This is a genomic window from Brachybacterium sp. Marseille-Q7125 (assembly GCF_023062615.1).
Classification (GTDB): Bacteria; Actinomycetota; Actinomycetes; order Actinomycetales; family Dermabacteraceae; genus Brachybacterium.
This window is the reverse complement of sequence record NZ_JALLAL010000012.1, coordinates 1-57671: the sequence shown is the minus strand read 5'-3', so window position 1 is coordinate 57671 and position 57671 is coordinate 1. Positions and strand designations below refer to the sequence as shown.

The following is a 57671-nucleotide window of genomic DNA, read 5'->3' as shown; positions in this document are numbered from 1 at the left end:
GCTCGGCTCCACCTGCGGTCGCCCGATCCCTTCGATCCGCGAGCCGCAGCTCGTGGTCACCGAGGCGTCCCCCTGCACCCAGCCGTCGAAGAACGCAGAATTCTCCACGTCGGCGACACATAGGCCTGTGGGCAGCCGCAGATACCGCAGGTAGCGGCCGAACGTGGCACTGGTCCCGCCGGTCCCGGCGCCCACCACCACCCAGCGCGGCACCGGATGCGGCTCGAGGGCCAGTTGCGCGAGGGCGCTGACGGCGATCGAGTTGTTGCCCCGCCAGTCGGTGGCGCGCTCGGCGTAGGTGAACTGGTCCACGAACAGGCCGCCGCATTCATCGGCCAGGCGCTGCGCCTCGCGACCCAGTCCTGCTGCGCCGTCCACCTGGTGGCAGGTCCCGCCCGCCGCTTCGATGAGCGCGATCTTGCGGGCACTCGTGCCGTGCGGCACCACGGCCACGAAGGGGATATCGAGCTGGCGTGCCACATGCGCTTCGCTGACAGCCGTGGAGCCGCTGGAGGCCTCGATCACGGGCATCCCTGGCCGCAGATGACCGTTGACCAGGTGATACAGGAACAGCGAGCGGGCCAGGCGATGCTTCAGGCTGCCGGAGAAGTGCGTGGATTCATCCTTGAGGTACAGCTGGATGCCCCACTCGGCGGGTAGCTGCAGCGGCAGCAGATGCGTATCCGCGCTGCGCCGCCCATCGGCCTCCAGGCGCCGCACCCGCTCGGCCACCCAGCACCGCAGCTCCTCATCGCTGCGATCCACGTCCTGCAGTTCCTGTGGCCACCGTGCGCACTCATCCATGGCATGACCGTAGCGGCTCGCCCGGCCCTATGCTCGACGTCGTGACGAACCAGCGGGCGCAGGCCGACGGGGACTCGGGCGCGCAGGAGGGCGCGCCCGAGGATCCCGAGGTGATCGACGCCGTCCCCCTGGACCCTGAGGCGCTGCGCAGTCCCACCCTCCCGGACTTCGGCGAGCACGACATTCCTGGTGTGAACAGCGCCGATACTGCAGTCCGCGGCAGCGCAGCGCCCGGCAGCACAGCCCCCGTTAGCGCAGCCTCCGGCAGTGCAGCCACCGACGCCCGTGCCGCCGCGTCGCTCCCGCTCCCGGGCGCGCCGAGCCCCGGCCCCGAGGGTCACCGCATCCCGCGCGGCCTCGATGACCCGGACCCGCACGATGCTCCGCGCCGTCGCGGCCGGTGGCGCGGCAATCTCCCAGCCTGGGCGATCCTGGGCATCGTCGCCGTACAGGCCGTGGTCGTCGTGCTCGTCGTCACGATGGTCACCGGCACCGTCCGCACCGCCCTGGCGCCACCCGCCCCCGCGACGACCTCCATCACCCCGAGCATCCCGCCGGCGAGCCCGCGCGCCACCCCGTCGGCCACCCCCACCGAGCAGGAGAAGGAGCCCGGCACCGTCACTGACGCTGAGGGGGAGAAGATCGCGATCGGCACCGGTCCCGATGACCCGGCCACGGTGGGGGAGCACACCTTCGCCTGGGAGGTGTGGACCAGCGGCACCCTGTCGGTCACCGCCCGTGAGGTGGACACCGATGCGCAGCTGCCCGGCGCTGAGGATCTCGTGGCCGACGGGTATCAGCTGGTGATCGCCACCTATGAGGTGCGGTACGACGGGCCGGCCCGCCTCGCGCCCGTCGAGGAGTTGTGGCCGACCGCCGAATCGGCCCGCCGCTACTACCCGGATATCGCCGAAGGGCTCGTCGATGATCCGATGCGGCAGGTGGACGCCCTCTCCAGCGGGGAGAGCGCCACGTTCCGCAGCGTCTTCATGGTGCCGACGGAGGAGCTCGACTCCTTCCTGCTGGCAGTGGAGACCTATAACGGCGAGCGCCTCTACTACGCGGCCGACTGAGCAGCCCGCGGGGGCTCCCGCACCGCCCGCGCCCCTCACCACCCCACCCCGCCTCTCGCCGGTGGACAGCCCCCGGGCCCCTGCGGCATGATCTATATGAAACCCGGGGTATCAGGCATTCTTTCTGCGCCCCGCCCTCGACGGAGAGACCACGGAAGGCCGCCATGACCAGCTACACCGAGCACGTCACCCGAGTTCTCACCGAGGATCGCGAGCATCCGGGCCTCGGCGCCGTGGCCGTGCTGACCTTCGCCCCGCCGGAAGGGCAGGAGCGCCGCCCCGCGACCCTGGGCCCGCGCTCCATCCAGGCCGTGACCGGCGCGATTGCCACCGCGCTGGACCGCGCCGAGGCCGGGGACATCGCCGCGATCGCCCTGACCGGCACCGGGAAGGTGTTCCTCGCCGGCGCAGACCTGTCGATGTTCGCCGACCCCACCGCCGTGAACCACGTCGAGGAGATGACCCGCGCCGCCCATGACCTGCAGATCCGCGTACGCACGAGCCCTGTGCCCGTGCTCGCACACCTCAACGGCGCAGCGCTCGGCGGCGGCCTCGAAGTGGCGCTCATGGCCGACGTCCGCACCGCCGCTCCCGGCGTGCGCGGCATCGGGCTGCCGGAGACGGGCCTGGGGATCCTGCCCGGCTGGGGCGGCACCACGCTGCTGCAGTCCGTGGTCGACCCCGAGACTGCGGTGCGCATGATCCTCGAGGACCCTGCCCGCGACCGACAGCTGAGCGCCGAGCAGGCCCTCGAGATCGGCCTCGTGGACGCTCCTGCGGCGGACCTCGCGGAGGCGCTGGACCAGTTCGCGGCCCTCATCGCCGCGCATGCGGATGTCGAGGACACCGACGGGGACGTGGTGGATCCCGCCGTGGCGGGCGCCTGGGCGGGCCGCACCCACCCGCTGCCCGATGCCGCCGGCCCCGAGGCCGATGCGCTGCGCGATGCCCTGGATGCCGCCCACGGTCCTGCCGAGTCCCGCCGCGAGTGGGCCCAGCGCCTCGCCGCCGCCGGCGCCCCGGCCGTGGCCCGTGCCCTCGAGCTGCTGGAGCAGCTGCCCGGCTCCACCCTCGAGGACGCCCTGGCCCGCGAAGGTGCGGCGCTCGGGGAGCTCGTGCGCACCGATGCCGCCGCAGCCTCCCTGTACGCCGCGGAGATGCTGCGCCGCGGCAAGCCCGGCCGCACCCCCGTCGAGGGTGCGCGCGAGATCCGGAAGGTGGGCGTGGCCGGTGCTGGCCTCATGGCCTCCCAGATCGCTGCTCAGCTGGCGCTGGGCCTGCAGGTGCCGGTGGTCATGCGCGACCTCGACGAGGACATCGCCGCGAAGGGCCTCACCGCCGCCCGCGACGTCATCGAGCGCACCGCCCAGCGGGGTCGGATCGACGAGGACACCGCCCGCCGCGTCGCCGAGAACCTCTCGGCCACCACCGATCTGCAGGACCTCACCGGCTGCGACCTCGTCATCGAAGCGGTCCCCGAGGTGCTCGCGATCAAGAAGTCCGTGTTCGCCGAGCTCGAGAGCGTCCTGGACGAGCAGGCGCTGCTGGTCACCAACACCTCGTCGCTGTCGGTCGCGGCGATGGCCGAGGACCTTGAGCATCCCGAGCGGGTGGTGGGGCTGCACTTCTTCAACCCCGTGGAGAAGATGCCGCTGGTGGAGGTGATCCACACCGATGCCACCGATGAGACCACCCTCGCCACCGGCCTCGAGGTGGTGCGGCGCCTGCGCAAGTTCGCCGTCCAGTGCGCTGATGCTCCCGGCTTCGTGGTGAACCGCCTGCTGTTCCGTGTGCTTGGCGAGGTGCTCGCCGCCGTGGACGCCGGGGCCGACCCCGTCGCGGTGAATGCCTCCCTGGACTCGATCGGCCTGCCGATGCGTCCCTTCGCCCTGCTGGACCTGGTGGGCCTGGCCGTCGCCGATCATGTGGGCCAGGTCCTCGTCGCCGAGCTGGGCGAGCGTTTCCACGCCTCCCCGGGCCTCGCCGCGATGGCCGAGCGGAAGGCACAGTTCACCGAGAAGGCGAAGACCACCGTGCACCCGCCCGTCTCACCCACCGTCGCTGAGGTGTTCGCGGCCGTGAATCCGGATCGTCCCGCGCAGCCGCCGGCGGTGGGGGAGGACCTGGCGGACCGCGTGCGCGAGGGGCTCGCCGAAGAGATCGCGCTGATGCTCGATACCGGTGTGGTGGAACAGCCGGAGCAGGTGGATCTCGCGCTCATCCTGGGCGCCGGGTTCCCGCGCCATCGCGGCGGCGTCACCCCGCATCTGGACGCCTCGGGTGCGGCGGAGCGCGGGGCCGGCCGGACCTTCCACGCGGAGCGGTTCACCGGGCGCTCGTGAGCCGTGGGGAAACCGCGCTGCGCCGTCCCCGGATCGGGGCCGTGCACGGGGCTGTGCGGCACTGAACATGTGTCGCCGAAGAGGTACGATCATGTGAGGTGACCTGCACCGTCGGCGGTCATCTCCGTCAGGGTTCTGCCAGAGAAAGGGGTCGGCACCACCCAGGTGTCGGATGAGAACATGTCGCAGCCGCCGCAGAATGGATGGGGTCAGCCACCCTCGGGTGACGCCTACGGTGCCCAGGGGGCCGACGGGTACGGCCAGCAGGGTTATGGCCAGCAGGGTTACGGCGCGGGCTCGCCCAATGCCGGATATGGCCAGGGTTCAGCGAACGCCGGGTACGGCCAGCAGGGTTACGGCCAGCAGGGTTACGGCCAGCAGGATTACGGCCAGCAGGGCTACGGCGCGCCCTCCCCGAACTCGGGCTTCGGACCGGGATCGGCGAACTCCGGGTACGGTCAGGATGCCGCCTTCGCAGCGGGCTACGGCGCCGACTCCACCTTCAGCCAGCCACCGAAGAAGAGCAGCAAGCTGCCGATCTTCGTGTGCATCGGCTGCGCGGTGCTCGCGCTGCTGCTGGTCCTCGTCGGCGGCGGCATCTTCCTGTTCACCCGCGGCGGTGATGACACCTCCGGTCGTGCCACCCAGAGCGAGGAGACCTCTCAGGCCGCCGACGAGGAGTCCTCCGAGCCCGCGGACGGCGAATCCTCAGATCCTGCGGACGAGGAGAGCTCCGAACCCGCCGACGAGGAGTCGTCGGAGCCCGCGGACCAGGGAGCCGGCGGCAAGGGGACGAAGGATGACCCTTACGGCATCGGGGACACCTTCACCCTCGATGACGGCGCCGGCGGCACTCTCGAGGTCTCTATCGGCGAGGTGAACTGGGACGCCACCGACGCCGTGATGAAGGCCAGCGAGTTCAACGAGAAGCCGGGAGATGGGGAGACCTACATCCTCGTCCCTATCACCGTGACGTATTCGGGGCCGGAGTCCTTCTCGCCGCTGCTGGGGCTCTCCGTCGAGTACGTCTCCGGCAAGGGCAACTCCTTCACCTTCGGCGGTGCGCTCACCGAGAACAGCTCCATCGATGTCGGGACGCTGTATGACGGCGGCAATGGCTCCTGGGAGGAGGCGGCCATCGTCCCCGTCGATCACACGAAGGACGGCATGATCAAGGTCCGAGTGCTCCTCGACTTCATGGGGGACGAGGTGTGGGTGCAGGTCTGATCCACCTGCGCTGACCTGCACGACGGGGCGGTGGTCCGAGGCGGCCGCCGCCCCGCCCCGTGCTCACCGCCGCACTGCCGCCCAGGCGTCCAGCCGCTCAAGCGCCTGCTCGATCGTGGAGCGGGACTTGCAGAAGGCGAAGCGCAGACGCGAGGCGGAATCCTGCGCGCCGGAGGAGTCGGCATGGTGGAAGGCGCTCAGTGGGATCGCGACCACGCCCGCCTCGGTGGGTAGGCGTTCGGCGAGCGCAGCCCCGTCGGCCTCCCCGAACTGTGAGGCATCCGCCACCGTGAAGTACCCGGCCGCCGGGACCGCCACCTGGAAGCCGATGTCCCGCAGCCCAGCGGTCAGCAGATCCCGCCGCTCCCGCAGATCCTCGGTGAGCTGCGCGAAGGCGCTGCGATCCATGCCCAGTCCCGCTGCGACGGCCGGCTGGAAAGGTGCCCCGGAGGTGTAGGTCAGCCACTGCTTCACCCCAGTGATCGCGGTGACCAGGGCCGATGGGGCTGTCAGCCAGCCGATCTTCCAGCCGGTGACCGCGAAGGTCTTGCCTGCCGAGCTGATCGAAACGGTGCGCTCGCGCGCCCCCGGCAGCACCGCGAGCGGCTGATGCGGCTGCCCGAACGTGAGGTGCTCATACACCTCATCGGTGACGATCAGCGCGTCATACCGCTGTGCCTGCTCCACGATCGCCGCCAGCACGGACTGCTCGAGCATGAGGCCGGTGGGATTGTGCGGGGTGTTCACCAGCACCACCCGAGTGCGCGCGCTGAAGGCATCCCGCAGCTGCTGCTCATCGACCCCCAGCACGAGGTCGCCGCTCACGGGGTCGGTGGCGCTGGTCAGCGGGACGGTCCGATGGGTGGCGCCGGTCAGGCCGATCAGCGCCGCGTACTGGTCGTAGAACGGCTCGAGGGTGAGCACCTCATCGCCGGGCTGCACGAGCGCCAGCAGAGTCGCCGCGAGCGCTTCTGTTGCGCCCGTCGTCACCAGCACCTCGGTGTCCGGATCCCAGTCCAGGCCGTACCACGCCGCCTGGTGAGCCGCGATCGCCTCGCGCAGAGTCGGCTCCCCAGCCCCCGGCGGGTACTGATTGCGACCCTCGCGGATCGCAGCCACCGCGGCGTCGGCCACGAGGGCGGGCGGGTCGTCGTCGGGGAAGCCCTGGCCCAGGTTCAGCGCCCCGGTGCTCGCGGCGAGAGCGGACATGCGGGCGAACACGGTGGGCAGGGGCACGCCGTCGCGCAGCAGCCCGGCCGCGGCAGCGGTGCGGATCCAAGGTCCGGTGACGTCCATGACCCCAGCCTCTCACTCCGCGATCGCGGGGCCGACGGGTCGCAGGGCTACCGGGGAGATACGTCGGCCCGGGGGCTGGACTGTCCGCAGGCCGACGCCGGGGCCTGCGCACGCGGGAACACCCAGCGCCCGTAGGTGACGTAGCGGAACGAGGTGGAGACGATCTGTCCGATCAGCGTGCCGGAGATGTTGTCCGCGAGCGGGGAGTCGAGCCCCAGCACGTAGCGGGAGAAACCCAGACACGCCAGCTGCAGCCCCGCCGCGATGATGTTCACGATCACGAACAGGACCACCGAGCGCCGCGTGTCTGGCCGCGGCCGATCCCCGAAGGTCCACAGCCGATTCCCCAGGTACGTCAGGCATGAGGCGAGGGAGATGGTGATGATCTTCGCCGTCAGCGGCTGGCCGTGCAGCAGCCCCTGCCCCCAGCCTTCTAGCGGGTGGAAGAATACCAGCAGGTTGTACAGCGCCGCATCCAGCAAGAACACCGTCCCGCCCACGATGAGGAACTTCATGGTGGGCCCGGCATGCTCGGCCAGCAGCGCCCCGGTGCGCTCCCGCAGCCCGGTGCGCCGCGGCGCGATGGGGGAGGGGGCGGCGGGCCCCGACGACTCGTCCGGCGTCAGCACGCCCGGCACTGTACCGGAGGCGATACGATCAAGGTTCGGCCGCTGCGACGGGCGGACCCCCGTGGTCATCGTCCTGGGAGCGCGCGGCCCCATCGGCCAGCGCGACGGACACCGGGAGATGCCTCCCGCCCTGGGAGCGCGCGGCCGGCCGCTGCGACGGCCCCGCGGAATGCCCGCGGGACCTGGGAGCGCGCGGCAGCCAACCATCACACCCGCCCGACGGGACGATTCGCGCGCCGCTGCGCGTGCGTCGGCCCCGTCGGCATCACATGAAAGGCACCCATGATCCCCGTCGCCCTGTCCATCGCTGGTTCCGAGGCCTCCGGAGGAGCCGGTGCACAGACCGACCTGAAGACCTTCCAGCAGCTGGGCACCTTCGGCACTGTGGCGCTGACCTGCATCGTCTCCTTCGACCCCAAGAACAACTGGGGCCACCGCTTCGTCCCGGTGGAGCCGCAGGTCATCGCCGACCAGATCGAAGCCACCACCGCCGTGCATGACATCGACACCGTGAAGATCGGCATGCTGGGCACCCCCGCCACCATCGACGCGGTCGCGACGGCGCTCGCCGAGCGCTCCTTCCGCCACGTGGTGCTGGACCCGGTGCTGATCTGCAAGGGCCAGGAGCCCGGCGCCGCGCTGGACACCGACAACGCGCTCAAGCAGCAGATCCTGCCGCTGGCGACGTTCGTGACCCCCAACCACTTCGAGTCCCTGGCCCTGTCCGGGATGGAGAAGATCGATTCCGTCGAGGACCTCACCGAGGCGGCGAAGCGCATCCACGACACCTACGGCGTGAGTGTGCTCGCCAAGGGCGGCGTCGTGCTCGAGGGCCCCGAGGCGGTGGATGTGTTCCACGACGGTGAGCAGACCGTCGAGCTGCGCAGCCCCAAGGTGGGTCAGGAGCGCGTGTCCGGCGCCGGCTGCACGCTCGCCGCCGCAGTCACCGCCGAGCTCGCCAAGGGCGCCACCCCGCTCGAGGCCGCCCGCACCGCGAAGGCCGTCGTGGACAGCTCCATCGCCCACCGGCAGGGCGGAAATACCCCCTTCGACGCCGTTTACCAGGGCTTCTACGGCAAGAACTGAGCACTCTCGCCCGGTCCGCCCCCGCGGGCCGGGCGGCGAGGCCCCCGCTCACACGGGCGGTCACGGGTGCGTATCGACATGTGAACCTGTGTGTCGTCCTCTGGACAATCGCCCGTGGCCGCAGCATTCTCAAGGAATGAACCAGACCAGCACGCCGCCGAGGAGCGCCGCCGACGGGGAACCGCTGATCTCCGTGCGCGGGGTCAACAAATACTTTGGCGACTTCCATGCGCTGAAGGACATCGACCTGGACATCCACCGCGGCGAGGTGGTGGCCCTCATCGGCGCCTCTGGGTCCGGAAAATCCACCCTGTGCCGCTGCCTGAACCGCCTGGAGACCATCACCTCCGGCCAGATCACCATCGACGGTGAGCCCCTGCCCGAGGAGGGCAAGGAGCTGACCCGTCTGCGGGCCGATGTGGGCATGGTCTTCCAGAGCTTCAACCTCTTCCCGCACCTCAAAGCGATCGACAACGTCACCCTGGGGCCCCGCAAGGTGCGCGGCGTCCCCAAAGCGGAGGCCGATGCGCAGGCCCTCGAGCTGCTGGACCGTGTGGGCCTGAAAGACAAGGCGAACTCCCTGCCCACGGCACTGTCCGGCGGGCAGCAGCAGCGCGTGGCGATCGCCCGGGCGCTTGCGATGAAGCCCAAGGCGATGCTGTTCGACGAGCCCACCAGCGCCCTGGACCCGGAGGTCATCAACGAAGCCCTCGACGTCATGACCGAACTGGCGAAGCAGGGCATGACCATGCTCGTGGTCACCCACGAAATGGGCTTCGCCCGCCACGTCTGCGACCGCGTGGTCTACATGGACCACGGCGAGATCGTCGAGCAGGGCGAGCCGGAAGCCTTCTTCACCGACCCGCAGAGCGACCGCGCCAAGGCCTTCCTCAGCAAGATCCTCCCGCACTGACCCCCGCGGCAGACGCCGCGGACCCGACCCGCCGACCCCGTCGGCACCCCCGCCCCACCCCGGGGCGCGAGAGAAACCGGAGAGAACGATGACCCGAACCAGCTTCCGTCCCGGCCGCCGCGCCGTCGTGGCCGCCGCAGCCACCCTGCCCCTGGTGGGCCTGGCCGCCTGCTCCTCCGACACCGGCGACGGCCCCGACCTCGGTGGCGGCGATGAGGATGGTGAGGGCGGCACCGAGGATGCGATGAGCGAGGTGCTCGCCTCCGGCCCCGTCGCGGACGACGACGCGATCTCCGCGAGCGCCTGGGCGCAGGCCATCAAGGACAACGACCAGCTCAAGCGCGGCGGCACCGTCGCCAACCAGGTGTTCTCCCTGGCCTCCACCTCCGGTGGGCGTCCCACCGGGTTCGACGCCGGTCTCACGCAGCTGCTGGCCAAGTACATCCTGGGCGAGGGCGGAGAGGACAAGATCGAGTACATCGACACCACCGTCGAGACCCGCGAGACCCTCGTGCAGAACGGCACCGTGGACTGCGTGATCGCCACCTACTCGATCACCCCGGAGCGGCTCGAGGTCATCGACTTCGCCGGCCCGTACTACATGTCCGGCACCGCCATCCAGGTGCGCGCCGAGGACGCCGAATCCATCACCGGCCCGCAGGACCTCAGCGGCAAGAACCTCGTCACCCAGGCGAACTCCACCGGCATCCAGGCCATCGAGGACAATGTCGAAAGCCCCGGCGATGTCTCCACCCTGCCGGACAACGAGTCCTGCGTGGCCGCCCTCAAGCAGGGCCGGGCCGACGCCTACGTGCTGGACCAGGGCGTGCTGCTGGGCAACTCGAAGGCCGACCCGGATGTGGTCGTCGTCGGCGAGCCCTTCGTGGATGACCCCTACGGCATCGGCCTGTCGCAGGAGAACCCCGACGCCGTCGAGTTCGTCAACACCTTCCTGCAGGAGATCATCGACTCCGGCACCTGGGAGGCCCTGTGGTCCGCGACCGTCGGCGAGGTCATCGAAGGCGACGCCCCCGAGCCGCCCACCATCGGCGAGATGCCCGCCTGATCCCCACCCGGCCCGCAGGAGCATCGACCCTGCGGGCCGGACCGCTCCGGCCTCCCGCCCCCGCGGGGCAGCCGGATCCCTTCTCCCCGAAGGAGACCCATGGACGTCATCGTCGAGAACCTCCCGCTGCTCGTCAGAGGCACCGGCCTCACGATCGCGCTGATCGTGCTGGGATACGCGTTCGCCCTTGCGCTGGGCACGGTCCTGGCGGTCTGCCGCGTGAGCCCGATCCCGCCGCTGCGCTGGGCGGCGACGGTGTACGTCGAGATCTTCCGCAACATCCCGCTGCTGAGCCTGCTGATCCTGCTCGCCTTCGGGCTGCCGGACGTGGGCCTGCGCCTGTCCTACTTCTGGTGCGCCGTGCTGGGGCTGACGCTTTCCTCCGCCGCCTTCGTCTGCGAGAACGTGCGCTCGGGCATCAACACCGTGCCGATCGGCCACGCGGAGGCCGCCCGCTCCATCGGGCTCGGATTCTTCGGCACCCTCCGCCACGTGGTGCTCCCGCAGGCCTTCCGCACCATGATCCAGCCGCTCGTGAACGTCTTCATCGGCACCGTGATCGGCTCGGCGCTGGCCTCGGCGATCGCCGTCCAGGAGATCACCTGGGTCACCCAGACCCTCACCACCCGCACCGCCCAGGGCGTGACCTTCTTCCTCATCTCTGGCGGCGTGTACCTGCTCCTCTCGCTGGGAGGCTCCGCGCTGGGCGGACGCCTCGAGCAGGCGGTCTCCCCGGAGCGCTCGACCGCGCGGCGCAGCGCCCGCGATGAGCTGGACGTCACGGCAGGAGCACAGGCATGAGCAGCACCTCGCACACCGCCACCCAGGTTCTGTTCGATGCCCCCGGCCCCAAGGGGCGGCGCCGCATCCTGCTGCTGAGCATCCTCTCCGCCGCGGTGCTGCTGGGTCTGCTGGGCGCGGGGCTGTGGCAGTTCCACGCCAACGGGCAGCTGGATCCGAACAAATGGGTGGTCTACCTGCGGGCGGACTACCTCGCGTTCCTGGGACGCGGCCTGCTGGGCACCTTGAAGGCGACCGCGATGGCGGCACTGTTCGCCTTCCCGCTGGGACTGCTGCTGGCGCTGGCCCGACTGTCCCACCTGCGCCCGGTGAGCTGGCTCGCGACCGCATGGATCGAGTTCTACCGCGGCATCCCGATGCTGCTGGTGGTGTACGCCTTCCTGCTGGCCCTGCCCGCCTACGGCGTGACCGTGGACCGCTTCTGGATGCTCGTGATCCCGATGATCCTGGTCTCCTCCGCCACCACTGCGGAAGTGTTCCGCGCTGGCATCAAAGCGGTGGATAGAGGTCAGCATGAGGCCGCTGCGGCGATCGGGCTCAGCCGACGCGATGCGATGTTCTCCGTGGTGCTGCCGCAGGCGATCCGCCTGGTGCTGCCCTCGCTGATCCTGGCGCTGGTGACGTTGCTGAAGGACTCCACCCTGGGGTACGTGGTCAGCTACAACGAGCTGCAGTTCCAAGGCAAGACGATGGTCTCCATCACCCGCTACCTGGTGCAGACGTACCTCGTGGTCTCCGTCATCTACATCGCGATCAACTTCCTGCTGACGCGCCTCGCGCTCACGCTGGATGCGCGGATGAAGGCGCGAGCGGCGGCGGGCTGAGCCAACGGGCCGGGGCTGGGCCGACGGGCCGGGGCTGGGCCGACGGGCCGGGGCTGGGCCGGTGGCGCTGGACTGGGCCGGTGGCGCTGGACTGGGCCGGTGGCGCTGGACTGGGCCGATCGCGCGGCGGGACCTACCGGCGGGACGGTGGGCTGACCTGCGGGACGTGACATCGCGGGCCGTGCGCGGCAGGGTGGAGGAATGATGAACACCGAGACCAGCATCTCTGTCACCCGCACGATCGACGCCCCCGCGAAGGACATCTTCGAGGTCCTTACCCTGCCGGCGCGCCACCACGAGTTCGACGGCTCCGGCACTGTCCGCGCGGCCGATGACACCGAGCGGATCACCAAGAGCGGCGAGAAGTTCGTGATGAACATGAACGGCGAGCACATGGGCGGCGACTACCGCACCCACAACTTCGTCACCGCTTACGACGAGAACAAGATGATCGGCTGGCAGCCGGCGCCCGAGGGGGAGGACGGCTCTGCCCCGGAGGGGCCGCTCGGCTGGGAGTGGCTGTACACCCTCGAGGCCGTAGACGCGAACACCACCGACGTCACCCTCACCTACTCCTGGGACAAGGTCACGGACCAGGAGCTGCTCAAGAAGGTCTCCTTCCCGCTGTTCAGCAGCGAGCAGCTTGAGGAGTCGCTGAACCTGCTCGCGGCCGCCGTGACGAACGCCTGAGTTGTTGTGTCAGGGGCCGACGGGGCACTGCCCCCGTCGGCCCCTGTGACGGTCAGCGGTCCGTGCGTTCGCGCACGACCTGCCCGAACGCCTCGGCGATGTGGCGCCCGGCGGCGGCGATCTGCTCATCGCGCGACCGCATCTGCGCCAGCAGCGCCGAGGCGTTCTCGCCGTAGTTTTCGCGCCAGCGCGCCATGAGCTCGGGGGAGGCCTCCGGGTGGAACTGCACGCCGACGGCGGAGCCGAGGTGGAACGCCTGGATGGGGCATTGTGCGGAGGTGGCGAGCAGCTGTGCCTGCTCGGGCAGGCGCGTGACCGCGTCATGGTGGGACTGCGCGGTCCAGAATTCGTCATCGAGCCCGCCGAGCACCGGGTCCTCGCGCCCGGCCGCGGTCAGCTGCACCGCAAAGGCTCCCTCCTGGTCCTGTTCGGCGCTGGCGAGGGTCAGCTCTCCGCCGAAGGTGTGCGCGAGGATCTGGTGGCCCAGGCAGATTCCCAGCACGGGCACTTGCGCGTCGACGGCGGCGCGCAGCAGCTCCCGCAGGGCCGGCAGGAAGGGGGAGGTGGCATCGTCGATCGCATTCCCGCGCCCGCCGAGGATGACGATCCCGTCGGCGCAGTCGGACAGCGCAGGCACCGGCTGCGTTGTCAGCAGCACCGTGCGGTGCGTGCCGGGCAGCCACTGCGTGAAACGGTCCAGCGGAACCGTGGGGTCCGGTTGCAGCACGGTGATCACGGCGGGGGAGGAAGATGCATCGGGCACAGCGGTCATGGGCACAGTGTGCCGCAGCGGAGGGCTGATGGCGCTATGCCGGCTGCGCTTCTCGAAGCGGGTGCCGATGCGACCAGGAACCGCCGCCGGTCACGACCTCTTTGTCCAGAAGTTCATGAGACGGTTCGTCTGCACGTTCCCGCCGTTCGCGAGCGTCACGCTGTCCACGAGGTAGGACACCCGCAGATACTGCACGTACGTGGGGTCCACGTAGCTCATGCGCACCCGGGTATCGAAGTAGGTGTCAGCCCACGGCGCGGGAGGCCTCCCATCGGGAACAGTGGTCCCCGTCGTCGGCCCGGTATAGATGAACTCATAGTGGAAGTAGGCCTGCGTGTATCCGTCCGGTGACGTGAGGTCTTGCGACCTGCCGCTGCGGGCCGGATCGAGCTTCCAGTTTCCCTGCACGGAGTAGAAGGGGTTCCCGAGGTATCTCCGGTCGAGGGCGGCGGCGGGGATGTCCACGGTGATACGCAGGCCTGAGACCGTGAAGTTCGTCGTCGGAGAGTCCTCGCTCACGGACCCGTCAATGAAAGGGGACGCGACGATCTGGTACCCGTAGGGAGAGGTGCCGAACTGCGTGACATGGTTGCTCAGGGAGAAAACCCCGGTGTCGACGTTGTACTGCCAGGTCAGGCTGGCGCGGTCGCGATACTCCAGGAGGGAGGCCGCGATGGCGGGCGCGGCGGTCGCGATGATGAGGCTGGGGGCGGCCCAGGCGGTGCCCTTGAGGACGGCGCGGCGACGAGGCGAATCGGTTACGGCAGTTGGCATCACGGGCTCCGGGGTGTTGACAGACCGATGGACAAGTTCGACGGCGCGGATCTCACTCGTTAAGATGCCGCCTTCTCACATAATAGGTGAGTGTACAGCTTCGGTTGCGCGGATGGGCCGCCGACTATCCTGGGACGATGGGCAGGGTCACCGAGCAGGCGCGCATCCGCACCATCCGGGTGCGGGACGGGAAGCTCTATGCAGGTCGCAAGGGTGATCACGTTGCGGTCGAAGAGCCGCTGGATATCCGGCTGAACGGACAGAAGCTCTCGCTGACCATGCGCACCCCCGGGCACGACGTGGAGCTGATCCACGGCTTCCTGCACGGCGAGGGCATCATCGCCTCCCGTGAGGACATCAGCGAGGCCCGCTACTGCGACGGTGCCGTGGTGGAGGACGGCTCCGGCTTCGCCCGCAACACGTACAACGTCATGGACTTCACCACCGCCCGGCCGCAGCTGATGCCCCTGCACACCAAGGCCTTCACCACAACCTCCGCCTGCGGGGTGTGCGGCTCGGAGTCCATCGACGCAGTGCGGAGCAAGAGCCGCTACACGCTCGTGCAGGACTGGGCGGTGGACCCGCGGGCGCTGCTGCAGGCCGCCGCCGATCTCACCGCGCAGCAGACCGTGTTCGCCCGCACCGGCGGGGTGCATGCGGCCGCCCTGCTCAGCCGCGATGGTGAGATCCTCGCCGTGCGCGAGGACGTGGGCCGACACAACGCCGTGGACAAGGTGATCGGCTGGGCGCTCATGAAGGACATGCTGCCGCTGCGCGAGCACATCCTGCTGGTCTCCTCCCGCGCCAGCTTCGAGATCGCCCAGAAGGCCTACATGGCGGGGATCCCGCTGCTGGCCTGCGTCTCCGCCGCAAGCTCCCTCGCCGTGGACACCGCCCAGGCGGTGGGGCAGACCCTCGTCGGCTTCACCCGGGCGTTCGATGACGGTGACGGGCGCATGAATGTCTACACCCACCCCGAGCGCCTGGACCTGGCCGCGGCGGAGGGGTGAGCGAACGCATCGACGAGCTACGCGTCGGGGTGTTCGCCGCGCATGAGATCTACGAGGACAGGCATCGCCGTCGACGGATCCGGCCCCATGCGCCCTGCGGTCAGTGCAGGATCTGCCTGGTGGGCGATGCGATGAGCCTGCTCCCACGACGGGAAGGGAAATCGTGGGGAGAGCCGTTTTCCGGCGAGCAACCCGAGCGCCTGCAGCTCAGCGTCGAGCTGCCGCGAGGTCAGCACGGAACGGCGTGATGACGCATGCCAGCGCAGCCAGACCTCGAACTTCAGATTGCTGATGAGAAGCAGGATTCCCTCCTGCTCAGCGCGAGCGATCGCGCGCTCGAGAGTCCCGTGACGATCGACATCCACCAGGCATACGTAGTGGTCATACGGGGTGCCCTTGCGGCGATCCGCACCACGGTGTTCGATGCAGCGCTCGACCACGCGTAAGGGGTCCTTGCCCACCTTCACCGCTCGTACGTCTGCCGTGGTCGCGCGGCTGCGCAGATGCTGCTGCAGCCCTTCGACATAGGCCGGTTCCGTGACGGTGCCTTCGGTCATCACGAGAATACGAGTGCGCATCGGACGTCGAGGTGCCCTGCCCCTGCGTGCGGTGCGTCGTGAATGTCGCGAAGCCACGGTCAGGTCTCCGAGGTGACCAATGCCGAGAGCAGGCTGGGGGCGAGGCGCGGAGTTCCGCCGTAGCGACCGGTGAGGTAGCGCTTGGCGACGTTCGCATCCCGGTGGCGATGGAACTCGGCCAGACTCGTCAGCTCCGTGACACCGTCGGCGTTCTTGTCGGTGAACCAGACCTGCTCGGGGTCGAGAGCGGTGGTGCTCAGCGGTGACAGCACGTAGGACTCGTGGCTGCTGAAGATGATCTGGGCGCCGTGCTCGTTGATCGTCTGATCCTCGAAAGCTCCCAGCAGCAGGTCCATCAGGTGGGGGTGCAAGCTCGCGTCGAGCTCATCGACCACCAGCAACCCGCCGCGACGCAGCGTCTCCAGCGCCGGAACGGCGATGGCGAGCCAGGCCACCGTGCCATCGCTCTCATCCTGGATGGAGAACGGGGGGCAGTCCTCGTCGGCGCCCGCGTGCGTGAACAGCAGCCGGCGGACCACCTGTTCCAGAACCGGATCATCGAGCTGATCATCTGAGTCCAGCTCGTCTTCAGCGTCAGGCTCGACCTCAACGGCATCGGCGGGGGAATCGGCCGCCCGGAGACTCCTATGGAACTGTGCGAGAGCAGCCCGGAAGGCCTGCGGCAGATCCTGCTCCTCGATCCGCACAGCGGTGACCCCGATATCTGCGATGCGCAGGAGTGCCTGCAGGTCATCGACGTCGATCGCGCCGCTGGCCAGCATGTCCGCGATCATGCTCAGGCGTGCCTCGCGGTAGGAGTCCTTGACGAGCACCACGTCGAACTCATCCACGAGCCGCCGTGCCACATCGTGCAGCGGGGACTGCGGGAAGTGCAGGGCGCGACTCAGCACCAGCTCCCGGTCCGTGACCTGCGTCGACGGTCGCAGGACCCGATCGTCACGGTCCCGCTCCAACCGCATCCTCCAGCGGGACGACGGGACATCCCGCAGCCACTCCCTGGCTACCCCGCGAGCATCGACCTCGAACCCATACTCGTGCCGACGTCCGTCGAGCACGAACTCCAGCACGTAGGTGCTCGCCTTCTCGCGGGACGCCGGGTCCAGCCGGAAGGGCGCCCTCTGCATGGTCCGGGATGCCTGCCAGGAGGTCGAGGAGTCGCGGATGGCCGAGAAGGCGTAGACCATCGCGTCCAGCAGCGCTGACTTGCCCGTGGCGTTGCCGCCGAAGATGCCGCAGGTGCGGTATGTGGCCGCCGTCCAATTGCCGTCGCGCGGCTGCAAGGTGCGCAGCGAGGTCCGCGTGAGGTCCACCGTGACCTCATCGCGGAGGCTCTTGTGGTTACGCACGGTGAAGCGCAGCAGGATCATGTGCATGAGCGTAGCGTCTCAGAGTTCCGATCTCTATGAATTTCGTGGAAAATCGCTCTCTGAGCGCAAGGGGCGGTGCTCTCAAGCGGCGAGCCCGTTCGGCGACGCAGAAGCGTCGTGATGAGATGATGATCGCGGCAGAGAGGGAGGCGTGGGCGAAGGATCAGGCCCTGTCCTCATGCAGCGCCAGCATCCGCAGCGCGGTGCTCTCATCGACCACCAGGTGCGTGGCAACCCGGGCGCGCAGGGCGGCCCCCAGCGCCCGGGCCTTGCGTGGCCCAGCCGCGACCAGCAGTCGCCGCGGGATCCGGGCCAGCGCCTCCGGGGTGGGGCCGGTGGAGCGTTCGTTGATCCGGATGTCCCGCCAGCTGCCATCGGCCCGCAGCATCACCGTGCACACATCACCCACGGCGCCGTCCTCTCGCAGCTGCGCCCAGTCCGCCTCGTCGAGATAGTCGGTGGTGTACACGTGGCTGGGGACGTCCGCTTCGAAGGCCCCGACCCCGAACACGGCCAGCTGCACCTGATTCTGCAGCTCCCGGATCCGACGGATCGAACGCTCGCGCCACAGCGCTTCCCGGGCCTCGGGCTGCTCGAAAAAGGTGGGCACCGGGAAGTGGTGGACCGACGCCTCCCACAGCGACCCCACCCGATCCAACATGGTCCCCACGTATTCCAGGCCCGAGCCCTGCGTGTTGATCACCCCGTTCAGCTGCACCACTCGCAGGTCTGAGGACGGCCGGGGCCTCAGCTGCTCCACGAGGGTGCCCACTGTCGTACCCCAGGCCATGCCGACGGTCATGCCCGGCTGCAGCATCTGCTCCAGCAGCCTGGCGCCGGCGCTCGCCACGGTCCGTAGGCGTTCCCCCTCGGTCTGCCCTGGTGCAGTGGGGATCACACGTACCTCCACGTGATGGCGCCGACGGATCCGCTCGGCCAGCTCCTCGAGTCGGGAGCTCTCCGGGGGCTGCAGGGTGATCCGCACGATTCCGCAGCGGCGCGCATCGCGCAGCATCCGCGAAACGGTGGAGCGGGAGACGCCCTGCGCCCCGGCGATCGCCTCCATCGTCTGATCGTCCTCGTAGTACATCCGTGCAGCCTCGTAGAGCTGATCGGAGCGGGAGGGGCGCATCATCCGGCCAGTGTTGCACGTTCGTGCAAGCAGCTTGCGCTCAGATGCACCATCCCTTCAGCATGTGCCCCAGTCCTCAGCGGTGCCGGCCCCGAACGGCCATCCCGCCTCGTCGAGCGAAGGAGCGTCCGTGTCCACGCAGCAGCGATCCGTCCTCAGCCCCGCCGCCCGCACTGAGCATCTGGGCCGACTGCGCGCAGCCACCGCCGAGGCGCCACTGGACGTCCTCGTGGTCGGCGGCGGGGTCAACGGCGCCGGCGCCGCCTTCGACGCCGCGACCCGCGGACTGAACGTCGGCCTCGTGGAGAGCGAGGACTGGGCCAGCGGCACCTCCTCGCGCTCCTCGAAACTCATGCACGGCGGCCTGCGCTACCTGCAGATGCTGGACTTCACCCTGGTGGCCGAGGCACTGCGCGAGCGCGATCTGCTGCTCACCCGCACCGCCCCGCATCTGGTGAAGCCCGTCAAGTTCGTCTTCCCCTTCTTCCGCAAGGTGATCGACCGCGGTTTCATCGGCTCCGGGGTGGCGCTGTATGACGCGATGCAGTCGCTCGGCCGCAAGCGGGCCGTGCCGTTCCACCGCCACCTGCTGCACCGCAAGATGCTCGAGGTGTTCCCCGGCCTGGATGGGGACAAGGCCGTCGGCGCTCTCGAGTACTACGACGCGCAGATGGATGACGCCCGCTTCGTGATGATGCTGGTGCGCTCCGCCGCGCAGCACGACGCGGCCGTCGCCTCCCGCACCCGGGTCATCGACTACCTGCATGAAGGCGAGCGGGTGGTGGGCGCTCGCGTGCGCGATGAGGAAAGCGGCGATCAGTTCGACATCCACGCCCGCGCCACGATCCTCGCCGGTGGTGTGTGGACTCAGGACCAGCAGGACCTGGCCGGCGCCGAGATGGGCCTTGAGGTCCTGGCTTCCAAGGGCATCCACATCGTGGTGCCGCGCGAGAAGATCGCTGCCGCACCCGACACCGGCATCATCACCCAGACCGAGAAGTCCGTGCTGTTCCTGATCCCGTGGGACGAGTACTGGGTGATCGGCACCACCGACACCCCGTGGGAGCAGGACCCCCGCGACGTCGCCGCGACCGGCGCGGATATCGACTACGTGCTCGACCACGCCAACGCCGTGCTCCATGAGCCGCTGACCCGCGAGGACGTCATCGGCGTGTACGCGGGGCTGCGGCCCCTGCTGCAGCCCGTCCGCAAGGGCTCCGACTCCGGCAGCGCGAAGGTGTCCCGCGAGCACACCGTGATGGAGGTCGAGCCGGGCCTGTCCGCGATCGCCGGCGGAAAGTACACCACCTACCGGGTGATGGCCGAGGACGTCGTGGACTTCGCGCTCAAGGACATCGACCCCGCCCGCCGTAGCCTCACCCGGGCGATCCCCGTGATCGGCGCCCAGGGCTACCCGGCGCTGGTGAAGGACAAGCAGCGCCTGATGCGCGAGTACGGCTTCGACGAGGTCCGCGTGGACCGCCTGCTGTTCCGCTACGGCGACCTGCTCACCGACGTCCTGGCCCTGGTCGCGGAGGACCCTAACCTGGGTCTCCCGCTCGAGCACGCCCCCCGCTACCTGCGGGCCGAGGTGCTGTATGCGGTGCGCGCCGAGGGTGCCCTGCACCTGGCCGACGTGCTCGAGCGCCGCACCCGCCTGGACTACGAGACCCGCCACCGCGGCGTGGACGCGGCCGAGGAGATCGCGGCGCTGATCGGCCCCGAGCTGGGCTGGGATGAGCAGACCACGCGCGCCGAGATCGAGGCTTACCGCGCCAAGGTCGCTGCGCGTCTCGAGGCGGAAACTGTGCAGACCGATGAGCAGGCCGCCCAGTTGCTGGGTGCCGCCCTGGATACTGGTGCGGAGACGCAGAATGCTGGCGCGACGACCACGGATGCTGATGCGACGAAGGAGTCCCGATGACCGAGCAGTCCGAGATGTACGTCCTGGCGATCGACCAGGGCACCACCTCCACCCGCGCCGTCGTGGTGGACCATGACGGTCGCATCATCGCCACCGGCCAGAAAGAGCATGAGCAGATCTTTCCTCGATCCGGCTGGGTGGAGCATGACGCGAAGGAGATCTGGAAGAACACCCGAACTGTCGTCGGTAAGGCGCTGGTGGATGCGGAGATCAACCGCCACCAGCTGGCCGCCGTCGGCATCACCAACCAGCGCGAGACCGCGGTGGTGTGGGACAAGTCCACCGGCGAGCCGGTGTACAACGCGATCGTCTGGCAGGACACGCGCACGCAGAAGATCTGCGACGAACTCGCCGGCGAGGACGGGCCCGACAAGTACAAGGACCGCGCGGGCCTGCCGCTGGCCACCTACTTCGCCGGCCCCAAGGTGAAGTGGATCCTCGACAACGTCGACGGGGCGCGGGAGAAGGCCGAGGCCGGCGAACTGCTGATGGGCACGATCGACACGTGGCTGCTGTGGAACCTCACCGGCGGCACCGACGGCGGCGTGCACATCACCGACGTCACCAACGCCTCGCGCACCCTGCTGATGAACATCGACACCCTGGACTGGAACGAGGACATCGCCTCCGACATGGGGATCCCGATGTCGATGCTGCCGGAGATCCGTTCCTCCTCCGAGGTGTACGGCAAGGGTCGCAAGCGTGGCCTGCTCATCGACACCCCGATCGCAGGGGCCCTGGGTGATCAGCACGCGGCGATGCTGGGGCAGGCCTGCTTCGAGGTGGGGATGGGCAAGAATACGTACGGCACCGGCAACTTCCTGCTGGTCAACACCGGTGACAAGCCTGTGCACAGCGACAACGGGCTGCTGACCACCGTGGCCTACAAGCTCGGGGACGCCGCTCCGGCGTACGCCCTCGAGGGCTCCGTGGCGGTCACCGGTTCGCTCGTGCAGTGGGTGCGGGACAACCTGGGTCTGATCACCGATGCCCCGCAGATCGAGGACCTCGCCACGCAGGTGGACAACAGCGGGGGACTGTTCATCGTCCCGGCCTTCTCCGGGCTGTTCGCCCCGCACTGGCGGTCCGATGCGCGCGGCGCGATGGTGGGCATGACCCGCTTCCACAACAAGTCCCACATCGCCCGGGCGGTGCTGGAGGCTACGGCCTTCCAGTCGCAGGAGGTCGTCGAGGCGATCGAGGCGGACGCCGAGTCGGTGGGCGTGGAGTTGACCGAGCTCAAGGTCGATGGCGGCATGGTCATGAACGAGACGCTCATGCAGTTCCAGGCCGATATTCTGGGCGTGCCTGTGGTGCGTCCGGAGGTCATCGAGACCACGGCCCTGGGTGCCGCCTATGCGGCGGGCCTGGCGGTCGGCTTCTGGGACGGCATCGAGGACATCGGCCGCAACTGGTCCGAGGACAAGCGCTGGGAGCCGCAGATGGACGAGGAGACCCGTGAGCGGTACCTGCGTCTGTGGAAGAAGGCCGTGGAGCGCACCCTGGACTGGATGGATGACGACGTCGAGGAGCTGTTCCGGTGACGAACACCCCGCCCCTTGGTCCCGATCCCGCGGCCTCGCCCGCACCGATGTCTGCGGGGCCGTCTGCACCGCAGTGGCGCGTCGCGGATCGGGATCCGTCGGCCCCTGCTGGGCGGGGGCCGACGGGGGCGGGCGCTGGTGGTCCCGCGGGCAGCTCGAGCCGGGACCTGGCCGGGATCATCGTGTTCTGCCTGGGTGTCGCGGCGGTGGTGCTGTATCCGGTGGTGACGTTCCTCAACTACGGAGCCATGGATGCGACCGTGACGCAGATCGGGTTCATGAGCTCCGGGCTGCGCATGCTCGTGCACCTGATCAGCGCCGTGCTGATGCTCGCGGGGGTTTGGTTGATGGCCCGCCCGGTCGCGGACCGCGGCTGGGCGAGCGCCGCCGTGGTGGGTGTGCTGCTCGTGCGGGTGGTCGTCGGGTTCGGCAGCAACATCGTGATCGGGATGATCGCCTCGCAACTGAGCGGCTTCACATCGTGGATGGTGTTCAGCGTGCTGCAGAGCCTGCTGACCAACTTCCTGGTCACAGTGTTGACGCTCGTGGCCTGGGTGCTCGTGCGCGGACGGCGCGGACTGCCGGTGTTCCTCGCCGCGGCGGGGCTCGCGCTGGTGGTCGCCGTGGTCAGCGCGGTGCAGCTGCTCATGGGCTACACGATGGCGCCGATGGGCGGATATGGCCTGGGCGGGGTGCTGCTCGCGGCGATCCCGTCCCTGCTGTTCGCCCTGATGACGCTCGGGGCGATGGGTGTGCTGACCGTGATGGGGCGGCGCGCGGCGCGGGTGAGGGGTGCGAGCCGCGGGGCTCGGGCGGCGGGGCGCTGGGCTGAGGCGCGGGGCTGAGGCGGCGTCAGGGGCCCCGGGATGAACTGCCGTCTGCATCCCCACGCGTTTTGCACTTTTGCAGGCAAGATCGGCCGCGCATGCCAGGAATGGTGCAAAGCGCGCCAAGGTGAGGTGGCTCGGCACGCCCAGCGGCATGCGCCGGGGCACACCCCGCGGCGGTCCGTCGATCTGTACCACCCGTTCCGTCATTCTGTTCCAGAACCTGGTACAAAACGACGGATCTGCGCTGTGTGAGGGCCGCTGCGCTGGGGCGTCGCGGTGGCTCCGGTGAGTACGCCGCCCGCGTCCAGGGCGAGACAGACCTCAGCCCGCCGGGTGGAGCCGGGGGCGCCGAAGTTATCCACAATCTCGAGTGATCGGCTGACGCACGGGAGCTCCCTGAGTACCGTGGCCGTGTTCCAGGCCACGTTCAGGGAGCTTCAGTCATGACTCGACGACTCATCGCCGCCACAGCATCGGCCATGCTCATCCTTGGTCTCGCCGCATGCGGAGACGGCAGCAAGGGGCCGGTCACCACACCGCCGCCGGACCTCGGCTTCGAGCCTCAGACCAGTGACGGCGGAGGTGTGAGCGACGACGGCGGCGCCGAGAGCGGCGGCGACGGCGCGAGCGATGGGGGAGGGGATGCGCAGGCTGCTCCGGATATCCCGCCGCTCGATCCCGCGGACTACCCCGGGATGGATGAGCACACCGACGAGGGGGCGGTACAGGCGTTCCGGTACTACATCGCGATGTCGATGTGGGCGCACCAGACCGGCGATGACTCCGCGCTGCCCGAGCTTGAAGGGCCGAACTGCACCGGGTGCGCAGAGCTCAACGCCGCCATCGGGCCGCTCAAGGAGCACGGCGAGTACTGGTCGGAGTTCACGGTGACGGATGTGGGGCACCGCATTCATGAGTCAGATATGCATGAAGTGGAGATCGGATACTTCTTCACGATATCCCCACACATGCGCCCGAATGAGAGCTTCGATGACCAGATCGATGTGCCTGAGATTCAGTACATATCAGTTGGAGGGATGAACTGGGAGTCTGGAAGATGGGTGGTTTCCGGGCTGGATGCTGAATGGGGAGAAGATGTCCACAAGTAATGATGGTTTCGTTCGGCGTGGACTGGTGAAGGCCTGGCTGCTAATATTAGCTCTCATTGTTTGGGCGGGAGCAACTGTAGCCAAGGCGGAGCCCCAGGTTGATTTCGGCGGTGAAACAAGTGGCAATGAAGTAAGTGTAGATTCATGGAAATCATGGAAGCAGTCAGACGCCCGGCAGGGGTCGGGCTCACCTGGTCGTGGTGCGTGGGCGGTGGGTCGGAAGCTCCCCCACATCATCACCACCTGGGAAACGATCGAGAACCCAGGGAACCTGGAGTGCGCCTCGGGGGACGGCAGCTCCATCTCGTGCGTGCCCCCGACCGGCAGCTGCCAGGAGGGCAACGGAGCATCAACCAACTACCAGGTCAGCGGGGACGACGTCCTCACGATCACCGGTGTCGAAAGTGCAACCGGTGACTCTGCGAGGGACGGCAGCACGGTCCATGGCACGCAGACGAACTCGAGAAAGGGAACCGTGACGGATCTTGGCTGGGACTGCGTCCGTCCTGGTCAGCCCGAGAGCGGCGGGGCCGATCCCGTGGTGATCACGGTGACGGCGGAAGACTTTGCGAAGCTGCCTGTCAAGGCGCCCGTCGCGCACGCGGGCCCGGAGCGGGGGTGGCTCCCCGTCAACATGGTGAACGTCTTGTACACAGAGGCGGAGCCGCAGCTGCTGGAGACGGAGCTGCTGGACACGCCGGTGCGGATCCGGGCCACGCCGGTGCAGTTCCACTGGGACCTCGGAGACGGCAACACGATCACGACGTCGGATCCGGGTAAGCCCTTCCCCTCGGAACGTATCTCCTCCGAGTACCGCTTCGAGGGCTGGTATGACATCACCCTGACCACGACCTTCACCGGGCAGCTCTCCGTGGACGGAGGGCCGTGGCAGGACATCGACGGCAGCATCGAGGTCGAGTCCGACCCCGTGGAACTGTTCGCGAAGTCCCTCGAGTCCCGGCTCGTGAACGGCGAAGAAGACGAGGATGAAGGCGACGGGTACAGGGACGACGAGGACGAGTATGGGGACGACGAGGATGAGGAGCCGTGGATCCCCGAGCGCACGCCGGCTACGGAAGGCCCCCTGGACCCCGAAGCGCGGCATCGGGAGATCTGATGAGCCACGGCGGACTGGCCATGACACGGACTGTTCCCCGTAGTGTCAGGCCATGGGCACCCACGTCACTGTGCATCAGGCAGAGTCGGATCTCCCTGCACTGATCAACCGCGCGCACGACGGCGAGACAATCACCATCACGCGTGGTGGTCAGCCGCTGGTAGACCTCGTGCAGCATCGGGCGCGTCGGCTCCGCTTCTGGCTTGCCCGCGGGGATTTCCAGTGCGCGACGGAAATCTTCGACGGCCCGGACGCGCAGACTGCCCGCATGTTCTACGGGACCGGGGCGTCGGGCGCCACGCGAGCCCGCTGCTGACCCGTCGGCCCGGTGCCCGCACCCCGCGCTCTTCCCTCCCCGCACCCCGCGCTTCGCACTTTTCCTGGCATGTTCGGCGGCGTATGCCCGGAAATGTGCAAAGCATGGTGGGGGCGTCGCGCCGCAGAGGTATGGGGTGGCTCCGGCATTGGCCGCGCTAGTTCAGTCCGCGAGTGCCTTGCCCCGCTGCTCGGGCAGGGTGAACGCTGCCGCGGAGGCCACGGCGAAGGCCAGGGCGAAGGCCACGAAGGCGAGCACCTGCCCGCCTGTTCCCACCAGCACCGGCACCATGAACGGCGCGAGGATCGACGCCACCCGCCCGAATGCCGCCGCAGCACCCGTGCCGGTTCCGCGCACCGCGGTGGGATACAGCTCCGGGCCGATCGCATACAGCGCGCCCCACGCCCCCAGGTTGAAGAAGCTCAGCAGGCAGCCGGCCAGGATGATCATCGCCTCCGTATCGGCCAGGCCGTAGCCCACCGCGGACAGCGCCGAGCCGGCCAGGAACGCCGTGAGCGTCCAGCGCCGCCCGATTACCTCGATCAGCCACGCCGCCGCCGCATACCCCGGGATCTGCGCCAGGGTGATGATCAGCGTGAACGTGAAGGAGGTCGTGAGGTCGAAACCGCGATCCACCAGCAGCGTCGGGATCCAGATGAACGCCCCGTAATAGGCCAGGTTGATGCAGAACCAGACCGTCCACAGGCCTGCGGTGCGGCCGCGCAGCCCCCGCGACCAGATCCCGCCCTCGCCCACCTGGTCGGCCTCCGGCACGGCGCCCACCGCATCGGCCGCCACCCGGCCGCCCGAGGCACGCCCCTGGCCCGACGACCCCTGCCCAGACGCCGCCGCATCGGCCGCCACCGGATCACCCGGGACATGCCCCGAGCCCGGCGCATCCCCGTCGGCCCCCATCCCGGCGGAGTCCTCCAACTGGCGGACGATCTGTTCCGCCTCCTCATACCGGCCCTTCTGCTCCAAGAACCGCACCGACTCCGGCATTCCCAGCCGGATCACGAGCGACCACAGCGCTGGCACCATCCCCAGGGCGAGCGCCCACCGCCAGCCCGTCGGCCCCGATGCCGCCACGAACGTGCCGATCACCGCGGCGAGGATCCAGCCCAGCGCCCAGAACGCCTCGAGCCACACGATCACCCGGCCGCGGATCCGGGCCGGCGCGAACTCGCTCATGAGCGTCGAGGCCACCGGCAGCTCCGCCCCGAGCCCCAGCCCCACCACGAAGCGCAGCGCGATCAGGGCCCCCACGCCCATCGCGAGGGCCGACGCGCCCGTGGCCAGGCCGTAGACCAGAAGCGTCAGCGCGAACACCGACCGCCGTCCGATCCGGTCCGCCAGCAACCCACCCAGGCTCGCCCCGATCGCCATGCCCGCAAATCCCGCAGACGCGATCAGCGACCCCTCCTCCTTGCCGATGCCCCAGTGCATCCCGAGTGCCGCGATGATGAAGGACACGAGCCCCACATCCATCGCATCCAGCGCCCAGCCGATGCCGGAGGCCCCCAGCATCTTCCCGTGCTGGCGGGTGAACGGCAGGCGGTCCAGTCGCTGTGAACGGGTGAGGTGAGGGGCCGACGGGTCGGTGTCGGGCACGGTCGCGGAACGGGTGCGGGTCATCAGGGGCCTCCGGGGAGAGGAGCGCGGGGCAGTGGTCAGAGGGGGCAGAGGCATGCCCCCACATGATGTCACTGTGGCAGGAAGTGTGTCTCGGCGGCGCCCCGCGGCGCCTCACTCCGCCACGAGATCCACGCTCGCCGTGCCGTGCAGCACGGCGAGGGCACGGCGGGCCCGGGCCGCATTCCACCGCCCCAGCATCCCCAGCTCCGCCTCGGGCACGAGCCGCCAGCCGTCGAGCTCCTCCTGCTGCACCACCACGCTCGCCTCAAGCTCTGCCGCGGGGATCACCCCGGCGTCGAATAAGAAATGCACGCCCATGGGGGAGGAGCGCATCGCGTCGGAGCCCTTCCAGTCCACGGTCAGCAGCCGCCCCACCTGCACCTCAAGGCCCAGCTCCTCGCGGACCTCCCGCTCGGCGGTCTGCCGCGGATCCTCCCCGGGATCCACGCTTCCGCCCGGCAGCAGCCAGTGCGGCTTGTAGTTCGGGTCCTCGATGAGCACCCGCCCGGTCTCATCCCGCAGGATCACCGCCGCGGAGGAGATGACCTTGGGCAGGGAGGCAAAGTACGCGGGCGCAGGCAGCAGGCGAGGCATAGGCCCATCGTGTCATCTGGGGTGAGCGGGAGTGAGGGCGCGGGTTCGGGGGAAGGGAGTGCCGGGGCAGGCTGTGCCGGGTGTGGGCGGAGGAAAATGACCTCTTAGCGGCACGAGCCCTGCGTATTGCACGCACCGTGCCGCTGAGAGGTCGATTCCCTCCGCTTCCCCCGGCGCCCCTGCCACCCGTGCCGTCCTGCAAGGCCTCGCGCTGCCCCGCGCTACCCCCGGCCTCGTGTTGCCCGGCGCTACCTCCGGCCTCGCACTACCCCGCGCTCTTTCGCCCGGCCCCGGCCCCGCGCCGCCCCACCCCGCATCGGTACGCTCGAAGCATGCCCACCGCGCCGCTGCCCGAGAACCCCACTGAGGTGCCGGACCTGCCCGCGGGCATCGGCGGCACCGACCCGCAGGCTCCCGCCGCTTACACCCCCGCGGATGTCGCCGCCGCGAAGGAGCTGCTGACCGGGGCCGATGACAGCGAACCGCAGCTGGTCACCGCGCTGACCGATGAGCAGCTCGCCGGTCTCGACGGTTACGCCCGCCCGCAGTTCGTGGCGTTGCCGTGGCTTGAGGAGCACCGTGAGCAGCAGGCCTTCGCCGCTGGTGTCGCCCTGCGCACTCTCATCGCTGCGGAGCAGGTGCTCGTGGCCGTGGACCCGGAAACCGGTGCGCGCAGCTGGCGGGCCGCCCCGGATCTCGCCGCCTGCCTGGTGCTGCGCCGCACCGCCGCGGTGTTCACCACCGCCGAGCGCACCGTCCCCACCGACTCCGGCCAGCAGGTGCACCGCCTGCACATCTACGCCCACTCCTCGGGCGTGCTCGAGGAGGAGGTCACCGCCTCCGGCATCCACCGCTTCACCGCGCTGGGTCCGCAGCTCGCCGCCGAACGCCTGGCCGCCTTCGTCGATCCGCTGCAGGCCCCCGCCGCGCAGACGCAGTCCGCGCAGGTCCCTGCCGCGCAGCTGGCGGCGCATCCGCTCGCCCAGTGCCTCGCCTCCGCGCGGGCGCTCACGGTCCTGACTCGGGTGACCACGGCGGATGGGGCTGTGCAGCAGCTGAGCACGTACGCCACCCCGGAGGGCCTCATGAGCGTGGAGGCGATCGACCCCGCGGCCGCGGATCCGATGCTCGAGATCCGCACCCTGACCCCGGCAGATCTGCGAGCCCTCACCACGGTCCTCACGGCGTCCGGCACACCGGACGCGTGAGGGGGTAGGCGGCGGTTCCCGCACCTCAGCGCCGCCTACGATGGCGGTGATGGGTCGAGGACGCCCCCGTCGGCCCTGATTCCTGCACGCCCCTCATCCGGTGCCCGCGGTGCGGCAGCGTTGCCGCCGGTGCCAGCAAGGACAGCGCCCCGTGGCTCAGCAGCCCTCCGATCAGACCCCCGCCCAGATGACCCAGGCCGTGCTCGAGGCCTGGCAGGATGCCGAGACTCTCGCCGAGCAGATGGTGCCGCTGATCGGCACCCTGCACCGACGCCACAATGTGGTGCTGTCGATCTACGGGCGGCCGCTGGTGCGCCGCGGCGTGATCGACATCCTCAAGGCACACCGCTTCGCCCGCCAGGTCGATGAGGCGGAGCTGCCGATCGCCCGCACCTTCCCGCTGGTCCAGGAGATGGCCCAGATGGACCTCGGTGCCGCGAGCGTGGACCTCGCGCTGCTGGCCAACGGTTTCGCGCGCAGTGAGCACACCGATGTGCGCGCCTACCTTGATCAGGCTCTCGCGGACATCGTCGGCGGTGGCGGGCAGGGCGTGAAGGAGCCCACGGATGTGGTGCTCTACGGTTTCGGGCGCATCGGCCGTCTGCTGGCGCGGATCCTCGTCGGCCATGCCGGCGGTGGCTCCACCATGCGCCTGCGCGCCGTCGTGGTGCGTAAGAACTCCGAGGATGACATCCACAAGCGCGCCTCCCTGCTGCGGCGCGACTCGATCCACGGCGCTTTCGCCGGCACCATCACCGTGGATGAGGATGCGAACACGATCACCGCCAACGGCACCCGCATCCAGGTGATCTACTCCAACGACCCCGCGAGCGTGGACTACACCCAGTACGGGATCCATGACGCGATCGTGGTGGACAACACCGGGCGGTGGCGCGACGAGGAGGGGCTCAGCCAGCACCTGCGCGGCAGGGGTGTGGCGAAGGTGCTGCTGACCGCGCCGGGCAAGGGCGGGCTGAAGAACATCGTGTACGGCGTGAACACGCAGGACATCACCGATGAGGACCAGATCCTTACGGCCGCGTCCTGCACCACGAACGCGATCACCCCGGTGCTGAAGGTGCTGCAGGACGAGTGGGGGATCGAGCACGGGCATGTGGAGACCGCGCATTCCTTCACCAACGACCAGAACCTCACGGACAACTTCCACAAGGGCCCGCGTCGCGGCCGCGCCGCCACACTGAACATGCTGCTCACGGACACCGGCGCCGCGAAGGCGGTCGCGAAGGCGCTGCCGGAGCTGGAGGGGAAGCTCACCGGTAACGCGATCCGCGTGCCCACCCCGGATGTGTCGATGGCGGTGCTGAATGTGCGGCTCACCCGGCCTACGAGCGTGGAGGAGCTGAACCGTCGGCTGCGCCGCGAGTCCCTGCGCGGCCCGATGCGCACCCAGATCGACTACATCGCCTCGCCCGAGGTGGTCTCCACCGACTTCGTCGGCTCCTCGCGCGGCGGGATCGTGGATGGGCTCGCCACGATCGTGTCCGACGAGGGCCGCACCGCCATCGTCTACGTCTGGTACGACAACGAGTACGGCTACTCCTGCCAGGTGGTGCGCGTGCTCGAGCGCATGGCCGGCGAGGTGCTGCCGACGTTCCCGAAGGAGTGAGGGGGCGGGGGTGCGCTGAGCGCCGGACGCGGCGCGCGCTGCTCTCACGCCTCCCCAGCCCACCGCCTTAGCAGCACATCGAGCCGGCCGTGCAGCCGGGCGGTGGCGTGCTCATCCCCGCGGGTGGGGCCATCGCCGAGGATCACCACAGGCTTGTCCGCCTTCCGCGCCGCGCGCACGAACCGCAGCCCGGACTGCACGGTGAGCGAAGACCCCAGCACCAGCAGCGCCTGCGAGACCTCGAGCGCGGCGAAAGCATCGGCCACCACCTCGCGCCGGGCCGACTCCCCGAAGAACACCACATCGGGTTTGAGGATCCCGCCGCACAGCGGGCACGGCGGGTAGCGGAACGTGCTGGTGCGGTCCACTTCCGCATCCCCGTCGGGGGCCCGCGCGGCATCGCGCGCGAGGTCCGGCAGCCGCGCGGCGAGCTCGGGGTTCAGCTGCAGCAGCCGAGCATGCAGGCCGGCGCGGGAGGAGAGCGCATCGCAGCTCTGGCAGCGCACCCGATCCAGCCGTCCATGCAGGTCGATGACCGGATCCGAGCCAGCCTCCTGATGCAGACCATCGACGTTCTGCGTGATCACGGCGGTGACGTCGAGCGGCTCCGGGGCGAGCTGTGCGAGCAGGTGATGCGCGGCGTTCGGGCGGGCGGTGCGGAACTGCTCCCACCCCACGGTGGAGCGCGCCCAGTACCGCCGCCGCGACAGATCCGAGCCCATGAACTCCTGGTACGTCATCGGTGCGCGGGGCACCGCATCCCGGCCGCGATAATCCGGCAGCCCCGAATCGGTGGACATGCCCGCGCCGGTCAGCACCGTTACCGGCGGCCCGCGCAGCAGCTCGAGCGCCGCCGCGGACTCCGCCTCGCTGCTCAGATGGCCGTACTCGGCGCCGGGCACCGGCCCCCAGGCCGGCATGCGCAGGATGCTGCGGGCCGACGGGGTGGCGGCGGCCGGGGCACCGGCGCGCGCGGCGGTGGAGAACCAGCGGCCGACGTCCGCCGCGGGACCCGCGAGCCCAGCACGCGACGATGCGCTGCGCGGGTCCGGGGAGGTCGAGGAGGTGCTCACGCCTTGAGGGTAGATGCACGCTGGCCATGTCTTGCCAGCGGAGTCAGTTACAGAGCCCGGAGTCGCCCATGATGGCGCGGAGGGGGAGTGTCCTCGGGAGGTGAGATGGAGTAGCCCATCGAGGTCAGGGCCTCGATAGCCGCCTCGGGAGCATCGCGTACGGCGGCCTTGGTCTGCGTCAACCGCCAGGTTTCGCGATGCTCGGCGAGAACCTCGCGCGCGTCAAGTTCATGATCAAGATTGAACTCGTCGATGAGCATCTCGACGACATCCTCCAAGGCGGGCCGGAACCGGTGCCCTCCGAGGGGGAAATGAAGATCCTGAAGCTTGGGAAGTCCGTCGGTCTTGGCCGAGCGCCCTGGTCGTTTCGATGTGCGACCCACGGTAGTCATGACGTACGTCATCGCATCTCTGTGTGCGTGCACCTGCAAGTGCGCGGCAGGCACACTGTTCGCGCCGCGTACGTACTCGAAGCGGAATAGAGGCTCGCGGCTCACGGACGCGAGCACCTCGATCTTCGATGAGTGGACCGCCAGGAACTTCCTCTCAAGGTCCCATTCGCAGGACATACTGACCTTCAAGGCGAGCACAGGCTGATTGCTCGCGTGAAGGGTGATGCCGTCGGGGTCTCCCTGAGTTATAGCAACGCGATTGTCCACGTATCGCGCAGTGAACGGGGCGCACGAGGGCGCGACCGTTCGGGCGATCGCCGTGAGACCGTCCGCGAGCTCCCGTGCCTTCTGCTCGAGCTCGCCGCCGCGGTCATTCCCGTCCAAGGAGGAACTCAAGGCTCAACAGCTCGTCGTAGATCGCAGCATCGTCGGCGTCGAGCTCATAGTTGGCCCCGCGCTCCTTGAAGCCGGCGAGATCGGAGACCTGGCGAGCGAGCTCCTCGTAGCGATGCTGAGCCTGCTCTTCAGACATGTACGTCACTGTGCTGATGCTCATCGCGGGCACCTCCTCAGGGCTTTGAGTCTAGAACGATAGATCAGCCATCCGACAGAGGAGCGGAAGGTGAGCTGGTCACGCCGGTGCTCGTGGGCTATAAGACAAAATATGTGTGCGGGCAGGCCTTCTTGAGGCGCCCTGAGAAACAAGCAACCCCACACCGTCGGGTGTGGGGTTGCCGGAGTATTCGCGACAGTCCTAGCCCGTCGCTCGATGGTCCGACCGTAGCATGACCGCCATGTCCGCTGAAGAGGCTCTCCCCGTGCTTCTGGGCACAGCGCGCCATCAGGCATACCTTGATGTCGCTGGGGGCGACGCGCGGCGTGCCGCCGAGCTCTACGAGCCACGATGACTTCCCGGACCTCGTCATGGGGCCGAACGCCCTGCGCCAGCTAGCAGCCGCCGACCCCCGTAAGGGATGGGGCGCGCCGTAGCCCTTGCGGTGGATGACCCGAGTCCACAGCGACACCGCGCAAGGGCGCTCAAGTGCCCTCAGCGAGCACGGCCCCGCGTGCACCACCGCTAGTCCTTTGTCTCCTCCCCTTCATCCCCCTGAATCTTCTCCCACAGCCCGAACGCCTCCACGAGCAGCTCGAGCAGCTGCTTCGACCCGACGTTGTTGCGGCTGAACTTGATGACAGCCTCCTGGGACTGCTCGGTGCTCCACAGCGCGTCCTCGAGGGCGCGCACGGCGCCGGAGGAGCGCATGAAGTCCGCGGCGGTGTTGGCTTTGGCGATGCCGCGCACGGTGGGGTTCTCCAGCATCTCCCCGGTGAGGTTCTCGAGCATCCCCACCACGTACTCGGGTCGCTCGTCGAGGTCGCCGAAGTACTTGTTGACCTTCTCGATCACGGCGGCGCGGCTGGCGCGTGCGCGCTCGCGGGACTGCGCCATCCCGGCCTCGGTCATGCCGCGCAGCCCCTCGGCCTTCCCGGGCGAGAGCTCCAGCTGCTCTTCGCGGAGCTTCTCGAGTTTGTAGTGGGTGAGCAGCACGTCATCGACGTCCACGGCCCCGGGGTCCACGTCCTGGTCGGAGAACAGGCGCAGCTTGCGGGACAGCAGGTCGGCGAACACGGAGAATTTCTCGAACCGCGGGTCGCCGAAGTGGAGGATCTGGGAGAAGAACGCGTAGCTGGTGACGTACTGCCGCAGGGTGGAGCGGAAGTCCAGCAGCTCCTCTCGCGCTGTGGCATCGCCGTCATAGATCGCCCGCTGCCAGCGCACGGCGAAGCGTTCGACGGCCTGCTCGAGGGCGGGCGCGAGTCCGGAGGGTCGCCCGCCTTTCTTGATCCAGGCCGCCCACACCTGGTCCACTTCGGCCTGGGTGTAGATGCCGGTGGCGTCGAGCTTCATGAGCAGGTTCGCCACGAGCTCAGGGTCGGAGCTCTGCTGGATTTGCGCGTCTTCGTAGTACTCCTGGAACGCGGCTTCGATCTGTTCGGCCTGGTCCTGGAAGTCCAGCACGTAGGTGGCGCTTTTGCCGGGCATGGTGCGGTTCAGCCGCGAGAGGGTCTGCACAGCGGTGATGCCCCGCAGCTCCTTGTCGATGTACATCGCCACCAGCCGCGGCTGGTCGAACCCGGTCTGGTACTTGTTGGCGACGATGAGCACATGCTGCCCGGGCTCCTCGAACACCTTGGCGAGGTCCCGCCCACGCAGCTGCTCGTTCATCGACGCTTCGGTGACGGTGCGCCGCTCCTTCCCGGGAACCTCCGGCACCTCCGGATCCGGCACCTCCCCGGAGAACGCGACGAGGGCCTGCAGGTCGTGGCCTTCAGCCTCGCTGATGGCCCGGAACCGCCGCGCGTACTCGACGGCCGCGGCGCGGGAGGCGGTGACGACCATGGCCTTGGCCCGCCCGCCCAGCTCGTGCTGCACCACGCCCGTAAAGTGCCGGATGATCTCGCGGACCTTGGAGTCGATGTTCGTGGGGTGCAGCTCGACGGCCCGGATGTAGGCGCGGGTGCCGGTGCGGATGTCGATCTCGTCTTCGGTTCCGCCGGCCTGCCCGTTGCGGGCGATCCGCGCGGCCATCTCGTAGGTGGTGTAGTTGCGCAGCACGTCGAGGATGAACCCCTCTTCGATGGCCTGTTTCATGGAGTACAGGTCGAAGGGCACGGCGGACTCGTCGGGGGAGGGTTTGCGGCCGAACGTCTCGAGCGTCCCCACCTTCGGGGTGGCGGTGAAGGCGAAGAAGCTGATGCGCCGGGATTCATCGGCGCTGGCGGCCATGCGGGTCAATGCCTCCTGGTCCGCATCCGCATCCATCTCTTCCTCCGCCTCAGCGTCCGCGGAGTACAGCAGTCGTTTCAGGGCGGAGGAGGCGCTGCCGGTCTGCGAGGAGTGGGCTTCATCGGCGATCACGGCGAAGCTCTTCCCGGCGAGCTGCTTGTCGCTCTTCTTCATGGCCTCGAGCGCGTACGGGAAGGTCTGCAGGGTCACGCCGATGATGGGGACCCCGCGGATCAGCGCGTCGGTGAGCTGCTGGGTCTTGGAGCCCTCGGTGCGGGTGATGGGCTCGAACGTGCCGGTACGGGTGACGAGCTGATCCACGGCGTCCTGCAGCTGCCGGTCCAGCACTTGCCTGTCGGCGATGACGATCACGGAGTCGAACACCTTGGTGCCGCCTGGGGTGTGGAGGGAGGCCAGGCGGTGGGCGGTCCAGGCGATCGAGTCGGTCTTCCCGGAGCCTGCTGAATGCTGGATGAGGTACTTGTGTCCTGGGCCTTCCACTCTCGCGGCGGCGACGAGGGCGTTGACGGCTCGCCACTGGTGGAAGCGGGGGAAGCGGATCTGGCTGCGGGTGGTGCGCTCGCCGGTAACGGGATCGGTGCGTTCGGAGTGGTTGACGTAGATGAATTTCGCGAGCACGGTCAGCCAGGCGTCGCGGTCCAGGACGTCTTCCCAGAAGTACGCGGTGCGGTGGCCGACGGGGTTGGGTGGGTTGCCGGCCCCATTCCCGTGGCCCTTGTCGAAGGGGAGGAAGAAGGTGGCGGGCCCTGCGAGCGCGGTGGTCATAGCGACGGCGATGTCGGTGACGGCAAAGTGCACGAGCGCGCCGCGCAGCGGGGTGAGCAGCGGTTCTTGGTGGGGCTGACGGTCATCGCGATACTGTTTCTTCGCGGCCTCGAGGCTCTGGGTGAATCCGACCTTCAGCTCGATCGTGGCGACGGGGATGCCGTTGGTGAACAGCACCAGGTCGATCCGGTCCGCCTTGTGCGGGGAGTAGACGACCTCCTGCATGACGCGCAGGCGGTTGTCCTGGTAGCGCTCGATGAGCCGCGGGTTGCGGTCATCAGCGGGCGGCATCTGCATCATGGAGAAGGGACGACGGGCGCCGATCACCTGGAAACCTTTGCGCAGCACATTCAGGGTTCCGCCGCCTTGCGCCTCCGGCATGGCGAGCACCCGCTCGAGCCGATCCAGGATCTGCTTCTCGCCCTTCGCGCGGACCTCCGGGGAGGCGTCCGGCGGGACGAGGCGCTCGAAGTTCTCGGGGTCCGATGTGGCGAGCCAGCCCAGCACGTCCTCGGGGAACAGGGCGCGCTGCTTGTCATACCCGGCCGAGGTGGGGGAGTGCAGCCAGCCGTGAGCTTCAAGATGCTCGGCGATCTCCTGCTGGAACGCTTTTTCCTTGGCGAGGTCCGATCCGCTCATGCCTGCTCCTCCAGGTCATCCTGCAACTGCTCCACCGCGGGGCGCTGCTTGTGCGTCACATCGATCTGACCCGTCACCGCGGCGGTGATGAGAGCGGCGCGGCGCTCTTTGGCGAGGTTGATAGCGCGGGTGATATCGGCTGAAGCATCGCGGCTAACTGAGTCCGCGTGGTCGAGATGTTCTACGATGCGTTGCTGTTCCTCGAGGGAAGGAAGCAGGATTCGCATACCGGCGGCGTCAGCCTGATAGATCGTTTTGTGGGTCGAGCCGCTCTTCAGGCGATCGAACTCTGGACGCATGGCTCGGAACTGATACCAGAGATATTCCGGAATGAGTTCTTTGTGTGGCACCCAGTTCCAGAAATCCTGGCTTGTAGCCATAGGGCTGGGCATGACGCCGGTGAAGCCCACTGATGCAGTCCGTGACAGTACAACGGTGCCGGCCGGCAGAAGCTCAGCCGCGGAGTTTGCGAGGCCCTCTATAGTGATGCACTCTTCGGTCTCGTTCATGTACTTGCGGTTCTGGCGGAGCTGCCAGACGTCTGCAAGGGTGAACCACGGAATTACACGCTCTCCGGACCAGTAATCGGGAGTTGAACGGTTCGGGGTGTGTCCAGTGCGCATGTCGGCGACGCGCCGAATATTGACTACTTTGTAGGGGGTCGGTAGTCCGGGCAGCCATGGGACGGTATTGGTGGCATCGTTATGGGCGCTGCCTGTAACGCCACGTTGGATCGTAGCGACAGCTTTCTCCTCCAGGAGGAGACGCAACCGATTCTGATCCAGGATGAACGCATCGATCTCGGCGGTCTCGTGGTCGAGGTAGTCGGAGATGCGGTTCTGGAGTGCAAGACCTGGGGTTGGGATTGGAAGGTCTTTCATATCGGTTTCGGAGACTCTGCGTAGCCCTCCTGCGCCAGTCATGGAAGCGATAGCCGGTCCTCTGAACAAGTCCGAACGCAGAATATAGGACAGGAACCGTTGGTTCATCAATGGTTTGGGCCGCAGCACCGTCAACTCAGTTGTTGCGAAAGCTGGACCATCGAGTTCGGTGCCGACTATGCCTTTTCCATTCTCAAAGCAGGGCGTCACCTTTGCGTAGGCGACATCGTCTTGGGTGATGAAAGCGTATCCGGTGAGTAGCGACGAGGTCTCGCGGAGTTCGGGGGCCAGGGGAAGGCCGAAGTCAGAGATGGTCTCCATCGAGAACAGCGGAAGGAGTCTGTCTGATGAGCGCCGGATCGAGGAAGGGACCGGCGGATTGAACTCTGCGAGATAGCGCAGTCGGGTCATTGGCCATTTGAAGCTCACCCCTTCACCTCCTCGAGCCGCGCCCGGATCCGCCCCAGCACCTCGTCGAGATCCCGGTCGATCTCCTCGAGCGGCCTGGGCGGCACGTACTCGTAGAAGTGCCGGGTGAAGGGGATCTCCGCGCCTTCCTTCGTCTTGGAGTGGTCGATCCAGGCGTCGGGCGCCCAGGGCTTCACCTCGCGCTCGAGGTACTCGGTCACGTCCTCATCCCACGGCACGTTCTCGGTGTCCCGCAGCGCCACATCGGGCAGGGGCTTGCCGGCCTGCATCACGAGCTCGCCCTCGTCGTCATGCTCGGCGAGCTCGCCCAGCACCGCCTTGAGCTGCGCAGCGGTGAGCTTCAGCTGCGCCTCGTCGGCGATCTCGCCCACGCGGGCGCTGAACTCCTTGCGCGAGGTCGAGGTGACGCCGCCATCGGCATCGGCCGCCTTCTCCATCCCGGACCGGAACGCGGCGAGCGCACCCTCGTCGGCCTTCTTCAGCTGCCGGAGCGCCATCACCCGCTCAACACGCGGCGGCAAGAACGCGTAGTCCACCCGCAGCGGGCGCTCCACCGTGATGGTGCGGTAGAAGAAATCCTCCGTGCGGAAGATCTTCGAATGCTTGGACTCCTCGAACACGTCGAACAGCCGGGTGATCTCCGCGATGTGCTCGCGGCTCAGCTGCTTGCGCTTGGACCCCACGGACTTGCGCATCTTCTCGAACATGCCGGTCGCGTCGATAAGCTGAACCTTGCCGCGACGCCCGGCCGGCTTGTCCTTGTTCAGCAGCCAGACGTAGGTGGCGATCCCGGTGTTGTAGAACATGTCCGTGGGCAGGCCGATGATCGCCTCCAGGTAGTCCTGATCCAGCACCCACTTGCGGATGTTCGACTCCCCGGAGCCCGCCCCGCCCGTGAACAGCGGTGAGCCGTTCAGCACGATCGCACCCCGCCCCGCCTGGGCGTTCGGATCACCCGGCTGCGGCTCGCGCAGCTTCGAGATCAGGTGCATGAGGAACAGCGTGGAGCCATCGGACACGCGCGGCAGGCCCGGCCCGAAGCGGCCCTCGAAGCCCCGCACCTCATGCTCCTCGGTCACGATCTTGCGGGACTGCTTCCAGTCCACCCCGAACGGCGGGTTCGAGAGCGCGAAATGGAAGGTGCGGCCCCGGAACGCCGGGTTCGTCAGCGTATTGCCCAGCACAATGTTGTCGATCGGCTGGCCCTTCACCACCATGTCCGCCTTGCAGATCGCGTAGGACGCCGGGTTGATCTCCTGCCCATACAGCGAGACCTCCGCCGTGGGGTTCTCCGCCTTGATCTTCTCATCGGCCATCGTGAGCATCCCGCCGGTGCCGGCGGTGGGGTCGTAGATCTCCCGGGCCACATGGTCCTTGCCTAGATCCTCCGCGTGTGCCAGCAGCAGCGTCACCATCAGATCGATGACATCCCGCGGCGTGAAGTGCTCACCGGCCGTCTCGTTCGAGGCCTCCGCGAACTTGCGGATCAGCTCCTCGAAGATGTGGCCCATCTGCTCGTTGGAGACCGCGTTCGGATGCAGATCCACCTTCGCGAAATGCTGCAGCACCTGCAGCAGCAGATCGTTCTGCGCCAGCTCGATGATCCGATCCTCGAAGGCGTACTTCTCGAAGATCTCCCGCACATTGGAGCTGAACGCGCTGACGTAGTCGCGCAGGTTCTCCTCGAGATTGTCCGGATCGCCCTGCAGAGACTTCAGGTCATGCCGGGAGGTGTTGAAGAAGGTGTACTCGTGCCCGGCCCGGTTGCGGAGCATCGCCGCCGGCGGCTCCGGATCCCACTGCGCATCCCCGAGCACCTCCAGCACCCGCTGCTTGGAGGGCGCCAGCACCGCATCCAGCCTGGAGAGCACCGTGAACGGCAGGATCACATCTCCGTACTGATGCTGCTTGTACGTGCCGCGGAGGATGTCCGCCGCGGACCAGATGAACTGCGCGTGATTGAAGGACACGGGATGACGCTCGCTTCCTCGGGGCAAGGCGGGAACGCGCGGCCGCTGCGACGCCGCAGCCACCGAACGCATCAGCAGGATACGTCCCACCTGCGACATCGGGCGGGGCCACTAGGGCAGGGCTACACGGACCCACGCAGCCCCGCCCGCGCCCCGGCTTACCAGCGCTGCGTCACTGCCCGCCGAGCCCCGTCGTCGCGAAGCCCTTCACGATGTGCCGCTGGAACAGGATGAACAGGATCAGCAGTGGCAGCGCGCCGATGATCGCGCTAGCCATCCCCTGCGCGTACTGGATGCCGTAGGCGTTCTTCACCGTGCCCAGCCCCACCGGGATCGTCATCAGCTCCGGGGAGTTCGTGACGATGAAGGGCCACAGGAAGTTGTTCCACGAACCGATGAACACGAAGATCGCCACCGCCACGAGGATCGAGCGGGACAGCGGCAGCACGATCTGCCACAGGATCCGCAGGTTCGAGGCGCCGTCAATCCTGGCCGCCTCCTCCAGCTCCACCGGGACCTGGTCGAAGAAGTTCTTCAGCACGATCACCATCAGCGGCGCCACCACCTGCGGCAGTGCCACACCCAGCAGGGTGTCCGAGAGCCGCAGCAGCTTCATCTGCTCGAACAGCGGCACGATGAGGATCTGCGGCGGCACCATGATCGCCGCGACCGTGAGAGCGAACAGCAGGCGTCGGCCCGGGAAGCGATGCCGCGAGAACACGTACGCCGCCGGGGCGGACAGCGCCAGCGTCAGCACCGTCACCAGCACCGACACCACCGTCGAGTTGAGGATCCAGCGGGGAATATCCCCGGCGGCCAACACGCTCACGTAATGCTCGAGGGTGAAGCCCTCCGACGGCCACAGGCTGAGCGGCGTCGCGGTCGCATCGGCCTCCGTCTTCAGCGACGTGAGCACCGAGAAGACAATCGGCGTCACCCACAGCAGCGCCGCGACGGCAAGAGCGATGAACGCAACCGTGCGCAGCACCGGACCCTTGCCGAGGGTCAGATCCCGCATCCGCGCCTGGTCTGCCCGATCCGCATGCCGGGTGGCGCGCCGAAGCGTCGGCCGCATCGTAGAGGTGCCCGGGGCGGCGACGGGGGTGGTCGTCGTGGGGGTGGCAGTGGACATCTCAGGCCTCCTTCGAGGTGCGGCGCATCAGCGCGACCTGCACCAGGGAGATCAGCACGATCAGGGCGAAGAACAGGTAGGACACCGCCGCGGAGTACCCCAGGCGGTAGCCGCTGAAGCCCACGTCGTAGATGTACTGCAGCACCACGCGCGTGGAGCCCTCCGGCCCGCCGGCAGTCAGCAGGAACACCTGGTCGAACACCTTCATGGACGCCAGCAGCTGCAGCAGGATGATCAAGATGGTGGTGGGGCGCAGCATCGGCAGCGTCACCGACCACAGGCGGCGGAACGGTCCGGCGCCATCGATCTGCGCCGCCTCATACACGTGCTCGGGGATCGCCTGGATGCCCGTGAGGTACAGCAGGAAGTTGAAGCCGATGGTCCACCACAGCGTCACCAGCACGATCGCCCACAGCGCGATCGACTTATCGGACAGCCACGGGATCTGTTCGGTGCCGACGCGGGCCAGCACCCCGTTGATCAGCCCGAAATCATTGGCGTACAGCATCCCCCAGATCCCGGTGACCACCGAGACCGGCAGCAGGTACGGCGCGAAGAACGACAGGCGCCACAGCCACTGCCCCGGCAGCCCGGTGGCCACCAGGTAGGCGAGCAGCAGCGCGAGCGCCACCAGCGGGACCGAGGAGACCACCGTGAACACGATCGTGGTCCACAGGGCCTGCCACAGCTCCGGGTCGCTGAGCGCCTCGATGTAGTTGTCCAGGCCGATGATGTTCAGCCGGGTGGTCGCGAGCGACTGGTCGGTGATCGACATCCACAGCCCGTAGACGATGGGCCACAGCAGGAACACTGCAAAGGAGATCGCATAGGGGACCGCGAACCAGAGGGCACCGCGGGAGGCAGCGGGGGTGTGTCTGCGCATGGGGGCCTCCTCAGGCCGTCGGGTCGGGGCTGGACAGGAATCCATCGAGCACATCCACGAGCGCTTCGGCGCAGCGGGCAGGCTCGATGGTGCCGCGGAACCCCTCGATGAGCTGCTGGCTCATCCGGTTCTGGAAGTCCGTGCCGGCGCCGGTGAACCACACCGGCGGATCGAACACCACGGTCTCCGCGGCGGCGGCGTAATGGTTCTGCGGCAGCAGATCGCGGTACTCCGCGGTGTCCTGCGCGGGCAGATAGGCAGGGATATGACCCGCGGTGCCCCACTGACCGCCCTGCTGCAGCATCGCGGCGAGGAATTCATACACGGACCGCGTGTGTTCAGGAGAGGTCCCGCGCTGCGCGGGCAGCACATAGGTGTGGGCGTCGGCGTAGTTCGCGGGGGTGCCGAACATCGTCGGCATCGGCATCGCATCCAGATTCTCGACGGCCTCGCGGAACCCGCCGAGCTCCCATTCGCCGGAGAGGATCATGCCGGTGCGGCCGCTGCCGAACGAGGCGAGTGCCCCACCGTAATCCAGGTTGTCCGGCATCACGGTGCCGTCCATCCACGAGTTCACGGCGCTGATCACGCTCGCGGCGGCGTCGATGTCCAGGGCGGCTTTCTTGCCCACCTCGATCTGCGCCTCGCCGCCGGTCTGATGGAACAGCCCCCAGAACAGGCGCCACGCTTGCGCGGTGTCCAGCAGGTATCCGAAGGCGATGCCCTGGGCGCCGGTGACCTCGGCGAGCTTCGCCCCCACCTCCTGCATCTGCTCGGGGGAGCCGATCTCCACGGTCCCGTCGGAGGCCAGCACCCCGGCCTCCTCCGCGATCGCCTGATCGAAGAACGCGATGAACGGGTGGGTGTCCAGCGGCAGCGCGAACAGCTCACCGTCATAGGTGCAGCTCTCCCACAGCGCCGGGGTGAAGTCCTCCTGGCGGATCCCCACCTCGGCCAGCAGCGCCGGGTCATATGGGGTGAGCAGACCGCCGGGCGCGTACCCGGGCATGCGTGAGACGTGCATGATCGCGGTGTCCGGCGGGGCCTGCGAGCTCGAGGCCATCGCGAGCTTCGTGTAGTACGGGTTGCCCCAGGACAGGGTGGTGGGGCGGACCGTCAGCCCGTCGATGCTCTCCTGCACCTCGGCGATCATGCCGCGCATGTTCTCGCCATCGGCGCCGCTGAACAGATCCCACACGGAGACCTCGCTCGCTGCGGAGCCCAGCGGGCCAGAGCAGCTGGCGGCTGCGAGCGGGGCGAGTGCTCCGAGGCTGAGCAGCGCGCGGCGGGACAGACCGGGGTGGGTGCTCGCGGCGGGATGGCCTCGCACGGCGCCTGGCATTGCACCCGGCTCGGCGCCCGGGGCTGCGGCCGAAGCGGCAGCGCGTGATGCGGGGGTGGCGAGGGCAGGGCGGGCCGATGGGGGAGCGCCGACGGATGCGGGGCGTCGCGGGGGATGCAGCGGTGCCATGCGAGCTTCCTTCTGGTCGTCGATGACCGTGTGCAGTAGCGTGTGCCACACGTGGTTCTCACGTGAGAGTGAAACACTGGGAGCGGGTGCCGGTCAAGACTGGTGGCGTTGTCCGCTGGCGCTGGACCATGTGCTGCGCCAAGCGGGAACCGGCCACGGGGCGGCGGAGCCGCAGGAAGGACGGGTGGGACATGCCGCGAGCCGAAGGCGCGCGCCCGCGCCGCGTGACGATCAAAGACGTCGCCGCGCGCGCCGGGGTGTCCTGGAAGACCGTCTCCAACGTGGTCAACGACCGGCCCGTGGTCAGCCCGGCCACGCGCGAGCGGGTGCAGCGGGCCATCGAGGAGCTCGGCTACGTCCCGAACGTCCTCGGGCGGGATCTGCGCGGCGGGCCCACGCGGCGGATCGCGCTCGTCATCCCCGAGCTGTCCAACCCGTACTTTGCCCTGCTCGCGGAGAAGTTGCAGGTGGCCGCCGCCCGACGCGGCTATGACGTGCAGATTCAGGTGTCGCTGGGTCGTGCCGAGGTGGAGCAGCAGTACCTCACGGGCGTTCCGGGCAGGCCCGTTGACGCCGTCATCATGTCCCCGCAGAAGCTCACCGACCGAGACATCTACGCCCGCACCACCGACGTCCCCCTCGTCCTCCTGGGCGAGCGCGTGAGGGCCGGCCACGGCGTCTCCCACGTCGCGATTGACAATGTCACCAGCGCCGTCGACGTCACCCGCCACCTGCTCGAGCGTGGCTGCACGCGCCTGCTGTTCCTCGGTGTGGAAACCCGCCACCTCTCCACCGGGGCCGAACGCCTACTCGGAGTGCGCGCAGCCCTGCGCGCCGCCGGGGGCGCGGCATCCCTGGTGGGGGAGATCCCGCTGCCGGAGTGGGGGCGGGAGCGGGGACAAGAGGCCACCCGTCGGGCTCTAGCCGAGGGGGCGGAGGCCGACGGGATCATCGCGGCCAACGACCTCGTGGCCCTCGGCGCCCTCGCCGCGCTGCGCGAGGCCGGGCGTGCGGTCCCAGCGGATGTGGCCGTCGTCGGCTGGGATGACCTGCCTGAATCCGCGTACGCCGTCCCGGCGCTGACCACCGTGGCGCCGGATCTCGAAGCCCTCGTCGCCGCGACACTCGATGCGGCGCTCGACCCCGCCTCCTGCGGTCAGGAGGTCGTGGTGGGGCACCGGCTGGTGGTGCGCGAGTCCAGCGGGCACCGCTGAGAAACCCGTAACGGCCCCCTTTGTTGCGACCGAGATTCCCACGTTGCAAGCAGGGGGAAAGTGCGGTTCGATGGATGCATCGCCGCGGAATGGACCGCGCGCAGACCCGCGACCGAGGAGACCCCGTGCCTGATCGAGCCCAGCCCGACTTCGCTGCCCCCGCCCCTGTCGGCAGCACTCCCGACGCCAGCGCCCCGACCGCCGACGCCAGCACTGCCGCCGCGCAGCGGCCCGTCGGCCTCACCGACCTGCTGGATCGCGCCACCGAGCTCGCCACCCACCTCGACCCCCCGCTCTCCGCCGCCGCCGATGTGCCGCGCCCCGAGCATCCGCGCCCCCAGCTGTGGCGCCCCACCTGGCTGAACCTCAACGGCACCTGGGACTTCGAGATCGACCGCGGGGACTCCGGGATCGACCGCGGCCTGCTCACCGAGCCCTACAGCCGCAGCATCACCGTGCCGTTCGCCCCCGAGTCCGAGGACTCCGGGATCGCCGACACCGACTTCCTCGAGGCCGTCTGGTACCGCCGCGTCGTCACGATCCCGGCCGACTGGGCGGGCCGTCGGCCCATCCTCCACTTTGGCGCCGTGGATCATGACGCGACCGTGTGGGCGAACGGCCAGGAGGTCGCCCGGCACCGCGGAGGCTTCACCCCCTTTAGCGCCGACCTCACCGGCATCGTCTCCGCCGGGGATGAGGTGGAGATCGTGGTGCGCGCCCGCGACCCGCGAGACGCCGCGCAGGCCCGCGGCAAGCAGGCCACCTGGACTCGCAACACCCACTGCCAGTACACCCGCACCACCGGCATCTGGCAGACCGTCTGGCTCGAAGGCGTGCCGCAGGCCGCGATCCGTTCCCTGCGGATCCTCCCGCAGCTGGCGGCCGATGCCTTCGCGATCGACGTGCCGCTGACGCGCGCGGTGCCCGGCAGCCGCCTCGAGGTGCAGGCCGCCGTCCCCGGCGGGGACGTCGTCGCTGAGGCCAGCATCCGCGCCGACCTCGACCTCGCGCCGCACCTGCAGCTCGTGATCCCTACCGAGCATGTGCGCGTCTGGGCGCCCGGCGCGCCGGAGCTGTACGCCCTCACAGTGCGTCTGGTGGACGCCGACGGGCAGGTGCTCGATGAGGTGCACTCCTACGCGGGGTTGCGCTCCACCAGCCTCGATGGCCGCGAGTTCCGCATCAACGGCCGCAAGGTGTTCCAGCGCCTCGTCCTGGACCAGGGGTACTGGGCGAGCTCCCTGATGACCGCCCCGTCGGACGCCGCGATCCGTGAGGACATCGCCATTGCGCTCGAGGCCGGGTTCAACGGGGCGCGCCTGCACGAGAAGGTCTTCGAAGAGCGGATGCTCTACTGGTCGGACCTGCACGGATACCTCGTCTGGGGTGAGTTCGGGGACTGGGGTGTCAGCGGGCTGGGGCCCGTCGGCCACAACCAGCAGCCCACCGCCTCCTTTGTCGCCCAGTGGGTGGAGGCAGTGCAACGGGACATCAACCATCCCGCGATCATCGGCTGGTGCCCCCTGAACGAGACCCACCAGGCGCTGCACGATGAGATCACCGTGCTTGATGACGTCACCCACGCGATGTACAACGCGACCAAGCTCGCCGATCCCTCCCGGCCCGTGCTGGATGCCTCCGGGTACTCCCACCGGGTGCGCGGGGCCGACGTGTACGACTCGCACTCCTATGAGCAGGATCCGCAGGCCTTCCGGCGCGAGCAGTCCGGGCTCGCCGAGGGCGATCCGTTCCTCAACCGCGCGCACCTGCCTGCGCTGACCCGCCCGCACATGGACGGCAACTTCTCCATTCCCTACGCCGGCCAGCCGTTCTTCGTCTCCGAATACGGCGGGATCTGGTGGAACGAGGAAGAGGCCAGGCGCGCCGCGGCCCGGGCCGATGCGAACGGCGGCGAAGGTGTGGATCAGGCTGAGTCCTGGGGCTACGGCCAGCGAGTGCTCGACGTCGAAGAGCTGTACGAGCGCTTCGCCGGGCTCACCGCCGTGCTCATGGAGGACCCCGACATGTTCGGCCTGTGCTACACGCAGCTCACCGACGTGTTCCAGGAGAAGAACGGCGTGGTCGCCTTCGACCGCTCTCGCAAGCTGGATCTGGCGCGTCTGCGCGCGGTGCTCGAGCAGTCCGCGGCGTACGAGAAGGAGTGAGGTCAGGCGGGGCGGTGGTGCCGGGTGCGGCGCCGCCGTTCCCAGCCCTCACCCGGCGTCGGCCGTCTCTTCGCGCTGGCGCCGCCGGTCCCGCAGTCGCTTGGCCAGGAACCCGATCCCGCCGATGATCCCGATCGCCGCGACCACACCCGAATACAGGCGCACGAATCCTTCGAGTGCCTCCCCGCCGGCGATGCCGAAGAAGTAACCGGCCACCACGAACAGGGCATTCCAGATCCCTGACCCCAGGCCCGTGGCCAGGGCGAACAGCCAGACCGGCATTTTCTCGATGCCCGCCGGGATGGAGATGAACGTGCGCACCATCGGCACGAAGCGCGCGATCGCCACGGCGGGAAAGCCGTAGCGGTCGAAGAAGCGCATCGCCGCATCCACGTCGCTCTCCTCCAGCAGCGGCAGCCGCTGCACGAGCGCCCGCGTGCGCCGCAGCCCCAGGGCCCGCCCCACGCTGTACACCCCGAGCCCGCCGAGCACCGACCCGGCGGTGGTCCACGCGATCGGCACCAGCACATGCTGGTGGTTCTCCGCCGCCGTCACCCCCGCGAACGGCAGCAGGATCTCCCCGGGAATCGGCGGGAACAGCGCTTCCGCAGCGATGACCAGCATGGTTCCGGGCCCGCCCAGGAACTCCATGACGGCGATCGCCCATGCGGCCAGGTCCATGCTCGCCCCCTCCCGATCGTGCGTGCGAGCGGCATTCTGCGCGGCACGCTACTGAGGCGTAGTGGCGAGCAGGTGAACACGAATGGGCGGCGGCGGAGACGGCGACCCGGACCAGTCCGGTGCGCTGAAAACGATGGCGGATCTGCCCGCCGGCGGTGTGGCGCTCGCTGAGATCGGCGCGGGCCTCATGCTGTACGGCATCTACGCAATCACCCGCCCGCGGTATCAGCCGATGTGAGAATGGGGCGGGGCGCCCGATGGTGGGGGCCGTCAGCGACAGATCGCTATCGTCTGGCGCTGCGCCGTTTCCAAACGGTAGGGCCCCTGCTCACGCGGCGCCTCTTCGGTGTGGCGGTCGTCGATGATCAGCCGACGCTGTCCGCTGCCGTTCACGAGCACAGCTCCTGCGGCATCGAGGACGTGCAGCACCTCCCTGTGGTCGGCCCGCAGCAGGATCGGGCAGGTGAGAAGCTCGGGTCGCAGCACGCCATCGACCAGTGCGGCACTGCTCGTCACGGTGGTGCGTCCAGCCCGCAGCGCTTCGCGAACGCTCGCCCACGAGGTGTCGGCGGCGCAGATCCACGTCGTGGGGGTGCCGGGGCGGATCGGATCTTCGGGGGAGTGGAAGTCGCCGCCCCCCAGCAGGGTCAGCGGGCGCACCCCCCGGTGCCGACGCGACTGGTCCACCTGGGCGAGCCAGGCGAATGCGGCCGTGGAGATCGGCTGCGCGTAAGAGTCCGCGTGGAGGATCTCCACGCCGTCCACCGCATCGGGCACCAACTCCAGCCAGGAGCAATCCCCGGAGACCGGATGGTTCACCGACAACACCCCGTCGGCGGCACGTACCGCGCGGGCCCAATCTTCGACGCCCCGGCGGAAGTCCACGGCGGGCATCGGACCCAGAGCGTTGGCATGCCCGCGATGTGAGGTCACTTCTTGTCCAGGCAGCAGCGTGATGCCGTGGCGCTTTGCGACAGCGTCGAGATGCGCGTGGTGGCTCACGGTGTTGTGGTCGGTGACGAACAGCAGGTCAAGACCGGCGAGGACGCCTTCGCGTGCCAGTTCGTGCAGACTGCAGCGGCCATCGGAATGGAGGCTGTGGCTGTGCATGTCCGCGGCGTACCACCGCAGACCAGCGGGAGCCGGCAGCTGCCGATCGCTCCCGCGGCCCGTGCGCGGGGCAGGATCGATGACTGAGCCGTGATCCGGCCGATGAGCGGCCGGCGTCCGCACCCGGACCACCGCTCGCGCGGGCCCGTCCGGCAGAGCATGAATCCCGAGGATGACGCTCCACTGCCCGGGCTTAAGCGGCCCCGGCACATATCCCGGTGTGGCGGTGTGCTCACCGATCATGACGTGGGTTCGGGCCCCACCGGACCAGCCCCGCCACCCGTCAGGCCCCTCACATCCTAGGTCGATCACGGCGCAGTCGCGGCCGGGGCCGTCCTCGACGGTCACCTGAACCTCGAACGACGTCGTCCCGGGAGCGACGGTGAACGGGACTGCGACGTAACGATCACGGGCCTGCTGCTCCAGGGTCACCTCGACCTCGTGCACAGATTCTTGCCCTGGCGAACATGCGCTCATGCCGTGCTCTCCTGCGCTCGTTCTCCCGACTCGCGGTCGAAGAACAGCGTGCGTGGCAGGGGGAAGGTGAAGCGACCGCGCTGCCCCAGCTGCGGCAACCGGTCATCCGGGATCACCGCCTGCACCCGTTCCTCACCCTGCCGCGCGGATACCAGTGCGCTCGCCCCGAGGTTCTCGATGCTCACCACCTCGGATTCGATCGCGACCGACACCCCGGGGGACGAGGCTGCAGCGCTTAGCGCAGGCTCGAAGCCGACATACTCCGGGCGGATCCCCACGGTCACCGGGTGCCCGGGGGCAAGCGCCGTCCCGTCCGGCAGCAGCAGCTGCGAGGTGGGGATCGTCGTGCCGAGCATGTCGACACCCTGCTCGCCGACTGTCCCCTCCAGCAGGGTCATCGGCTGGGATCCGATGAACCCCGCGACGAAGCTGGTGCGCGGATCGTGGAACACCTCGCGCGGGGTGCCGACCTGCTGGATCCTGCCGTCCTGCATGATCGCCATGCGGTCAGCGAGAGCAAGGGCCTCAGCTTGGTCGTGGGTGACGAAGACGGTGGTGACCCCCAGTTCGCTCTGCAGCTCCTTGAGGAAGGTGCGCGCTTCCAGGCGGAGCCGCGCATCGAGGTTGGACAGCGGCTCATCCAGGAGCAGCACCTGCGGACGGGCGGCCATCGCACGCGCCAGGGCGACGCGCTGCTGCTGCCCACCGGAGAGCTGGCCGGGCCGCCGATCGAGCAGATGCGCGAGCGAGAGCCGCTCCGCCCGCTGCTCAGCTACCCGGTGCCGCTCCCCGCGGGGCACCTTCTTGATCCGCAGGGGGTAGGCGATGTTGTCCGCGACGTCCATGTGCGGGAACAGGGCGTAGTCCTGGAACACCATCGCGACGTCCCGGGCGCCGGGCTCCAAGGAGGTGACGTCGCGCTCGCCGATGTGCAGTGTGCCCTCGGTGATGGTCTCCAGGCCGGCGATGGAGCGCAGCAGGGTGGTCTTCCCGCAGCCGGATGGGCCCAGCAGCGCGAAGAACTCCCCGGCCTCGATCTGCAGGTCAATGCCGTCCACGGCCCGCACCCCGCCCGGGTACTCCTTGACGACCCCGTCCAGGGCGATCGGTGATGTCATGCCTTGATCCCTCCGAAGAAGCGGAAGCCGAACTTACGGTTCACCACCAGGTAGATCACCAGCACGGGTGCCACGAAGATCAGCGAGAAAACCGAGATGAGGCGGAGATCGGCCTGGCCCGCCTCCGTGTAGAACGTGTACATCAGCACCGCCGCAGGCTGCGTGTTCGGGTCCCTGAGCAGGAGGAAGGGCACCAGGAAGTTCCCCCAGACCTGGACCATCCCCCAGATCGCCACGAACGCGATGCCGGGGCGGGCCACCGGGACCACCACATGGGTCAGCACCTGCAGCCGACTGGCTCCGTACAGCCGCGCCGACTCCTCGTAGGAGCGCGGGACAGAGTCCATGAAGTCCTTGAGGATGAAGATCACCGTCGGCAGCAGCCCACCGGTGAGCACAAGCGCCACCCCGGTGCGGGTATCGATCAGGTTCACCGCGGTCATCAACTGGAAGGTGGGCACCATCGCGGCAGTGCCGGTCACGATGGAGCTCAGCAGCAGCATCCCGTAGAGCAGCGCATCACGCCCCGGGATCCGCACGCGGGACAGCGCATAGCTCGCCAGGGTGGCCGTCACGACGGTGACCGCCATCGTGCCGACGGCCAGAAGCAGCGAGTTGCCGATGGACCGCAGTGCGTACGGATTCTCCGCCAGCGTGCGGAAGTTCGCGAGCGTCCAGTCGGGCCACTGCACGGACATGCTGGGGGAGGCGTCGAACGGGGCGACCATCAGCCACGCCAAGGGGATCGCGAAGAACGCCCCCACAGCGACCAGGAACACCACGAACAGCACACGGGAGATGACCGAGCGGCCAGTACGAAGAATCATCGTCGCGCCCTCCCTGCCGAGATGGACACTACGGCGATCACCAGGTTGATCACGAGCATGATCACCGACAACGCTGCGCCCATGCCCAGCTGACCGCCGGGGATCGCGGTCTGGTAGATGTACACGGACAGCACGCTGGTGCGTCCGTTCGGTCCTCCGGCCGTGAGCAGGTAGGGACCGAAGGAATTGAAGGTCCACAGCGTGATCAGCAGGACGTTGGTCAGAATGTGCCCGCGCAGAGAGGGCAGGACCACGTCCCGCAGCTGCGCGAAGGTCCCGGCACCCGCTAGGCGGGCACCCTCCAGCTGGCTCGGCGGGATCGTTGTCAAAGCGGAGGAAAACAGCTGCATCGAGAATGCGGCGCCCGCCCAGATGTTGAACAGGATGATCATGGACAGCGGGTTCTCGATCAGCCAGGCGTGCCCCGAGGTTCCCAACAGCTCATTGAGGGTCCCGCTGCGCCGGTCGAGCAGGGCAAGCCAGAGGAAGGCCTGGACCGACCCGGGGATCACCCAGGCGGTAAGCACGAGTGTCTCGAGGATCCCGCGGGCGGTGCCCCGCAGACCCCGCAGCGCCCAGGCGAGGGCGAAGCCGAGCATGGTCTGCCCGAGAATCCCGGAGACGACCACAAAGATCAGCGTGATCCGCAGGGAATCCCAGAAACTCGGATCCGCGAGCGCCCGACGGTAGTTGTCCAGCCCCACGAACTCGGTGGCGATCGCCGCGAGCCCCGTGAGCCGGTAATCGGTCAGCCCGAGATAGATCGTCCACAGGGCAGGGAACAGCAGAAACACCGCGATGAGCACGAGCGCCGGCATGACGAAGCCGATCGCGCGCGCTATCCCGAGCCCGGCGGCATCCGTGGCGCGGACACGCCCGGGCGAGGAGCTGCGCCCCTGCACCCGGGCGGGGACCAGGCGAGATGTCATATCAGCTGCTGCTCACGTTCTCGTCACCGACGATCCCCCCGACCGTGTCGGCATAGGTCTGGGCGGCCTCCTCCACCGAGACGCCGGAGACCACGTCGAGCGTGGCCTGCTGAAGCGCGACAGAGACCTCCGGGTATTCGGGGAGGCTGGGGCGGTACAGCGACGTCGGCAGCACCTCGTCGGCAATCATCGACAGCAGCGGATCATCGCCGAGCCGCTCGGCGTTCACGTCATCACGCTGGGTGATCGAGACAGTGTTCTTGGTGCGCTCCTTGATGGCATCCGCCGACGTCATGAACTCGATGAGCTGCCAGGCGAGGTCAGGATCGGCGGCATTGGGGTTGAGCACCTGGCAGCCGGCGCCGGAGAAGGAGACGAAGTCCTGGCCATTGACCCCCGCCCCCGGCTCGCGAGCCGAGATCTTCGCGAATCCCACCACCTCGTCACGGTTCTCCATCGGGGCGGTGCCGACTCCCTCCTCCGGGTTCACGACGGCCCGCCAGAAGTAATCACCCTCCAGCAGGATGCCGATCCGGCCCTGGGAGAACTCCTCGAAGGAGGCGTCGCGGCCGTTTGCCTCCTGCTGGAGGATCGGGTCACCGAGCTCTTCGTCGATGTAGATGGTGCGGTAGAGCGTGAGGGCCTCACGCAGGCCCTCGGTGTTGCCGAGCCAGGTGCCGTCCACCCAGACCTCCTCGCCGACCCCGGCCAGGATGGGCAGCAGCCCCTGCATGGTGGTGGCCTCACCCATGGCGGTGCCCGCATTGAGCTGGATCGGCACCACTCCGTCAAGCTCCTTCAGGGCGCGCCCGGCCTCCAACAGGTCTTCCCAGCTGGTGGGCTGCCAGTCCTCGGGCAAGCCGGCCTGCTGGAAGAGATCGCGATTGAAGTACCACACGCGGCCGTTCGTGCCGTCGGGGACCCCGTAGAGGTCGCCGTCAAAAGCCGCGGAGTCCCGAACGGCCTCGTTGATCTGGTCCCAGCCGTCCCAGTCCTCCACCCCGTCGGCAACCTCGGTGAGGGGCTTGATGTATCCGGCCTGCGCGAACTCACCCACCCAGGTGCCGTCGATGCCGATCACGTCGGCTCCGCGGCCGGAGTTCAGATCCAGGGCGACCTTGGTCTTGTAGTCCTCGTCGTCCACGCCCTGCGGCTCGAAGGCGACCGTCACCTCCCGGCCGTTCTCCTTCTGCAGGGCGACGAACCCGGGGATCACATAGTTCTCGATCCACTCGGCGCTCTCGGTGTTCTTGCCCCCGACGATGGAGTTGCCGGTGATGGTCACGGTGTCGGGATCGGATGCGCCGCCATTCTCCGAGGAGCAGGCGGTGGACAGGAGGGTGAGGCCGCCGCCGGCGACGGCGGCAGCGGACAGGGCGGTGCGGCGGGAGATGGAGGTGGAGTGCTGACGGGCCATGATCAACCTCTCGGGTCGGAGCTGCGGGAGCCGATGGGCGCGACAGATCTGCGCTTTTTTCTTGCTCGTAGAATAAGCAGGCTTCCGGGTGGATAGGAGGCTGTCGCGCAGAATTCACCGAGCGTGTCGGCACTGTTCAGCGGCCCCTCGCCGCCGGTTCGTCACGCCCTCAGGCAGGGTCGGCTGTCACCGGAATCGGCGGTCCAGCACCACGCTGGCCGCACCGACAGCCCCGGCATCCTGGCCGAGCGCGGAGGCCAGGACCCTCACGGGTGCGCGCCCGTGCTGGGCGGGGCGTCCGATCGTTTCCTCGGCGTGGGGGAGCCGGAGATCCCGCACCAGCTCCCAGTACGGGCCGCCGAGGATCACGAAGCCGGCATCCAGCACGTCCGCCGCCACCGCGGCGACACGGTGGATGCGGTCCCCCGCGGATTGCAGGAGGGACAGGGCGCGCTCGTCCCGGGTCTCCGCGAGCGCGCAGAGCTGGCGGAACGCGTGCCCGATGTGGCGGGGATCCGGGGAGCGTGGCCCCGCAGCGTTCTCGAGGAGCCCTTCGGCGAGGGCGGTGGTGACCACATCCGCGGGGTCATGGGCCGTGGCGGCTTCCGTATGGCCAGGGGACGAGAGCAGCTCGAAGAGGCGTCCGGCCTGGCCGGCGTTGCCGGATTGGCCCGGCACGGCACGGCCGTCCACGGCGATCCCGAGCCCAGTGCCGGTCCCGTGGTACACGAAGATGCTGGTCGCATCGAGGAGTTCGCCCCCGCGCACCCAGATCTCGCCGGACATCGCCGCGAAGGTGTCCTTCAGCAGCGGCACGTCGCGATGCAGGCGATCCCCCAATATCCCGGCGACGGGTACCCCGTTCCAGTGAGGGAGCCACACGGAGTCGGCGATCGCGCCGTGCGTCGGGTCGATACGACCGGGAACCGCGAGTGCGCACTGGACCGCATCGGCGTCGGGAAGCTGTGCATCCTCCAGAACCTGCTCCACCATGCCTGCTGCCGTGGCGAGAGTGGAGTGAGGATCGTCCGGATCCACGGAGTTGTCGTGTGCGATCTTTACGGGCTGGCCGGTCATATCCAGCGCGACCACGGTGATCAGCGCTGGGTCGAGGTGGATCCCGATCGCGTGGGCAGCGTCGGGCACGAGATCGAACACCGCGCGGGGGCGGCCCCGGCCATTGCTCTCCGTGCGTACGACGCGCAGGGTTCCGCGCTGCTCGAGCCCTCGCACGATCACGGAGACCGTGGGGATGGAGAGGGCGGCGTGCTCGGCGATCTCGCGCTGGCTCGACGGGCCCAGGCGGCGCAGGGCATGGATCACTGCCCGGATGTTCAGCTCCCCGAGCTGCGTGCGGCTGGTCCCCGTCGACATGTCGATCCCTCCTGCGGGGAACAGTCAACCATCTCGCAGCAGGCTCCTACCGGCACCTGGTTCGCGCGGGCCTGTGTCATACCGAGCCGGAGCGGGACATGGTCCCGCGCACAGCGCCCGGGCGGGGTGAGCGATGCGGTGGGCCGACGGGGGAGTGCGCCCATCGGCCCCTGTCCTCAGTCCAGCACCTCACCGGCCAGACGCTCGACCGGCAGACCCGCCCGGTAGGCCTCCAGCCAGCGGCGATAGCCGGTCGCGCCCTCCGCGGTGGGCTTCAGCTGGGTGAGCTCCTGGCTCGAGAACACCTCCGCGTCCAGGTAGTCCGCGAGGCTCTGCGCCGTACCGGCCGCGGTGCGGGCGGTGTGCGCGGCGAGCAGCGCCATGCCCCAGGCGCCGCCCTCCCCAGCGGATTCGCCCACCGCCACCGGAGTGTCCAGCGCGTCGGCCAGCACCTGCTGGGCCACGCCCTTGGTGCGGAAGATCCCGCCGTGGGCGTACATGACATCGATCCGCACGCCCTCATCCACGAGCAGCGCATCCATGCCCACCGCGAGCGCGCCGAACGCCCCGTACAGCTGGGAGCGCAGGAAGTTCTCGAGCGTCAGCTCCGCGCTCTGCTCACGCACCACCATCGGCCGCCCGGAGGGCACCTGCGTCTGATGCTCCCCGGAGACGTAGTTGTAGGAGAGCACCCCGCCAGCATCAGCCGCGCCCTGAGCGCCCGCGCCGAACAGCGTCCCGAACAGCTCCTCGGCCTCCAGCGGGCGTCCGATCAGCTCAGCGAAACGCGCGAACACCCCCATCCAGGCGTCGAGGTCGCTCGTGCAGTTGTTGGTGTGGATCATCGCCACCGGGTCCCCGGCCGGGGTGGTGACCATGTCGATCTCCTCGCGCGGCCCCGACAGCGGCCCCTCCAGCACCACCATCGCGAACGCACTCGTGCCCGCGGAGACGTTGCCGGTGCGCGGGGCGATCGCGTGGGTGGCGACCATGCCGGTGCCCGCATCCCCCTCCGGCGGGGCGGTCAGCACCCCCGGCTGCAGGGTCCCCGTCGGATCCAGGCGCCTGGCCCCCTCCGCGGTGAGACGACCGGCCTCCTGCCCAGCCACGAGTACCCGCGGCAGCACCTCCCGCAGCTGCCACGGCAGGGGCCGGACCTGCTCGAGGGCATCGAAGCGCTCCAGCTGCGCGGCGTCCCAGTCCCGTCCCGCCTCGCCGATGGGGAACATGCCGCTGGCCTCACCCACGCCGAGCACGCGCTCGCCGGTGAGCCCGAGGTGGATATACCCGGCCAGGGTGGTCAGGAAGTCCAGGCGCTGCACGTGCTCGGAGCCCAGCTGGATCTGGTGCAGCAGATGCGCGACGCTCCAGCGCAGCGGCATGTTCACCCCGAGGGTGCGGGAGAGCAGCTGCGCAGCCTCGGTGGTGTCCGTGTTGCGCCAGGTGCGGAACGGCGCAAGCTGCTTCCCCTCGGCGTCCAGGGCCAGGTAGCCGTGCATCATGCCGGAGATTCCGAGGCTCGCCAGCTGCGTCAGCGGCGCCCCGTGGCGCTGCTGCACGTCGCGGGCGAGGTCCGCGTAGCAGGCGCGCACGCCATCCCAGGCGTCCTCCAGGGAATAGGTCCAGGTGCCGTTTACGAGCTCGTTCTCCCAGGCGTGGGAGCCGCTGGCGAGCACGGCGCCGGCGTCATCCACCAGGGCGGCCTTGATGCGGGTGGAGCCGAGTTCGATGCCGAGGTGCGCGCGGCCCTCCGCGATCACGGAAGCGGCGTCAGCGGGGTGGGGGGTCACATCGTCGTGGGGCATGACCCCATCTCACCAGGGTGAGTAATCGATTTCAAGAGTGGGTGGGGCGTGGCGGCTCAGCGCCGGTATCTGAGGATCCGGTACCGCAGGCCACCGGCCCCGGTGTGCCAGCCCTCGGCGGGATCCGTGCGCTGAAGCGTGAAGTCCGCGGGGATCTCGGGTGCCGTCGTGTCGCCATCCACCGCGAGGTCGATCTCGGTGACGACCAGCAGATCCGCATGCACCATCGCTGCGCGGTACACGGCGCCGCCGCCGATCACCCAGATCGTGCCGGGGTCGCCGGTGGAGGTAGGGCCGACGGTGCCGGGCTGGCTGGCGGGGGCTGTTCCGGCAGGCCCGTCCGCGTTGGGCGCCTCGCGCGCGGTCCCGCCAACGTCCCCGGCGAGCACCCCCCGCGCGAGCTCCAGCGCCTCCTCGAGGCTCCCGGCCCGCACCGCCCCGTCGGCCGCGAAGTCCTCCCGGGAGGTGATGACGATGTTCGTGCGCCCCGGCAGAGGGCGGAACCGCGGCGGGAAGGACTCCCAGGTGCGTCGGCCCATCACGACGGGGCTGCCCAGGGTGGTGCGCTGGAAATGCTTGAGGTCCTCCGGCAGATGCCAGGGCATCGTCCCGCCCGCGCCGATCACGCGATCCCGCGCCTGCGCCCAGATCAGCCCGACCTGGGGGCGACCACGCTGGCCCTCTGCGTCCGCCGAACCTCCGCCGGCTGCGACCCCGTCGACCCTGAGCGCGGGGGAGCGGCGCATCGGGTCCGTACTCCCGGCCGCCGCAGCCCCGTCGGCCCTCTTCTCGCTGTCCGCGCTCACACCGCCACCGGCGCCTTGATGCCCGGGTGGTGCTGGTAGCCCTCGATCTCGAAATCCTCGAGTTCGTAGTCGAAGATCGTCTCCGGGCGGCGAAGGATGCGAAGCGTCGGGTACGGGTAGGGGTCCCGTCCGAGCTGCCGGGTCACCTGTTCCACGTGGTTGTCGTAGATGTGGCAGTCCCCGCCGGTCCACACGAAATCACCCACCTGCAGATCCGTCTGCTGGGCGATCATGTGCGTCAGCAGCGCGTAGCTGGCGATGTTGAACGGCACCCCCAAGAACAGGTCGGCGCTGCGCTGATACAGCTGGCAGGACAGCTTCCCGTCGTGCACCTCGAACTGGAACAGTGCATGGCAGGGGGCGAGCGCCATCTGCGGGATGTCCGTCGGGTTCCACGCCGAGACGATGAGCCGACGCGAATCCGGGTTCGTGCGGATCTCCTCGACCACCTGGCTGATCTGGTCGATCACTCCGCCGTCGCGGGCCGGCCAGGAGCGCCACTGCGCCCCATACACCGGGCCCAGATCCCCGTTCTCATCAGCCCATTCATCCCAGATCGTGACGTCATGCTCGTGCAGGTAGCGGATATTCGTATCCCCACGCAGGAACCACAGCAGCTCCACCACGAGCGAACGGATGTGCACCCGCTTAGTGGTGATCAGCGGGAAGCCCTGGGAGAGGTCGTAGCGGATCTGGCGGCCGAACAGGCTGCGGGTGCCGGTGCCGGTGCGGTCGCCCTTGGGGTGGCCGGTCTCCATGACCTCGCGCAGCAGGTCCTCGTAGGGGGTGGGGATGCTCATGGCGTGACCTCCAGGGTGCGGCAGTGCAGGGCCTGTGTCTCATACACATCTTGGCGTATCATTTAAAAAAAAAACAACATAAATCTTCTGTAGCGCACAACTCCTGATAACATATATAGAATCCGAATTTCAGTTACTACTCATCCTTCAATCTGTTCGCTCTCTATCATCTCCTAGTACCATACCTATCCTCCT

Annotated in this window: 50 protein-coding genes (1 of these 50 running past the window's edge); 21 read left to right on the top strand and 29 right to left on the bottom strand. The window is 68.7% G+C overall.

Annotated elements, in window-relative coordinates:
• Positions 1-804 carry the 5' portion of a PLP-dependent cysteine synthase family protein gene (locus MU407_RS04990; RefSeq protein WP_246955817.1) on the bottom strand. 312 nt of this gene lie to the left of the window's left edge, so the window shows 804 of its 1116 coding nt (coding positions 1-804); its start codon is at positions 802-804; its stop codon lies beyond the left edge, outside the window.
• 41 nt (positions 805-845) lie between these two features.
• Between MU407_RS04990 and MU407_RS04985 the strand changes: the two genes are divergently transcribed.
• From MU407_RS04985 to MU407_RS04975, 3 genes are all read left to right on the top strand, one after another.
• Positions 846-1877, top strand: coding sequence for a hypothetical protein (locus MU407_RS04985; protein ID WP_246955815.1), 1032 nt, complete (start codon positions 846-848; stop codon positions 1875-1877).
• A 164-nt stretch (positions 1878-2041) separates the two neighbouring features.
• Positions 2042-4219 carry a 3-hydroxyacyl-CoA dehydrogenase NAD-binding domain-containing protein gene (locus MU407_RS04980; protein WP_246955813.1) on the top strand — a complete coding sequence of 726 codons (2178 nt, stop codon included), beginning with the start codon at positions 2042-2044 and terminating at the stop codon, positions 4217-4219.
• Positions 4220-4399: 180 nt separating this feature from the next.
• Positions 4400-5446 carry a hypothetical protein gene (locus tag MU407_RS04975; protein WP_246955811.1) on the top strand — a complete coding sequence of 349 codons (1047 nt, stop codon included), beginning with the start codon at positions 4400-4402 and terminating at the stop codon, positions 5444-5446.
• 63 nt (positions 5447-5509) lie between these two features.
• Here the strand turns inward: MU407_RS04975 and MU407_RS04970 are convergent, their stop codons facing one another.
• Positions 5510-6742 carry an aminotransferase class I/II-fold pyridoxal phosphate-dependent enzyme gene (locus MU407_RS04970; RefSeq protein ID WP_246955809.1) on the bottom strand — a complete coding sequence of 411 codons (1233 nt, stop codon included), beginning with the start codon at positions 6740-6742 and terminating at the stop codon, positions 5510-5512.
• Positions 6743-6789: 47 nt separating this feature from the next.
• On the bottom strand, positions 6790-7371 hold the full coding sequence (locus tag MU407_RS04965) for a GtrA family protein (protein ID WP_246955807.1): 582 nt from the start codon (positions 7369-7371) through the stop codon (positions 6790-6792).
• 282 nt (positions 7372-7653) lie between these two features.
• On the opposite strand from MU407_RS04965, the gene MU407_RS04960 reads away from it, so the two are divergent.
• The 6 genes from MU407_RS04960 to MU407_RS04935 all read left to right on the top strand — a co-directional run bounded on the left by MU407_RS04960 (position 7654) and on the right by MU407_RS04935 (position 12751).
• Positions 7654-8457, top strand: a complete 804-nt coding sequence (locus MU407_RS04960) for a hydroxymethylpyrimidine/phosphomethylpyrimidine kinase (RefSeq protein WP_246955805.1) — start codon at positions 7654-7656, stop codon at positions 8455-8457.
• 136 nt (positions 8458-8593) lie between these two features.
• Positions 8594-9370 (top strand): amino acid ABC transporter ATP-binding protein, encoded by a 777-nt coding sequence (locus tag MU407_RS04955; RefSeq protein ID WP_281507650.1) that lies wholly within the window; start codon positions 8594-8596, stop codon positions 9368-9370.
• Between the two features lie 88 nt (positions 9371-9458).
• On the top strand, positions 9459-10436 hold the full coding sequence (locus MU407_RS04950) for a glutamate ABC transporter substrate-binding protein (protein ID WP_246955803.1): 978 nt from the start codon (positions 9459-9461) through the stop codon (positions 10434-10436).
• Between the two features lie 99 nt (positions 10437-10535).
• Positions 10536-11237 carry an amino acid ABC transporter permease gene (locus tag MU407_RS04945; protein WP_246955802.1) on the top strand — a complete coding sequence of 234 codons (702 nt, stop codon included), beginning with the start codon at positions 10536-10538 and terminating at the stop codon, positions 11235-11237.
• Positions 11234-12061 (top strand): amino acid ABC transporter permease, encoded by an 828-nt coding sequence (locus tag MU407_RS04940; protein WP_102235750.1) that lies wholly within the window; start codon positions 11234-11236, stop codon positions 12059-12061. Before MU407_RS04945 ends, MU407_RS04940 begins: the two co-directional genes overlap by 4 nt.
• A 201-nt stretch (positions 12062-12262) precedes the next feature.
• The gene (locus tag MU407_RS04935; RefSeq protein ID WP_102235751.1) at positions 12263-12751 is read left to right on the top strand and encodes an SRPBCC domain-containing protein; all 489 of its coding nucleotides are present in this window, start codon (positions 12263-12265) and stop codon (positions 12749-12751) included.
• A 52-nt stretch (positions 12752-12803) separates the two neighbouring features.
• Here the strand turns inward: MU407_RS04935 and MU407_RS04930 are convergent, their stop codons facing one another.
• Positions 12804-13523, bottom strand: coding sequence for a type 1 glutamine amidotransferase (locus MU407_RS04930; RefSeq protein WP_246955800.1), 720 nt, complete (start codon positions 13521-13523; stop codon positions 12804-12806).
• Between the two features lie 90 nt (positions 13524-13613).
• Positions 13614-14297 carry a hypothetical protein gene (locus tag MU407_RS04925; RefSeq protein WP_246955798.1) on the bottom strand — a complete coding sequence of 228 codons (684 nt, stop codon included), beginning with the start codon at positions 14295-14297 and terminating at the stop codon, positions 13614-13616.
• A 137-nt stretch (positions 14298-14434) separates the two neighbouring features.
• Here MU407_RS04925 and fdhD point away from each other — a divergent pair, with 137 nt between their 5' ends.
• Positions 14435-15307, top strand: a complete 873-nt coding sequence (fdhD, locus tag MU407_RS04920) for a formate dehydrogenase accessory sulfurtransferase FdhD (protein ID WP_102235754.1) — start codon at positions 14435-14437, stop codon at positions 15305-15307.
• A gap of 17 nt (positions 15308-15324) precedes the next feature.
• On the opposite strand, the gene MU407_RS04915 is transcribed toward fdhD, so the two are convergent.
• The 3 genes from MU407_RS04915 to MU407_RS04905 form a co-directional block, all read right to left on the bottom strand.
• The gene (locus MU407_RS04915) at positions 15325-15864 is read right to left on the bottom strand and encodes an RloB family protein (RefSeq protein WP_246955796.1); all 540 of its coding nucleotides are present in this window, start codon (positions 15862-15864) and stop codon (positions 15325-15327) included.
• A gap of 80 nt (positions 15865-15944) precedes the next feature.
• Positions 15945-17279: an ATP-binding protein gene (locus tag MU407_RS04910; RefSeq protein WP_102235756.1), complete on the bottom strand. Its 1335-nt coding sequence runs from the start codon at positions 17277-17279 to the stop codon at positions 15945-15947.
• 157 nt (positions 17280-17436) lie between these two features.
• Positions 17437-18408 (bottom strand): sugar-binding domain-containing protein, encoded by a 972-nt coding sequence (locus MU407_RS04905; protein ID WP_246955794.1) that lies wholly within the window; start codon positions 18406-18408, stop codon positions 17437-17439.
• Between the two features lie 127 nt (positions 18409-18535).
• Between MU407_RS04905 and MU407_RS04900 the strand changes: the two genes are divergently transcribed.
• From MU407_RS04900 to MU407_RS04875, 6 genes are all read left to right on the top strand, one after another.
• The gene (locus MU407_RS04900) at positions 18536-20329 is read left to right on the top strand and encodes a glycerol-3-phosphate dehydrogenase/oxidase (RefSeq protein WP_246955792.1); all 1794 of its coding nucleotides are present in this window, start codon (positions 18536-18538) and stop codon (positions 20327-20329) included.
• A complete protein-coding gene (gene glpK / locus MU407_RS04895; RefSeq protein WP_246955790.1) occupies positions 20326-21873 on the top strand; it encodes a glycerol kinase GlpK in 1548 nt (515 codons plus the stop codon). The genes MU407_RS04900 and glpK overlap by 4 nt, the downstream gene beginning before the upstream one ends.
• Positions 21870-22718, top strand: coding sequence for a hypothetical protein (locus MU407_RS04890; protein ID WP_246955789.1), 849 nt, complete (start codon positions 21870-21872; stop codon positions 22716-22718). The genes glpK and MU407_RS04890 overlap by 4 nt, the downstream gene beginning before the upstream one ends.
• A 464-nt stretch (positions 22719-23182) precedes the next feature.
• Complete coding sequence (locus MU407_RS04885) at positions 23183-23812, top strand: DUF6318 family protein (protein ID WP_246955788.1); 630 nt, start codon at positions 23183-23185, stop codon at positions 23810-23812.
• Between the two features lie 634 nt (positions 23813-24446).
• A complete protein-coding gene (locus tag MU407_RS04880) occupies positions 24447-24929 on the top strand; it encodes a PKD domain-containing protein (protein ID WP_246955787.1) in 483 nt (160 codons plus the stop codon).
• Positions 24930-24981: 52 nt separating this feature from the next.
• Positions 24982-25245 (top strand): hypothetical protein, encoded by a 264-nt coding sequence (locus MU407_RS04875; protein WP_246955785.1) that lies wholly within the window; start codon positions 24982-24984, stop codon positions 25243-25245.
• A gap of 162 nt (positions 25246-25407) precedes the next feature.
• Here MU407_RS04875 and MU407_RS04870 read toward each other — a convergent pair whose 3' ends face one another.
• Complete coding sequence (locus MU407_RS04870; RefSeq protein ID WP_246955783.1) at positions 25408-26880, bottom strand: MFS transporter; 1473 nt, start codon at positions 26878-26880, stop codon at positions 25408-25410.
• Between the two features lie 111 nt (positions 26881-26991).
• Entirely contained in the window at positions 26992-27474 is a 483-nt protein-coding gene (locus MU407_RS04865) for an NUDIX hydrolase (protein ID WP_246955781.1), read from the bottom strand.
• A gap of 332 nt (positions 27475-27806) precedes the next feature.
• Here MU407_RS04865 and MU407_RS04860 point away from each other — a divergent pair, with 332 nt between their 5' ends.
• Together MU407_RS04860 and MU407_RS04855 are read left to right on the top strand one after the other, a co-directional pair.
• Entirely contained in the window at positions 27807-28682 is an 876-nt protein-coding gene (locus tag MU407_RS04860) for a hypothetical protein (protein ID WP_246955779.1), read from the top strand.
• A gap of 187 nt (positions 28683-28869) precedes the next feature.
• Positions 28870-30309, top strand: coding sequence for a glyceraldehyde-3-phosphate dehydrogenase (locus tag MU407_RS04855; protein ID WP_246955832.1), 1440 nt, complete (start codon positions 28870-28872; stop codon positions 30307-30309).
• A gap of 44 nt (positions 30310-30353) precedes the next feature.
• On the opposite strand, the gene MU407_RS04850 is transcribed toward MU407_RS04855, so the two are convergent.
• The 9 genes from MU407_RS04850 to MU407_RS04810 all read right to left on the bottom strand — a co-directional run bounded on the left by MU407_RS04850 (position 30354) and on the right by MU407_RS04810 (position 42612).
• Positions 30354-31382: a Sir2 family NAD-dependent protein deacetylase gene (locus MU407_RS04850; RefSeq protein WP_246955777.1), complete on the bottom strand. Its 1029-nt coding sequence runs from the start codon at positions 31380-31382 to the stop codon at positions 30354-30356.
• A gap of 47 nt (positions 31383-31429) precedes the next feature.
• A complete protein-coding gene (locus MU407_RS04845; protein WP_246955775.1) occupies positions 31430-32041 on the bottom strand; it encodes a hypothetical protein in 612 nt (203 codons plus the stop codon).
• A 103-nt stretch (positions 32042-32144) separates the two neighbouring features.
• Complete coding sequence (locus tag MU407_RS04840; RefSeq protein ID WP_246955773.1) at positions 32145-32330, bottom strand: hypothetical protein; 186 nt, start codon at positions 32328-32330, stop codon at positions 32145-32147.
• A gap of 522 nt (positions 32331-32852) precedes the next feature.
• Positions 32853-35987 (bottom strand): type I restriction endonuclease, encoded by a 3135-nt coding sequence (locus MU407_RS04835; RefSeq protein WP_246955771.1) that lies wholly within the window; start codon positions 35985-35987, stop codon positions 32853-32855.
• Entirely contained in the window at positions 35984-37297 is a 1314-nt protein-coding gene (locus tag MU407_RS04830; protein WP_246955769.1) for a restriction endonuclease subunit S, read from the bottom strand. Before MU407_RS04830 ends, MU407_RS04835 begins: the two co-directional genes overlap by 4 nt.
• Positions 37294-39267 (bottom strand): class I SAM-dependent DNA methyltransferase, encoded by a 1974-nt coding sequence (locus tag MU407_RS04825; protein ID WP_246955767.1) that lies wholly within the window; start codon positions 39265-39267, stop codon positions 37294-37296. The genes MU407_RS04830 and MU407_RS04825 overlap by 4 nt, the downstream gene beginning before the upstream one ends.
• A 172-nt stretch (positions 39268-39439) precedes the next feature.
• Positions 39440-40399 (bottom strand): carbohydrate ABC transporter permease, encoded by a 960-nt coding sequence (locus tag MU407_RS04820; protein ID WP_246955765.1) that lies wholly within the window; start codon positions 40397-40399, stop codon positions 39440-39442.
• A 1-nt stretch (position 40400) separates the two neighbouring features.
• Complete coding sequence (locus tag MU407_RS04815) at positions 40401-41282, bottom strand: sugar ABC transporter permease (RefSeq protein WP_246955763.1); 882 nt, start codon at positions 41280-41282, stop codon at positions 40401-40403.
• 10 nt (positions 41283-41292) lie between these two features.
• On the bottom strand, positions 41293-42612 hold the full coding sequence (locus MU407_RS04810; RefSeq protein ID WP_246955761.1) for an extracellular solute-binding protein: 1320 nt from the start codon (positions 42610-42612) through the stop codon (positions 41293-41295).
• Positions 42613-42944: 332 nt separating this feature from the next.
• On the opposite strand from MU407_RS04810, the gene MU407_RS04805 reads away from it, so the two are divergent.
• Positions 42945-43967, top strand: coding sequence for a LacI family DNA-binding transcriptional regulator (locus MU407_RS04805; RefSeq protein ID WP_246955759.1), 1023 nt, complete (start codon positions 42945-42947; stop codon positions 43965-43967).
• A 251-nt stretch (positions 43968-44218) separates the two neighbouring features.
• Positions 44219-46132 carry a sugar-binding domain-containing protein gene (locus tag MU407_RS04800; RefSeq protein ID WP_246955831.1) on the top strand — a complete coding sequence of 638 codons (1914 nt, stop codon included), beginning with the start codon at positions 44219-44221 and terminating at the stop codon, positions 46130-46132.
• Between the two features lie 48 nt (positions 46133-46180).
• Here the strand turns inward: MU407_RS04800 and MU407_RS04795 are convergent, their stop codons facing one another.
• Positions 46181-46813, bottom strand: a complete 633-nt coding sequence (locus MU407_RS04795) for a DedA family protein (protein WP_246955757.1) — start codon at positions 46811-46813, stop codon at positions 46181-46183.
• An 82-nt stretch (positions 46814-46895) separates the two neighbouring features.
• Between MU407_RS04795 and MU407_RS04790 the strand changes: the two genes are divergently transcribed.
• The gene (locus MU407_RS04790) at positions 46896-47051 is read left to right on the top strand and encodes a DUF1206 domain-containing protein (RefSeq protein ID WP_281507648.1); all 156 of its coding nucleotides are present in this window, start codon (positions 46896-46898) and stop codon (positions 47049-47051) included.
• 32 nt (positions 47052-47083) lie between these two features.
• Here MU407_RS04790 and MU407_RS04785 read toward each other — a convergent pair whose 3' ends face one another.
• The 9 genes from MU407_RS04785 to MU407_RS04745 all read right to left on the bottom strand — a co-directional run bounded on the left by MU407_RS04785 (position 47084) and on the right by MU407_RS04745 (position 57476).
• Complete coding sequence (locus tag MU407_RS04785; protein WP_281507653.1) at positions 47084-48166, bottom strand: CehA/McbA family metallohydrolase; 1083 nt, start codon at positions 48164-48166, stop codon at positions 47084-47086.
• A 230-nt stretch (positions 48167-48396) separates the two neighbouring features.
• On the bottom strand, positions 48397-49518 hold the full coding sequence (locus MU407_RS04780; protein ID WP_246955752.1) for an ABC transporter ATP-binding protein: 1122 nt from the start codon (positions 49516-49518) through the stop codon (positions 48397-48399).
• Positions 49515-50345 (bottom strand): carbohydrate ABC transporter permease, encoded by an 831-nt coding sequence (locus tag MU407_RS04775; RefSeq protein ID WP_246955750.1) that lies wholly within the window; start codon positions 50343-50345, stop codon positions 49515-49517. The genes MU407_RS04780 and MU407_RS04775 overlap by 4 nt, the downstream gene beginning before the upstream one ends.
• Positions 50342-51274, bottom strand: a complete 933-nt coding sequence (locus MU407_RS04770) for a sugar ABC transporter permease (protein ID WP_102237136.1) — start codon at positions 51272-51274, stop codon at positions 50342-50344. The genes MU407_RS04775 and MU407_RS04770 overlap by 4 nt, the downstream gene beginning before the upstream one ends.
• Position 51275: 1 nt before the next feature.
• The gene (locus MU407_RS04765; protein ID WP_102237135.1) at positions 51276-52691 is read right to left on the bottom strand and encodes an extracellular solute-binding protein; all 1416 of its coding nucleotides are present in this window, start codon (positions 52689-52691) and stop codon (positions 51276-51278) included.
• A 186-nt stretch (positions 52692-52877) separates the two neighbouring features.
• Positions 52878-54065, bottom strand: coding sequence for an ROK family transcriptional regulator (locus tag MU407_RS04760; protein ID WP_246955748.1), 1188 nt, complete (start codon positions 54063-54065; stop codon positions 52878-52880).
• Positions 54066-54241: 176 nt separating this feature from the next.
• A complete protein-coding gene (locus MU407_RS04755) occupies positions 54242-55870 on the bottom strand; it encodes an FGGY-family carbohydrate kinase (RefSeq protein ID WP_246955746.1) in 1629 nt (542 codons plus the stop codon).
• Between the two features lie 56 nt (positions 55871-55926).
• On the bottom strand, positions 55927-56616 hold the full coding sequence (locus MU407_RS04750) for a dihydrofolate reductase (protein WP_281507647.1): 690 nt from the start codon (positions 56614-56616) through the stop codon (positions 55927-55929).
• Positions 56617-56672: 56 nt separating this feature from the next.
• Entirely contained in the window at positions 56673-57476 is an 804-nt protein-coding gene (locus MU407_RS04745; protein ID WP_246955744.1) for a thymidylate synthase, read from the bottom strand.
• Positions 57477-57671: the final 195 nt, after the last annotated feature.

Excerpts from the sequence above, each read along its gene's own strand:
- MU407_RS04980 (WP_246955813.1), top strand. The coding sequence starts at position 2,042 with ATGACCAGCTACACCGAGCACGTCACCCGAGTTCTCACCGAGGATCGC.
- MU407_RS04975 (WP_246955811.1), top strand. The coding sequence starts at position 4,400 with ATGTCGCAGCCGCCGCAGAATGGATGGGGTCAGCCACCCTCGGGTGAC.
- MU407_RS04970 (WP_246955809.1), bottom strand. The coding sequence starts at position 6,742 with ATGGACGTCACCGGACCTTGGATCCGCACCGCTGCCGCGGCCGGGCTG.
- MU407_RS04960 (WP_246955805.1), top strand. The coding sequence starts at position 7,654 with ATGATCCCCGTCGCCCTGTCCATCGCTGGTTCCGAGGCCTCCGGAGGA.
- MU407_RS04955 (WP_281507650.1), top strand. The coding sequence starts at position 8,594 with ATGAACCAGACCAGCACGCCGCCGAGGAGCGCCGCCGACGGGGAACCG.
- MU407_RS04950 (WP_246955803.1), top strand. The coding sequence starts at position 9,459 with ATGACCCGAACCAGCTTCCGTCCCGGCCGCCGCGCCGTCGTGGCCGCC.
- MU407_RS04945 (WP_246955802.1), top strand. The coding sequence starts at position 10,536 with ATGGACGTCATCGTCGAGAACCTCCCGCTGCTCGTCAGAGGCACCGGC.
- MU407_RS04940 (WP_102235750.1), top strand. The coding sequence starts at position 11,234 with ATGAGCAGCACCTCGCACACCGCCACCCAGGTTCTGTTCGATGCCCCC.
- MU407_RS04935 (WP_102235751.1), top strand. The coding sequence starts at position 12,263 with ATGATGAACACCGAGACCAGCATCTCTGTCACCCGCACGATCGACGCC.
- MU407_RS04930 (WP_246955800.1), bottom strand. The coding sequence starts at position 13,523 with ATGACCGCTGTGCCCGATGCATCTTCCTCCCCCGCCGTGATCACCGTG.
- MU407_RS04925 (WP_246955798.1), bottom strand. The coding sequence starts at position 14,297 with ATGCCAACTGCCGTAACCGATTCGCCTCGTCGCCGCGCCGTCCTCAAG.
- fdhD (WP_102235754.1), top strand. The coding sequence starts at position 14,435 with ATGGGCAGGGTCACCGAGCAGGCGCGCATCCGCACCATCCGGGTGCGG.
- MU407_RS04915 (WP_246955796.1), bottom strand. The coding sequence starts at position 15,864 with ATGACCGAAGGCACCGTCACGGAACCGGCCTATGTCGAAGGGCTGCAG.
- MU407_RS04910 (WP_102235756.1), bottom strand. The coding sequence starts at position 17,279 with ATGCACATGATCCTGCTGCGCTTCACCGTGCGTAACCACAAGAGCCTC.
- MU407_RS04905 (WP_246955794.1), bottom strand. The coding sequence starts at position 18,408 with ATGATGCGCCCCTCCCGCTCCGATCAGCTCTACGAGGCTGCACGGATG.
- glpK (WP_246955790.1), top strand. The coding sequence starts at position 20,326 with ATGACCGAGCAGTCCGAGATGTACGTCCTGGCGATCGACCAGGGCACC.
- MU407_RS04885 (WP_246955788.1), top strand. The coding sequence starts at position 23,183 with ATGCTCATCCTTGGTCTCGCCGCATGCGGAGACGGCAGCAAGGGGCCG.
- MU407_RS04880 (WP_246955787.1), top strand. The coding sequence starts at position 24,447 with ATGGTGAACGTCTTGTACACAGAGGCGGAGCCGCAGCTGCTGGAGACG.
- MU407_RS04875 (WP_246955785.1), top strand. The coding sequence starts at position 24,982 with ATGGGCACCCACGTCACTGTGCATCAGGCAGAGTCGGATCTCCCTGCA.
- MU407_RS04870 (WP_246955783.1), bottom strand. The coding sequence starts at position 26,880 with ATGACCCGCACCCGTTCCGCGACCGTGCCCGACACCGACCCGTCGGCC.
- MU407_RS04865 (WP_246955781.1), bottom strand. The coding sequence starts at position 27,474 with ATGCCTCGCCTGCTGCCTGCGCCCGCGTACTTTGCCTCCCTGCCCAAG.
- MU407_RS04860 (WP_246955779.1), top strand. The coding sequence starts at position 27,807 with ATGCCCACCGCGCCGCTGCCCGAGAACCCCACTGAGGTGCCGGACCTG.
- MU407_RS04855 (WP_246955832.1), top strand. The coding sequence starts at position 28,870 with ATGACCCAGGCCGTGCTCGAGGCCTGGCAGGATGCCGAGACTCTCGCC.
- MU407_RS04840 (WP_246955773.1), bottom strand. The coding sequence starts at position 32,330 with ATGAGCATCAGCACAGTGACGTACATGTCTGAAGAGCAGGCTCAGCAT.
- MU407_RS04835 (WP_246955771.1), bottom strand. The coding sequence starts at position 35,987 with ATGAGCGGATCGGACCTCGCCAAGGAAAAAGCGTTCCAGCAGGAGATC.
- MU407_RS04820 (WP_246955765.1), bottom strand. The coding sequence starts at position 40,399 with ATGTCCACTGCCACCCCCACGACGACCACCCCCGTCGCCGCCCCGGGC.
- MU407_RS04815 (WP_246955763.1), bottom strand. The coding sequence starts at position 41,282 with ATGCGCAGACACACCCCCGCTGCCTCCCGCGGTGCCCTCTGGTTCGCG.
- MU407_RS04805 (WP_246955759.1), top strand. The coding sequence starts at position 42,945 with ATGCCGCGAGCCGAAGGCGCGCGCCCGCGCCGCGTGACGATCAAAGAC.
- MU407_RS04795 (WP_246955757.1), bottom strand. The coding sequence starts at position 46,813 with ATGGACCTGGCCGCATGGGCGATCGCCGTCATGGAGTTCCTGGGCGGG.
- MU407_RS04790 (WP_281507648.1), top strand. The coding sequence starts at position 46,896 with ATGGGCGGCGGCGGAGACGGCGACCCGGACCAGTCCGGTGCGCTGAAA.
- MU407_RS04785 (WP_281507653.1), bottom strand. The coding sequence starts at position 48,166 with ATGATCGGTGAGCACACCGCCACACCGGGATATGTGCCGGGGCCGCTT.
- MU407_RS04780 (WP_246955752.1), bottom strand. The coding sequence starts at position 49,518 with ATGACATCACCGATCGCCCTGGACGGGGTCGTCAAGGAGTACCCGGGC.
- MU407_RS04775 (WP_246955750.1), bottom strand. The coding sequence starts at position 50,345 with ATGATTCTTCGTACTGGCCGCTCGGTCATCTCCCGTGTGCTGTTCGTG.
- MU407_RS04770 (WP_102237136.1), bottom strand. The coding sequence starts at position 51,274 with ATGACATCTCGCCTGGTCCCCGCCCGGGTGCAGGGGCGCAGCTCCTCG.
- MU407_RS04765 (WP_102237135.1), bottom strand. The coding sequence starts at position 52,691 with ATGGCCCGTCAGCACTCCACCTCCATCTCCCGCCGCACCGCCCTGTCC.
- MU407_RS04760 (WP_246955748.1), bottom strand. The coding sequence starts at position 54,065 with ATGTCGACGGGGACCAGCCGCACGCAGCTCGGGGAGCTGAACATCCGG.
- MU407_RS04755 (WP_246955746.1), bottom strand. The coding sequence starts at position 55,870 with ATGCCCCACGACGATGTGACCCCCCACCCCGCTGACGCCGCTTCCGTG.
- MU407_RS04750 (WP_281507647.1), bottom strand. The coding sequence starts at position 56,616 with ATGCGCCGCTCCCCCGCGCTCAGGGTCGACGGGGTCGCAGCCGGCGGA.
- MU407_RS04745 (WP_246955744.1), bottom strand. The coding sequence starts at position 57,476 with ATGAGCATCCCCACCCCCTACGAGGACCTGCTGCGCGAGGTCATGGAG.